This is a genomic window from Paenibacillus baimaensis (assembly GCF_025567575.1).
This window is the reverse complement of sequence record NZ_JAOQIO010000022.1, coordinates 1-57,671: the sequence shown is the minus strand read 5'-3', so window position 1 is coordinate 57,671 and position 57,671 is coordinate 1. Positions and strand designations below refer to the sequence as shown.

Genomic DNA, 57,671 nt, shown 5'->3' with positions numbered 1-57,671 from the left:
TCGATCTGCTGATCGTTAGCCTGTCTTCATTTTGCGTGTTAAGCAAATTTTTGTAATAGTCATTCATTTGAAAGACGATAACCAGATACTCTTTATCGACAAGATCGATCGTAAACTCCCGCGCTTTGCTAACAATTTCTTCTCTGGAGGAAACTTTCCCTGTTAAAATATGGGATATTAAGGTTTCCCGCAAATCATCCAGGTTATCCTTGAGATTTTGATTATAACGAACCAAAGGCTTTGAATATACGCGCTTAAAATAAGGATAGGTGACAATAGCGACAATAAGCAGCACTAACGTTGCAAGCGCTACATACAAAATTGTGTTCGTATCATATTGAATGTCGCTCAAAATCTCGCTGTAAGGTACGATATATACAATCTTGGCGCCTCGGTTGATTCCATTGGAGACAGCAAAGAAATATTTGTTATTGTCCCATTTGACATAGCCCATATTCAGAATCTCATTCTGGATCAATTCGTTTTTCAGAATCTCTTCCTTGCAATTCTCAAAAACATTCAAGGTCTCTTCATTTTTGTAAGTAAGCACCTCTTTTTTATCATTGAAAAGAACAATCCCACCCGAATTAAATTTGATTTCAGATAGCAGCTTTTTCTCATTGACGTTGACAACGAGCACACCGCCATCTGTACCGTTTGCGGGTATAGTAGTTATGTAAGGAACGATCGTATTGGCTCCCGATTCTGTCTGCCTTTCCACTCTTGATTTATAAAATGTCGTTTTTTCCTTATTTTGCATATATTCTTTCAAAATCATTTTTCCTGGAAATGCTTCCAGATCGGATATCATAAAATTGGATGAAAATATTTTGTTTGCTTTTCGATTATACAAGTACATGGAAGATATCTCTGGATCCGAATTGATAATACTGATAAACCGCCTTTGAATTTTATACAGGGTGTAATAATCGACGTTATTGTTGTCATCGTACTGAGCCCACTCATTCGTGTCATAATCCGTCGCAATCTGATAGCTGATCGATCCGATTTTTTGCACCAGCGTATCCACGATGCTGTTCATCGTTTTATAATCAGAAATATGATTGTCGATTTTCTTATCAACAGCCACATAATGATTTTTGACCATATACAGCAACGCGGCGCCATACAATAAAAGCGTAATACTCACATATAAGATACATAGCCGCTTGCCAACGGTGTCCCCATTCGGTTTAGAAGAGAAAATCACTTTTATTCCTCCCCATCGATTACGCTACAGTGGAGATAGCGCTTACACGATTTGATTATTACTTTGATTGGTATTGCTATTTTACTACAACTGCATTCGAATCCATAGCAATCATGGCGCATAAGGTCTCTACTAATTCCATCGTTTTGACCGCATCTGCTAAGTCCGGTGTAGGCGAATCCTCTTCCCAAATCCTGTGAATAAAATGATAAAATAAATTTTCAAAACCGATATAGGAGAAATTCGACATATGACCATTATTCAAGCTCCATTTCAACGTATCGTTCATCTCATACAAAGCATCCACTTTTCCCGCTTTTCTTACGCCCCCGGACCTTCTGTATTCCACGCTTCTGATGTTATCGATAGAGATTAATTGCCCTACCCCGGTTATTTCAACCTGTTCCATTGGATAAGTACCATCCTGCAAAGAACCGGATTGCAGCAATCCAATCGCACCCGATTCATTGACAAACGATACATTAAATCCGATCCTGGTAGGGTCAACCCGCTTGACATCGACATGGGTTAAGGTAAGCTCGCCCATCAAATACCGGGCCAAGTCCAGATGATGAATGATATGCTTATATATGAAAGCATGCTCGGATTCGTACGTGGAAGCTTGATATTTAGCCAGATACATCGTCAATTCCCCGAATTCTTCTTTTTGCATAATTTCTTTAGCCATTATATAAGCTGGGGTATAACGCTTGTTCAGACGCTGCATCACATGACAATTCGTTTTCTTTTGAAGCTCCAGAAGCTCTTTGGTTTCCTCCGCTGTGAGACAAACCGGCCTCTCCGTTAATACATGAACACCAGACTCCATACAGGCCTTGACAATCATGAAGTGCATATCGATCTCATCCGGAAAACTGATCACCGCGTCGAGACTCTCCTGATCGAGCATTTCTGTATAATCCGTGTAGATCCGGGGTACGTGATATCGCTGTGCAAACCTGATTCTATTCTGTTCGTCCGGGTCGCAAATCGCCGATAAGGTGATAGGTAAATGCTTCGTACAGTCATACACAAAGTTATATACCAAGCTGCTGCAGCCAATCAATCCGATTCTCAACGAATTCCTCAAGTTTCTCACCCATCCCTTTCTATAATCAGCCTTTAACGGCTCCTAACATAACGCCCTTCATAAAATGCTTTTGAATAAATGGATATACCATGATGATAGGTAAGCTTGATGCAAAAATGGCTGCAGATCTCAGTGTTAACGAAGAAACACCTTTGTTCATCGCAACGGCGTCCCCATTGGCCATAATATTTTGCAGCTGCACGACCATATTTCTCAGGAAGATCTGCAATACCTGGAGATTAGGCGAATTCGTATAAATCACGGCGTCGAGAAATGAGTTCCAGTGCCCAACTGCGGAAAATAAAGCAATCGTTGCAATTACTGGCATCGACAAGGGAAGAATGATGGTGATCAAAATGTAAATATCATTCGCTCCATCCATGCGCGCCGACTCCTCAAGGCTTTCCGGTACATTCTCAAAGAAGGATCTTAACAAAATAATATTCCATGTGCTTATGGCTCCAGGAATGATCAAAGCCCAGATCGTATCGATCAATCCCGTTGCTTTCACAATTAAATAAGTAGGAATGATCCCGCCGTTAAACATCATCGTCACGATTATAAACAGCATGAAAAATTTCCTGCCCGGCAAATACTTCTTGGATAGCGCATATGCAAATGAACATTGAAAAATTAAATTCACAAGCGTTCCAAGCGTTGTTCGAGCCACGGTCACATAGAAAGCACTTAAAAACTTATCATTTAATACCAGTGTCTTATACGCTTCCAGAGTAAAGCCTCTTGGCAGAAGCATCAGTTCACCGTCTGAAATTAAATCGGGGTTGCTGAGTGAGGCTACCAGTACATAGTAAAACGGGATAAACGTAATGAGACCAAACAAGATTAATACAGTATAGATGAGCACGTTGTATGCTCCGCCTGTTTTTGTTCCTGTCATTGTATTCACTCCTTTCATCACCACATGGATACATCGCTATATTTTTTGGCTATGGAGTTAACCCCATAGATGAGAATAAATCCGATAACAGCCTGGAATAAACCTAATGCTGTCGTTAAGCTGAACCTTAAATCCTGAATGCCCACTCGATAAATGTAAGTGCTCAGAACATCACTGACATCATAGACAGCCGGATTGTACATAATGAAAATTTGTTCAAATCCTACATCCAAGAGGTAGCCCACTTTCAAAATCAACATAATAATAATGACATTGGTAATTCCGGGAAGCGTGATATGAATCAATTTCTGCCAGCGATTGGCCCCATCGACCGTCGCCGCTTCATACTGCTCCTGTTCCACACCGGCTAAGGCAGCCAGGTAAATAATCGTCCCCCAGCCCGCTTCCTTCAAAATATTGGTTACTACCAGAATACTTCTGAAATATTGGGATTGCGTGAGAAAAAAAATCGGGTCACCTCCGAAGTATTTGATGATTTGATTAACAAAACCTTCATTTGGGCTGAGAAACTGAATGATGATTCCCCCAAAAACAACCCAGGATAAAAAATGCGGAAAATAGATGACGGTTTGAATCGTCCGTTTGAAAAACATATTTTTAAATTCATTCAAAAGCAAGGCCAATATAATCGGTGCCGGAAATCCGAAAATCAAGTTGTACATGTTGATAACCACTGTATTTTGCAGCACCGTATAAAATTCTGAAGAAGAAAACAAATAATTAAAATATTTCATCCCTACCCACGGGCTGTCCCAAATACCCAGCGCAAAGTTGTATTCCTTAAAGGCGATAATCAGTCCAAACATCGGCAAATACCGATACATGATATACCAAACTATTCCTGGCAGCATCAATGCGTATAAAAACTTGTACTTAAGGATTGCTTTAAAAAAACACGACATGATGTTGGTAACTGTTTTATTGTTGACCTTTTTTTCAACCTGAGCATATTGCAATTTCCATCTCTCCTCATCATTTTAATTTGAAGTGTACCTACGTATGCTTAGCTTATGGAATGGTTTGGTCTGCATTGCTTAATATGTTATAGGCGCATGTATTCAATGTAAATGAAGCTTTTTTTGTGAATGTCTATTTTTTCACATCTGCGTTATTTAATTTTAAAAAAATAATTAGACATGACCAGGCTGAACCCAAGAATGGTATAACAAACAGCCAAAACCATGTTTGCTGTGGTTTTGGCTGTTTGTTTGTTCAATATGCAGGACTCGTCCCGGTTAATTTAGCTGTTATCATTGGGTTCGATCAAACGATGTTTATACCATTTTTGCCCGCGAAACCGCCACAAAAAGGCTGCACCTCGCACTCCCCATTCACTATTCATAGCCAACCATACACCTATAATTCCAAATTGGAGGACAACTCCCAACACATACCCTAGGGTAACCCGGAACAACCACATGGATAGCATGGAAGTAATAGATGTAAATTTCGAGTCGCCAGCTGCTCTAAGCGCTGATGGAAGTAGAAAGCTGATCGGCCAAAGCGGTATTTGGACGATCGCCGTGATCAGGATGATGATGAAAATATCATTCACAATTTCATCAGGAGGATGAAACAAACTGACAATCGGCTGGAACAAGGGTATCACGATCAATCCCATCAGCAATAAGGAAAATGACGATAACCAGAGAAACGATCTCGCGAATTTTCTGGCATCCTTAACATTTTGCCGCCCCATACATTGACCAACCACTGTTACAATTGTCTGTGACAAGGCGATGGAAGGAACCAGAAACAGAGCAGCCAGTGATGCGCAGATCGCATTGGTCGCCATAGCGTAAGTGCCAAGACTGACAATGAACACCTGGGTTAACATTTTTCCTCCATTAAAAAAAACCTGCTCCACTGCAAATGGAATACCGATAAACAAAATCCTTTTGAGCATCGACAAATTCAACACAAACATATCCCTGATTCGTACATGAAGGGTCGCATCCATTTTGGCCAAATAGATCAGTGCGAAGATCGCCGCCGAATATCTGGCTACGTTCACGGCAATGGTCATGCCAAGCACACCCATGTCCAGAAAGTTGACAAATACAATGTTTAAAAGAACGTAAGAAAGGTTCATGATCAAGGAAAGCGTCAACGAAACCCGCGACTTCCCTATCCCTCTCATCGCGCCGCAAATCGACTCCACGATGGCAAAGCCCATATAGGATATGCTGCTTCCGATCAGATAAATTTGGGCATGGGCAAAAACCTCCGCTGAAGCTGTCCCAAACAAAAAATTTAAAGTAGGGCTATGGAACAAGACTATGAACAAACTGATACAGAATGCCAATAAGGAAACCAAGGATATGGAGCTGGCAGCAGCTTTGGAAACCATCAGATCGCTGCCGCTTCCTTTATATTGGGCTACCACAACCGTTCCCCCGGTCGACACGGCGACAAATACACTGATCAGAAATATATTCAGCGTATCAATCATACTAACCGCGCTGACTGCTGCTACACCTGATGAACTGATCATGGCTATGTTCAATAAATTAAGGCAGACTAAAAATGCCTGATCAATCAGCATCGGTATAAAAAGAGAAATAATTTGACGATAATCGATAGCATCTCCAGAAAAATGTTTTTCCAAAAAAACTTGCTTCCTGATCCTAAAATTAAGTTGGGACACATCGTCACATTCTTTTTTTTATATTTAAAAAACTCTTCAAGGAGAAGAGTTATTACTAATAATGTGAATATCAATTTGGAGGTGGATGCGCTTACTTCCTTTTGGCTAGATACTATCACCGAGGATGAAATCTGTCAATATGGTTGGGTTCACCGATTGTTCCGTTTCCGGGTCCAATTCCAAGAAGCTATTACGGTACAATAGCACTATGTTCGAGAAGCATAGCTTTTAATGCTGCCAAGGGCACCTCCCTTGGAGACACGTCCAATTTGGCAGCTATTGCTGCTGCGGCCCCGGCACATTGTCCGGTAGCCATGCAAGTAGCTTGAACCCTATAAGCCGAATTGGCCATCTGGTCCCCGGAAATACAACGTCCAGCCACTAGCAAATGGTTGCTGTTAACCGGTATCAACGCCCTATAGGGAATTGTTGCGACGACCCCCTTATCCAAATAATGCTTTATAACTGTATTATCACTTGGATGGTGCAGATCTATTGGATAAAAGCTATAGCAAATTGCATCCGGCCAATGAAACCCGGAGACGTAAGAAGCCTCGTCGATCCTGGCTTCTCCAAAGATTCTCCAAGTCTCCCTGATGCCGCACTCGTTCGCAGCATAACGAACTGACAAATGCTCACAGCCAGGTACTCGTCGCAGGAAACGGTAAATCCGCAAAAGTGTCTGTCTTGCCTTAACCTCTGCTTCCGTCTTGGATTGCGAGCTGGAACCATCAATCCCCGGAATATGCATACTGATTACCCCAGATCGCAGATCGTTATAAAAGGGAGGATTGCTTGGAGGGTGGTCGGTAACCCTGATGCTGCCTTCAGCTAATGCTTCATCGTATACACACTGCAGCTCGTCAGGGTTGATGCACGAAAACTCGTATCCATCGATTTCGTTGATCAACGTTCCTGGTTGAAGTTTCTCGCTTTTCTCTCGGGCATATCCCAGCATTCCGCACAAATCGGCATCGCCTGTGGCATCGATGACCTTGCGAGCTTGAAGTACTTGCATGCCCCCTTTACCTGCAACCGAAACAAGAAGCTTGTTGTCCTGCTCGGCAATAGAAACGGGTATTTCATGCAATCTTAGCTCAACACCGGCCCGCAAGCAGAACTCATCCAATACCGCAGCGTACACAAAACGGTTGACTCTAATTTGTTGATGCCAATGCTTCTCTGGTATGGTCGAGAAATCCGGCAATATGGCACCGCCCAAGCGAACAGTCTCCATAATTACCTCCCATCCAATTCCATCAATGATCTGTTGTCCCCATGCATGGAATAAGCCTGGGAAATTCACAGCTCCCACGGTTATCGTTCCTCCAAGAATACCGTTCTTCTCCACCAATGCAGTTTTTGCGCCTGCCCGTGCTGCTTGAATGGCAGCTATGCATCCTGCGGAACCACCGCCTACTACAATTACATCGTAAGCACCCATATATTACACCTCTTCCTACTCATTTTATGTTCGTGCTGAAGAAGGCAGAGCGTATAAGCGTCTCTGCCCCTTTTTTATTCTTTATTTTGCGCTTTTCCAACGATCATAAGCAGCCTGATTAATTTTGACAAGCTCATCAATGCCCATCTTATTCATTGTACTCACATATTCGTCCCATTTCTCTACTGGCTCCTGGCCGACGATAATTTTTGCCTCCATCTGTTCCACAAATGTGCGAATGTCTACACTGATTGCATTAACTCGCTGTGCCTCCTCACTCTTGAAATAAGTAAGTGGGAATGCTTTCTGGGCATAAGGAAGATAGGGCTTAACCTGGTCATTCAATACAAAACCTAACCAATCCGGCTTCAGAAATTTGCGTTCCAACGCTTCATTCGCATAACCATACCCCAGATTTGAAACCTTATTGTTCTTGAAATCGTTCTCCAGCATCCCTTGAGGCACTATATATTCGATATATTTGGGGTCGGTACTTGACCACTTGTAGCTCTGCCCCTCTATTCCATACTGTGCCAGCTTGTAACCGTCCTCGCTATACAAATAATCCAACCAGCGTATGGTAGCTTCAGGATGCTTGTTGACATTGGTAATTGCAAAGTTACCCCGGCGAATTACATCTTTTTCCGGAACGATCGGCTTTGACAGCCCTTCACTTATCAATGGCGGCATCTGCGGATTGTCCAGAATATTTGCCGGTGCGATCTGCTTGTCCTTCCCTCCGAAAATAGGCAGGCTGTTTCCCATCACTCCATACTTTCCGCTCTCACCTTTTGCTATCATTTGCGGATTACTTTGCGAGAAAATTTCATTATCGAGTAACTTCTCCCGATAAAGCTTCTGCATAAAGACCAGATAGTTTTTGTATCCCGGTTGTGTAGGTACGAATCGGGCTTTATCGCCGGATACCTCAACCATGTCAGATAAATGTCCGAAATAGGATAGCAGAATGGGACGCAAATAAGTAAGCTTATTGGTTCCTGTTAAAGGTATTTCATCAGCCTGGCCGTTTCCGTTAGGGTCCTTTTCTTTGAAGTCCTTCAGCAGTTGATACAATTCCGCTGTAGTGGTCGGAAGCTTTGTAGTATTGAGGTTTTTCAGCCATTCACCATTAATGAACAAGCGATAGAAACGATCTCGCGGATGATCTGCGACTTGCGGCAGTGCATAAATATGCCCGTCCGGTGTTGTAATTGACCTTTTGATTTCAGGATTGTTCTTTAATATCTCTCTAATAGTGGGCGCATATTTCTCGATTAATTCATCCAAAGGTATCAACAGGCCCTGAGTTCCATAATTCATTTCATCATTGGCATCCAATCCTCCCAAGAAAAATACATCAGGAAGCTCATTGCTGGCAAATGCCAGATTTTTACGTTCCTTATAAGAGGAGCTGGGAATCGTCGTAAATTCGAATTTCACATTCGTTTTTTCTTCCATACCTTTGAAAAAGTAAAGGTCCTTCCACGAACGCTGCATATCATCAGGCCCCATCATTTTGAGTGTAATAGGGGTAGGTACAACCGGAAGCCCTGTGGAATTAAAGTTAGCTGCGGCCCCCTTGTCAGATGGCTTGGGCTGCTTCTCCTCCGAGTTTGTACAACCTGCAAGGGACAAACCTGCAAGGATAACACTCATCGTACCAATTATGGTTTTATTGAACATTCTAAATACCTCCCATTTGTATGAACAAAATCTCCATCCGTCATTGCTTCAATGAGCCGATCATCACACCCTGCACGAAATGTTTTTGGACAAAAGGAAACACAATCAATAAAGGGAGTGCCGCAATAATCATGACTGCATATTTGATCAATTCGGATATTCGGGTCTGCTCCGACATATCCATTTCCAGATCGCTGCCAGTTGTCAGCATTTGAGCCGATATTTCCTGCTGAACCAATATTTCCCGCAGAAATAGCTGTAAGGGATACAGTTCCCGATTGGACAAATAAATAAGCGCATTAAAATATTGGTTCCAATGGCCGACTCCATAGAATAAAGCCATTACCGCGATTAGCGCCTTGGATAAGGGGAGAATGATTTGCATGAACAAGCGAAAATCAGAACAACCATCCATTGCGGCTGCTTCCTCCATTTCCTGGGGAACATTCCCCTGGAAAAAAGTTCGCGACACTATGATATTAATCGCACTTGCTGCACTTGGCAGTATAAGCGCCCCATATGTATTCACAAGCCCTAAGGACTTTACCAGCAAATAAGTCGGGATCAAACCTCCGCTAAAAAACATTGTGAATACAATAAACAATGTAAATGCCTGGCGTCCTGCCAGATTTCTTCGGGATAAAGCGTAGGCGCAAGGAAGTGTCACCGCTAAATTGAGTGCAACTCCGCCAACCGTATACACAATCGAATTCATATAGCCAGTCCAAATATCCGCATTACGGAACACGCGATTGTACCCCTCCAAGGTAAAGCCCTTTGGGAAAAGCCACATTTGTCCCGAGTTCACATAGGTAGGGTCACTTACCGAAGCGCTAACTATATACAGGAGTGGATACAGGATGAGAGCGACAAGTAGAAGGAGGAATGTGGTATTCGCTGCCTGAAATAACCGGTCGCCGCTTGATTGCCTTAACATAATTCCATGCCCTCCCTGTTCATTAATACAGACATCTTAATTTGAAAATGGTCCTTGTGGCTTCGTACTACCATAAGCTGTTTCCGCTCCTTCTAGCCAGTTGGTTGAATAGGAGCAAGACGCTAAAATTAATCACATTATTGAACAAACCGATCGCCGCAGTATAACTGTACTGGGCTTGCAGCAGGCCATTACGGTAGACATGGGTTTGAATAACATCTGAGGCATTCATATTTAGTGGATTTTGCAATAAATAAATTTTCTCAAAACCTACGTTCATAAAGCTGCCCAAATTTAAAATGAACAAGATAATAATCGTTGGCATAATTCCAGGTATATTGATGGCAAAAATGCGTTGAACCCGGGTAGCACCATCGATCTGGGCAGCTTCATGCAGTTCCGGGTTAATGCCTGAAAGTGCAGCTAAGTAAATAATGGCTCCCCAGCCGAGATTCTGCCATTCCCCCGAAAGCACAAAAACACTTTTGAACCAACCCGGATCCGTCAAAAATGCAATAGATTCACCACCAAAAGCACGAACAAACACATTGACGATTCCCGTTGTTGGACTTAAGAATGATAAAATCATACCAGATATCACAACAACCGAAATAAAATGCGGCGTATAGGTTACGAGCTGCACGAAGCGTTTAAATGCAGCATGCTTCAGCTCATGGATCGATAAAGCGACAATAATGGAAACAGGAAACAGCACTAACTGATATAAATTGATCAATACCGTATTGCCAACAAGCTGCCAAAAATAATAGGAGCGGAAAAAACGATCGAAATGGTCGAATCCAATCCACGGACTTCCCCATATCCCTTTGCTGGCTATATAGTTCTTGAAAGCAATTTGCACTCCATATATAGGAATGTAATGGAAAACCAAAAAATAAATAAAAGCAGGTAATAGAAAAAGATATAATTGCCAATTTTTACTTATTTTTCTTCGAATGAAATTTGGACTGATTACGTTTCCGTTCAATCCGGTAACGAATTTGTTGCTTGTCATTAAGACTTCTCCCTTTCCTATGGACTCTCGTTCTAAGCCCAACTATAGGAGGTTATCCGCTTCGGTGTAAATAAGCAGATTAAATCGGAATCGGCGAATTTCCAACAACAAAAATCGCCTACTCCGCAATTTTGGACTACGGGTTCCAATGCGAAGCAGGCGTTACAGCCTAATCATAAATAGAGGGTGTGTCCATCTTACTATAAGCTTTGCGATACTCGCCGGGGGTAATGCCCTCCATTTTTTTGAACTTCTTAATGAAGTTAGACATATCCTGGTAGCCGGTTTCCAGAATAATTTCTTTAATAGGCCTATCAGAGCTCACGATCGCCTGCTTGACTGCTTCCACACGAAGGCGCAAAACATATTCGGTAAAAGTGGTTCCGGTCTGCTCTCTCACAAATCGGCTTATATAGGAAGCAGAAAGCCCAAATTTCTGGGAAAGCATGTCCAGGCTTAACTGGCTGGATCTATAATTCAGAGTGATTTCTCCGACAATCCTCTCGCATAAATCGGCTTGCTTATGATCCTTCTGGACTTCTACATAGTCGCATATACGAATCACAACTGCCTTGATTCGCTTGCGCAAATCATCCAGCGTCTGAAACTCCATCATGAGTCGTGTTTCCGGCCAGTCAAAACCAATTTGCATCGTTCGCATCTGTTTAAGCACCGTATTAACCATGTCGAAGCAGACGCAGCGCAGCAGTAGAATGGATTGCTCCGTTGAAGCAATACTATCCAGCAGTCCTTCAAGGGTTTCCAGACAAACGGTGCGGTCCCCTAGCTTCAAACTCTGGTTAAATTTGACCTGCTCTCCCAGAGAGTAACTATTCGTCTGATCTTGAATCAGCGAAATATCTTCAAAAAACAAAATACGTCCATTGTGTGATTGCAAGCGATACTCCAGCATAGCCAAACCTTCGATCAATGAACGATTTAGCAGGGACAGTTCCCTGCAAGCCGTACCTACCCCGATGAGGGGGCTTAATTCAAATTGCTCTGAAAGCCATTGTTGTACAATTTCTGCGGTTTGTTCACGGAATGCCCTTGTTTGTTGGGAGACATCCTCTACCGATACAACCAGGGCGACAACCTGTTCCTCCATAAGCTCAAGACCGAACCCCCTGCCCCCATCAAAGTGGACTCGATGCAGCATTTGTAAGACAGCTTCGCGGCTTTTCATATCGTCAAGCACGGAGTCCGAAATACCTTCCTTCGAGGAAATGGCGATTATAAAGTAATATTCCCCTTGAAGCTCCCGAAGGTGCCTATCATATAACGGATCGCCATCAGCATTTAGCTCTAATCCACTACCTTTCAGCAACCTAAAAAGAGCTTGCTCCTGTACTAAGGGTCTTTGGTGCTCTAGGTCGAATTCCAATCTTTTGGCATAATCGAATATGTCATCGACTGTACTGCGAATCCAATCCAATTCATTTGGTTTGCGTTCTACAGCATATTGGCTCTCCTCGTTGTTCCGCCTAAGACTCAAATGCTCAGCTAATGAACGAATGGGACCAAATTGCTTGAAAGAGAGAAACACGGCTATAGCAAGGCCAACAAGAAGGACCGTTAGCAGCAGAATCCTGACTACCATCTTGTATTGAATGACACGCTGCCAGAACTGGTCCGTTGGCATCACGATCACATAGCTCCAGCCGGTAATTTCCGACTTTTCACTCATGATCGAATAACGGGAGGAACCGATCTCATTAATGGTCGAAACCTTGGAAGAAGCTAACAAATTCCGAATTTCTGTCATATCCAATGAATCCAGTGTTCGTTCAGCAGCCAATACATCGCCCTTTTCGTTTAAGAGATACACATCTCCCTGAAAGTTGCCCAGCATATCCTTCATCGTATTGGTCAGCACGGATTCGTCAATCAGGAATAATACGGTTGCATACGGGTTGCTGCTGTTGGGCAGGACCGGAAATAAGTAAGTTAATAACCGCTTCTCCCTATCTCCTTGCAATGCAACAGGAACCGCAGGCTTAAGCGTAATTTGCTTAACTGAGTTCAGTTCCTGCTGGAAGATGCGACTGTTCTGATCCGAAAAGCGATACGTCTTTTTGGTTAAGACATCCATGGAAACGACGCCTTCAGTCGAATAAATATGGTCATCTCCGCGAAAAAACAAAAAAAGCTCTTCGAGAATTGCGCTGTTAGCCTTATACTTGGCGATCTCCTTAACCGTTTCGGAGGCATAATAGTCATTGACCTTGGCCATATAAGGAGAGAGCCGGTAATCGTTAGCCATTCTAGCCGCTAACTGGTTCATGCCGAGGATTTGTTGATCCAATAAAGCACGGACTTGATTCAGCTTATAATGATTAGACATCTCAACTTCATTCTGGACAGTCTTGACCGCATTTGTATATATAAAAAAACCAAGTATCACAAAAGGTGTCGCAAAAACCAGTAGGTAGGATAGCAAATACTTATGCCAAAGCGTTATACGGATACGTGATAAACGTTTCAAATCTAACACCTCTCATTTATGCATGTAAGCATCCACAGTATAAACGAAACAACCTACTTTGCAAATAAGCCATATTTGCAAAGTAGGTTGTTTATGATATAAGGGTTTACTATAAAAGGAGAATAGGATACGGTTATAATCAACAATATACCTATAGAATGTATTGATACAAAACAATGAATTGGGTAATAATAGTATATTATTGTCTCTAAGGAGGATTCTTATGGAAAGACATCTAGATTTACTGCTTACTCAATATGGCTATATCGGTATATTTTTAGCGTTAGCGCTGGGTGTTGTCGGAATACCTATACCTGATGAATTATTGCTTACCTTCATTGGAAACAAAGTATCACAAGGAAAACTAATTTTGTTATTTGCATTAGGTAGTGCCTTTTTAGGATCCATAACAGGAATCACATTAAGCTATATAATTGGACAAAAATTAGGCCTTCCCTTGCTAATCAAGTATGGACGAAGAATACATATTACAGCTGATCGCATTGAAAGAACCCAACAGAAGATTAACAAGTACGGAAGTGTTTTGCTAATTTTCGGATATTTTATACCCGGCCTTCGTCATCTTATAGCTATTACAGCAGGCACTTCGAACATGAATTTTCGGAAATTCGCACTTTTCTCCTACTTAGGTGCAGTCATATGGTGTGCATTCTTTATTTTGATTGGACGAGGATTTAGTGATAAATGGCACACAGTGAGAAATTATATTATTGTATATCGCGCCTATCTTCCATCCGTCGTTTTCATTATTATCGTTGTTATTTTAATATATTTTCTTTATATTAGAAAGCCACGACAGAAATCCGATTAATGTTAACGTTTCATTCCAGACATATCGCCACCACCGATTGTGCCATCTTTAGAAAGTTCACTTTCAGTTACCCATTTATGGTTCTTTACCTTCTCTCCGCCAGTAGTCGGTGTGTAATCAACCATGTACACCGTTGTTTGTTCGGCTGAATCAATTGAAGCAGTAGCACTATTCATACCCTTCATATGATCTGCCTCCAAGTCAACTTTTGCTCCCGGTTCATATGGTTTCCCGCTGGCTTCTTTAATTTCTTCATGAATTACCCATTTATGATTGGTCACTTTTTCCCCACCTGTAACTGGGGTATACGATACGGCGTAGGCTGTCGTAGCATATGCACCCACGATCGTTGCTGCAGCCCCGTTCATCCCTTCCATGTGGCCTGCTTTGATGATAGCTTGACTACCAACTTTATAAGTTGGATTCTTTGCTTCTTTTAACCCTTTAGGAACTTGCCCTGTTGTGGAGTGGTTCATATCGGAGTTGTTCATTTCGGAATGGTTACCATTGGGACTGTTGTTTGCTAGATTATCGTTTGTTGTAATTTTTGCACATCCACTTAAAGCAATCATGGTGGCTACACTAAGTAAAGCCAATTGTTTTTTCATTGTTTGCTACACTCCTCATATTAACCCATATTTCCCCTGACCCCTATCAAATTGACCTGTCTCAAGCTACATCATTTTTTACAAGCATTCTGTTAGGTTCGGGTACGATAAGTGTAACCCACACTTTTGAAGATCTTGTGTAGAATGGGCTAATGTCCCTTTGGAAGACGAATATAAAATGTGGCACCTTGCTGACTTTCCACCCAAATGTAACCGTCATGAGCAGCTACCAGCTGTTTGACAATGGTTAGCCCGAGGCCGCTGCCACCGGTACTTCGATTACGTGATTTATCTGCCCTGTAAAAACGCTCAAACACATACGGCAAATCTGTCGGCGAGATCCCAATCCCGGTATCTTGTATCACAATAAGAACGTACTCGCTCTCTTCTCTTCCCTCAATCTGAACCACTCCCTGTTTGGGCGTGAATTTCAGCGCGTTGCTGAGCAGATTGACGAGGATTTGAATCATGCGATGGTGATCGACAAACACCCGGATGCGAGGGCTGACCGAAAACTCCAGTTGTACGTCTTTTTCCAGATATGCGGCACATACCAGTTCCACGCCTCGTTCGATGACCGTCGTTAACGACTCTTCCTTCCGCTCCAATTGAAAGCCGGGGGATTCCACTTGCGTAAGATCTTCGAGTTCGGCTACTAGCTGTGTCAATCGTTCAATTTCTTCATAACAGGAATGGATCCGTTCCGGCGTAGGATCCCAAACCCCGTCTTCCAGAGCACGCATGTGACTTTTAAGTGTAGCCAAAGGGGTCCGAAGCTCATGGGCAATGTCTTCTGTCATGGTAATGCGCAGCTGCTCGTGCTGCTGTAGCTGCTCCGCCAGTGTATTTAACGAATCACCTAAATCCGCGAGCTCGTCTTTTCCATGAATGGCCACTCTTGAGCTCCATTCCCCGTCTGTCATCCGTTCCGCCACCATTTTCATATGCACCAAAGGAGCCGAAATCCGTTTGGACACATAAAAGCCAACAACGACTGCAAGTACAATCGATGCCAGACACGTCCACATAATCGTTTGCAGCAGCGCTTGTTCCAAATGGTAATCCAGCTGTGGTAAATCATGATTCAGGCTGGATGCTTGCGCTTGATACATAGAAAAGTGGTAATGTGTGGTTATTATGACGCTGACCGTTGAAATCAAGACAATACCGGCCGCGACCCCAATAATGATGAGCGCCAAACGAGTATGCAAACGAAGATTCATATAGTGCCACCTGCAAACCGGTAGCCAGTCCCGTACACCGTCACAATATACGCAGGGGACTTGGCATCGCGTTCGATTTTATGCCGAATGTTTTTGACATGCTGGTCGATGGTGCGAGCATCCCCTTCAAAGTCATAGCCAAGCACGCGTTCAACCAGTTCTTCCCGTGTAAAATGTCGCTGCGGGTACTTAGCCAGAGCAAGCAGCAGCTTGTATTCATTTGGGGTTAAGCTCACCAGCAGACCATCGCAGTATACATGCTGCTTCAAGGAGTCGATAACCAAATGCCCTTCATTGAAGGACAAGCGATCGGCCAGTAAAAGTTGAGCGTCTGAACGACGCAGAATAGCCCGGACCCGAGCTACCACCTCTCTCGGATCAAAAGGTTTGGTAACATAATCATCTGCCCCGACAGATAAACCCTTAATCCGATTGTTTTCCGATACTTTGGCCGTGAGCATCAGAATCGGGACGGAATGGATTTGTCGAATCGATTGGCATACCTGCTCGCCCTCCATATCTGGAAGCATGAGATCGAGAATGACGAGATCAACGACGTGGTTTTGCACAATCCGGATTGCGTCGCTGCCCGTTTCCGCTTCTTTGGTTTGAAACCCCTCTTTGTTTAGGTAGGATACAACGACATCCCGAATCTTAGCTTCATCATCGACTACTAATATTGTTTTCATGACCAACCTCCAGGAAACCACTGTATTCTCATTTTACCCATAACTTATGTAGAAATCATGTAGAGCTCATCGATTGCACAATGAAAAAAGCCGCAATTTCAGCGACTTTAGAAGGTGAATATACTTTGCGGTCCCGCGCGAAGTATGAGACTTCAACGTATCATTTTGCAAATGACATTTATGAAAAATGGTTTGGATCCGATCCGGCAGCAATGTAAGAAAACCGCTGTCCAAGGATGTATCACCAGTGAAATAAAAATGCGGATCTGCTACAATTCCATGCGTAGACATTCCAGAAACAGGATACACTGTTATGGCCTTGCTTAAAGCTAAACATGTCTCCTGCTCCCAAAAACGTCAACATATCCATTAAGAGTTAACATTAGAGCTCAACGATCTTGGTAGCAATATTTTTGCAAAATTCACTGTCATGCTCCACAAAAAGAATCGTGGATGAGTAACTCAGAAGCAGCTCTTCAATTTGCATCCGAGATATAATATCAATAAAATTGAGCGGCTCATCCCAAATATGCAAATGAACTTTCTCGCAAAGACTTTTGGCGATCAACACTTTTTTCTTTTGGCCGCCACTAAAAGAAGCTATATCCTTTTCAAATTGAACTCTGGCAAAATCAAGCTTCCTTAAAATAGATTTAAAAAGACTTTCATCAATCCCGTTATCTCTGGCGTAGTCCGTTAAGTTGCCCTGTAAATGCGAGGTGTCCTGTGAAACATAGGAGATTTTCAGCTGACTTCCCTTTCTGAAAGTGCCCGTATAGTTCAAGTTCTCACCGCAAATTAGTTTGATAATACTGGATTTTCCAGAGCCGTTTTTCCCTGTAAGCGCAATTCGCTCACCTTGCCCAATAGTAAAGCTGATATCGCTGCAAACCATCTTCTCACCATAATAAATCGACACATTTTCAAGCTCAACAAGTTGGTTTTTATGATAAGCAAGCTGTGAGATCTTTAAGCTTTCCGCATTTTCAATATTTTTAAGGAGCTTAGATCTTTCATCAATAGCAGATTGCTGTCTTTGCTCAATCCCTTTCGAGCGTTTCATCATTTTGGCAGCCTTGTGCCCAACATACCCTTTATCCACCTTCGAACCGGAATTTCTTGTACCGTTTTTAGTTTTTTCCACTTCGTGGGACCAGTGACTCGTTCGGTCGGCAGCATCGGATAAGCGTTTAATGTCTTTTCTTAGCTTTTCGTTCTCTGCAAGCTCAAAGTTATCCTGTCTCTTTTTATTTTCCCACCATTCGGAGAAATTACCTTTTTGAATATCTACGTTAGTTTTATTAATTGAAAGGATGTGATCTACACAGTTATCCAGAAATGAGCGATCGTGAGACACCAGGATAAAACCGCTTTTGCTATTGAGATAATCACTGACGAGTTGTCTTGCGTTCATGTCAAGATGATTGGTCGGCTCATCAATTAATAGAAAACTGTTTTCCTTAAGAAATAACGCTGCCAACAGCACTTTCGTCTGCTCTCCATTGGATAAGGTATCAAAGGACCGATACAACACATCTTCATCAACCTTTAGCAATGAAAGCTCACGCAATAATTCCCAGTGAGGAAAGTCTGGAGCAATGTCGCCGATCACACCAATGGTATTTACTTCCTTATTTTCGACATGAAAAGGGAAGTATTCAAAGCTGACATGAGCAGAAATATTTCCGCTGTATTCATATTTACCAAGCAGCAAGTTGAGAAATGTGGTCTTACCTCTGCCGTTTCTTCCCGTGAATCCTAATTTCCAATCGGAATCTAGTTGAAAGCTTACATTTTCAAATATGTTATCGTAGCTGCCATCATAGGCAAACGTGAGGTTTGTAACATTGATTAATGACATAGAATGATCCTCCAATATGATATAAATCCAATCCACTATCTATTATTGGCAAGAAAAACCGCTCTAAACCACAACCCGTGCTTGACGAATACATTTATACATCATAAACATGGGCACATACTGTGTGTTTGTATGTCCAGCCCGGAAGCACAAAGGAAATAATAGATTCACAATTGGTGCATCTATTTTACCATAATACTTTTGGTGAAGTACTTGTATAACTAAACTATCCTGTTCATGAATTTCCCGAGCAGCCTGCCTCATCCAAACCATCTGGTCATCATAGCTCTAATCATATTTGGATATGATTTCCGCGAACAGCCGCTTCATATCACTTATTAGCTCTGAAGGATGCTTGACTGTGGCCTCATTGCCCAGCCCGATAAAAAATCTGGTATAAAAAGCGAGATCCTTCTGAGGAATTGGACCTTCCAGCCACCCTGTTCCATCCTCCCGGACATGCAAGTGTGAACCCAGCCATAACACAGCCTCGCACATTTGAACTCCCTTTGGGCTCAGTTCCGCATAAAGCTGCGTCGACTCCTTAACCGCATGGATATGCAACTCCTTGTTTGCAAGATCGATATGCCTGAGATCCATAGGTTCTATGCCGTCAGTATCGTACACCGCCGAACGAATTCGATCACAACGAAATATGCGAAAATCTTGACGCAGAAAGCAATAAGCTGGACAAAACCACAAGCCGTTATTGGCATAAATCCCTATTGGTTGTATGTGTCGGTCCGCCGCATCTCCCTGGGACTCATATTCGATGTGTAACACCTGTTGATGAACTGCTGCTTCGAGCAGTATCGATAAATAAGGGGATTCCTGCTGTCTGGTTGGCGTTACGAAGTCCATCCTATTTTTTATTTGATCAATGCGATCGCGAACGTCACCGGACATGTGTAAATAAAATTTGTCCAATGCGGAAGCAGATTCCGCTTCAAAGGGCAAAGAAGAATAATGACGAAGTGCATTCACCGCAAAAAACATCGCAACAGCCTCTTCTTCGGAAAAGGCGATGGGCGGCAAAATTCTTTCCTTCAACACCTGATAACCACCGTGAGGACCTACCTCCGAATAAAGTGGAACCCCTAGCTCGCTTAATTCCTGCAGGTCTCTTAACATCGTTCTCGTAGATACGCCAAATTCCATGGCAAGCTCTTTAACCGTAAATTTCCGTTTTCGGTTGACCGTCATCATCAGTTCCAACAAACGTTTCGATTTGGACATAACACGGCTCCATTTATTTCAAATTTTATGACAACTGTTGTCACTATTATCCTCTACAATAGGGTTAAGATCAAATTTAAAGGAAAATGGTGAAGCAAATGCGTAAAATTATCGTGTTATTTTTTCTTGTTATGTTCGTTATCGGAACAGATACATTCTTGATCTCTCCGCTAATTCCGACACTGCAAAGTATGTTCAGTATCCCTACGGAAAAGGCAGGATGGATGATAGGAGCCTACACCTTGGGTTCGGCGGTGTTTGCGCTAATCGCAGGACCTTTATCCGATGGATGGGATCGAAAAAAGGTGCTGCTGTCCGGCCTTACTTGCTTCGCAATTTCAACATGCTTATGCGGCTTCGCTGTTGATTTTTGGACGATGTGCTTGTTCCGCTTTTTGGCGGGAGTCAGCGCGGCATTCACAGCTCCGCAAGTATGGGCAGCTATTCCGACCCTGTTTCCTCCGGCCAAAATCAGCAAAGTGCTGGGTGTCGCCTACGCAGGGCTCGCAGTCTCTCAAGCGCTCGGTGTACCGATCGGAAGCCTGCTGGCAGTTGGCAATTGGTCTCTTCCATTTTGGTCCATAGGCATATTTTCATTAATACTGGTGGTTGCTGCCTATTTCGTTGTGCCCAGCATGAAGCCTCACCAACAGCAAGGAGCTAAGATGTCTATGTTCACGAGATACGTTCCCCTGCTGACAAGCGGCAAAGCGAGAGGCACCTTCCTCGCCTACTTTTGTGTCCATCTTGGGAGCAGCGCCGCTTTTGCTTTTCTCGGGAAATGGATGACGGACCGCTTTGACCTTTCGATTAAAGAAGTAGGCTATGTCATTATCTTTTTAGGGCTTGGCAATTTAATCGGCAGCTTATGCAGTCCTTATATCATAAAAGCGTTAAATCAGTTTCAAACTATGGCGGCGGGTATGCTGATTGTTATTGCGGCTTATCTTGTGCTGCCCCACGTGTCGTCGGTTTATATCGTAAAAGGGGTTTACTTTTTCATTTTCGCTATCCTCGGCATCTTGTTCCCGCTTATGGTAGGACTGCTGAACAGTTTAAATCCGACTATCCGCGGTACCATTTCTAGTCTGGCTACATCAACGATGAATGCGGCGACAACGCTCGGAGCTTGGATGGCCGGAATGCTTTATGTGGTGTTTAATGGTTATACGGCTGTAGGTATTTTTACGGGGATCTGCCTGGCGTGCTCACTATTCGTATTTATCGCAAGTGGGGTTTTATCGACTGCAGCGGCAAAAAGCGAACCAAAAAATGAGCCTGCTGCTTAAAGCCAATTTTATTGGTGCACTTCCTTCAATAAGTCTTAGCCGCCTTAAACTCGTGTTTCACCCTCTGTACAGCCCAGAACTCAACCTTGCTGCAGGTTTTTGAAATGACGGAAAACGTCTTTTATCATATAACAGCAATGTTGAGCATTCATGGGCGTGAGTAATATTGCTTTTTCGTTTAGTGACGACTGCTTCCTTGAACCCTTTTATTTTTCTCCGAGCTGGAATGTGTAATATTGAGGTCAATATGTATATCATGAATGGCATCGTCGGTTAGTAATCTATCTTCCGCCGGGGACATAGCCTTCCATTTGCCATAATGATACCGGAACAAGTCATACTCAAGATTCAAGACATCCGTCTTTTTATCGATCCCTGTTCGGAACAAACTTCGGATTTCAGCTTCGATCGCTTTCTCCGTCTCGCTGGTTAATTGTCCGAAATTCAATAGGTCATCTTTGGTCCGGCTGACTACGTATCCTGTCGCTTTCATATTGACGTCATATTGCGGCCGATCTCCGCGATTCATATATTTCAGGCTCGCTTTCGGATTGTCGACGACGACTTGAACCGATGGATCTTTATGATCCGGTACGGGGATGCCTACGCGTATTATACCTGGCTGAACCCAACGAAGTCCGGATAATTCTTTCAAGGGGATATAGCTTCTATACGCATCGCTTTTGAGAAATATCGCCCCGTCAATCGTCAGTTTGGGATCAGGCTTATTTTTTACGGACCACTGAATTTTGTTAACGGCCAACGTCGGGATGCACGAAGTAAATCCCGGCTCATTGATCTGTCTGATCAATTGTTGAAGCCTTATCGAAGTCACCTTGGACGTCTGGGAGTGTATCCCTTTCGGCTCGTGAAGAATGGTGCTGAGCGGAGACCGTTCGAAAAATCCGGGCACTGAAAAAATATCTTTTACCGATTCTCTCGTGGCATACACCCATGGAGTCAGACGATATTCATGATACCGGCTAAAACTGTCATAAATTCCTTTAATTCCTTCTTTTAATGCGCTTTCGCTAAACAAAAGAACTGTCACGTGCCCCCAAATAATTCTTTCCTGAGCCGTTTCATAAGGTTGAAACAGCGCCTCTTCGAAGGTATCTCCGACCCCTTCGCCTATCCATATTTTCGCTGGCCCTCTACTACTGTCTGAAGTTTTCGCAACATTCTGGAAATCGATGAATTGGATATAGGCGTAATACTTTCCATCCTTGTAATCGACGCCTATGGCGTTCGCGTAATTCAATTTCTCAATATTTTCCATATCGTTTGCGCACCCCGAACCGATTAACAATTCAACGATCAAAACAAGTGTACATATCGATTTGCGCATCAGTCTTCTCACTTTTTTTGTTTTTTTAACATTGGAGCCGAGAAACGGGATCTTTTGAACGGATCGACCAAAAAAGCAGCCAACCACTCTTTAAAACGCAAGGAGGCTATTGGCTCAAGAAACGCCAATCCGAAGCTTTCGAGCCTGCACAGGTAAATCAGGATGACAAACATAGCCATCATGAATCCGTATACGCCGAGGAAAGCGGATGACAAAGTGATGAATATCCTGAGAATGCTCACAGTGCCAGACAAGGATTGATTGACCAATGAAAATGTAGCCACTGCCGAAATGGCGATAACGACGAGTAGCGTTGGAGAAGCAAGGCCTGCCCGGATGAGAGATTCTCCGATGATCAGGCCGCCGACAATGCCGACCGTCTGTCCGACTGCCTTAGGCAGCCTGACGCCGGCTTCCCGAAGCAATTCGAACAAAAACAGCAGCAACAGCGCTTCAAGGATCATAGGAAACGGCACTCCCTCGCGGGAAAGGACAACCGTCGATAATAGCGCCAATGGAATCTGATCCAGATTCACAGTCGCAATCGCCATCCAGAATCCCGGCAAATAAATGCTCAGCATCAAGCCGATGAGTCGAAGAGCCCGCTGGAACATAACGTAATAATAAGGAAAATGAACGTCTTCAGGCGTTTTCAGCAGCTCCAGAAAATTGCTCGGTCCGATGAGCACCATAGGAGATCCGTCTACAAGAATGGCGAATCTTCCACGCAACAAAGTTTCAATAACAAAATCGGGCCGACCGATATAATCAATCAAAGGAAACAGCGAGTAAGTCCGATTCGACAGCCACTGTTCGAGCTGCCCGCTGCTCAGCACGCTTTCCGTTTGAATAGTTTCCAATCGTTGGCGCGCCTCGGCAATCATATCCGGATTTGCTTTGTGGCTCAGATAGATCAGCGATACGCGAGTTTTGCTCAAGCTCCCGATGACGAACATTTCGCTAAATAACATTCCCGTTTGCAGACGCTTCCGAATCAGAGCCATATTCGTAAACAATTCTTCCGTGAAAGCATCCTTCGGCCCTTTAATCGAAATTTCCGTACTGGATTCTTGCAATGCACGTTTGGGAACATCGGAAATATCGACCACCCAAAAGTCGGTATTTCCAACGTAATAAAGGATAAGTTGGCCGCTGAACAGCCCTGCAACCATTTCTTCGATCGTCTTTTTTATAACGAACAGAGGTAATGTTTCCGTTTGGTCCGCAGCTGTGTCCAGATGTAAAGCTGCATGGCTAGCATATAGGCACACGCTGGCGAAATACTCGTTTAGCTGATTTTTATCAATCATACCTTCGCAGTAGAGAACCGTCAGTTTATCCGACAACTCCTGTTGCGGCACCGGAGGGAAATAGATGTCGGAATATTGAGAGAAGACTTGTATCATTGCATCCTTCTGCAAGGTTCCATTGCGCAGATTATCGTCCAACTCCGCAAAGAGCGTAACTTCCTCGGGTGTTTGATTCATTCAATATCCTCCTTTCCTTTTCGGTATAAAGGAAAATACATATAGAGCCGCCAACATCGTGATTCCGAAAATGAACGATAACGTATAGAAGTAGCGGTGGACCACTTCCTGCATCGTGATGTCGCTGATTTGCATTAGAGAAGGTATAGAAACAAGAGCCGTAAAAAAACCGAGTACGGTTTGGCGAAACTTCGGGAATCGATTTATAACCAGTTCGGACAGCAAATGCAAAAGAAGGGCTGATCTTGTAACACTGCCGGCCATCAATTGAAATACAGCCAAAAAATCGACGTGGGAGATGTAGTCGCCAATCATGACCAACCTCCATTGTTCGAAGGCGGGAAACCGCATATTGCCAGCTTCTGTAGGACCGAAAGCGGACAAGGACCCTAAGGTAGGCCCGGCAATAAGACCTATCAGCAAGGTTAGCAGCACAAACATCGCTCCGTAACTTATAGGTTTGCTTATTTTATGCTGCAGCAGCAGCAGTACCAGCAGCTCTACACTTCCTCCGAACACAATCACTCCTCCGTGCAGATTCGGCCCTATTCCTTCCACAAAGAAGGGATGAATGATGCCATAGTCTTTGCTTTTCATGGTAAGCATGGAAATGCTGATTCCCAGCAACCACACGATCGGCAATAACACGGTCGACATATAGACAATCGTTTTGAGTCCAGATCTTGCCGCGCTGTAAGAAACAAGCACAAAACTGAGAACGACTACAGCGTTCGGCGTTCTGGGAAGCAAGTAAATGTTTATGTTTCTTGTCGTATCGAAAATGATCAACATCCCTAAGATCAGGAGGTATAAGACCAATACGCCGCAAACGAGCGAGCATCCGAATTTTCCGATCCTCTCCTTAAGCCAATCGTTAAATGTTGTAGCATGCATGGACTTTAATACCAGGTACAAAATCAAACTCCAACCTAACAAAACCACATACCCAAGCAGGATGCTGAACCAGGAGTCACGTCCTGCCGCTTGGATAAGATGAGGAATAATAAACACATGATTCGAGATACCAAGCGACAACAGCAGCATGAATAGGATCTGCCGTCTTGAAAAGGTTGCCTCCATCGCTTACCCCCGGAAACTGGATCACTGTACGCATTGGTATAATATCCAAAAATGGAATTCATATACATGAAATGCTCGTACGATAATTCGACACGTGTGAATGGCACGATGCCCGCTAGTTATCACTGTTTGCCACAAACAAAGTTCCTGGCAGCTTTCCATCAACCAAAGAAAGAATTGCAGGCTATGAAAGACGCGCCATAATCGGAAACGCCATGCTTTATTTTATATTGTCGACCTCAGCCTGAAGAAATAAAAAAAAGTCAGGATACGTGAGAAAACACGTTCATCTTGACTTTTTTTGTGAATGAATGGATGAATCTCGCTACAGAGGTTTTAATAGGCACCATATGTGTTTTCCATAAAATACCTGATATTCCCTTATCATTGTTAGCCACCGCATCGATCACACCCGCAACTATATTCGGATTTTTTAATTATATATAATGTCTGCGACGATTTCCTCATTCAATTGCAGATGAATTTGGTCGGGGAATACTTCAACGTTGTGCTGTGTTAGCATATAACGTTCAATGGCCTCCTTGATAGTGGCCGAAATGATAATATAGCTGCGACCTTCGGAATGAACTTCTGCCGAAAAGCCATAGTCCTCATCCCACATCATCTCAACCTCAATCTGTGTCGGCTGAAGCTGTTTCCGTTCGGCCAAATGCATGCAAATGGCATTGATGATTTCTTGCTCAGATAGTCTCATGTTTAAAGGGCCTCGTCCATCCATAAGGATTAATTTTAAATATTTTATAACTTATTTTTATAGTACGACAATACGGCTTCATGGTTTCATTTTATTACTTCTTTTCATACCACGGATTTAAATGCACTAATACTTCCCCAACAGCTTGAACTTCATTTTTGATTGCATTCTTGATCAGAAGGCTGACATCATGACCCTCTTGAATCGTTAATTCATTGGGTACACTAACCCTAATATCCACAATCATGTAGTGACCGTGATCTCTTGCTCGAATGCGATCCACCCTCTTGACCTGAGGAATCGATCGAACAATGTTTTCCAATTGGCCCAATTGCTCCGCGGTTACGTTGGCTTCCATTAAAATGCCAATGGATTCCTTTCCCATTTTAAAAGCTAATCTCATAACAAAATAGGATACAAGGATTCCCGCAACCGGATCTCCATAATGGCCAAATGACATGTTATAATAGCCACCAATCAAAGCTACGCCAATACCTGCCACAGCGGCAAGAGAAGCATACACATCCGCAAGGTGGTCGTTTGCCGTGGCAATCAAACTTTTGCTATTCATCTCTCTTCCAAGCCGAATGCAGTAGGTATAGAGTCCTTGTTTCCATAGTAATGAAATGAACGCTGCAATTAATGTAATAATACTTGCTTCTGCTATAGGCATGAGTATCGCTTCGATTGATTTATAGACCATAAAAATAGCAGCAAAAGCCAGAATAATGGCAACAAACGCAGAAGAAATGACCTCCGCTTTACCGTGACCATAGGGATGATCATCATCAGCTGGTTTCTTCGAAACCATCGACGACGTAAGGGCCGCAATGGTTGCTACAACGTCACCCGCATTGTGGATTCCGTCTGCTATGAGCACCTGACTGTTGAATACATATCCGACAACAATCTTTAATGCAGTTAGTATCAAATTACTAATGAGACTGATCCATAAGGCTAGTATTGCAGATGACTTAAGCGTTGACATTTCTTCGTAACCCCTTCCCATCTATTTTAGCATAGTGGACAATCCCCAATATCCATAAGACACCTGGACGCCACAAACCAGTGCATTGAAATGTTGGTATGACCTGCCAAGTGTTCCAACGGTTATCGTTCCCCTCTTTGACATATTCTGATACATCAAGAAGTGCTGCCGACAAACGATAATGAAGGGAATATAAGGAGCGTGTGCAAGGTGAAAAAATAGTGTAAACGATTAGGGAAGTTGGTTATTGAGGCCTTGGCCAAGCGGTAGAAAAAAGTCCACAGCAACCCTGTTGTTAGTGGACTTTTTGCGTTATGAGGATGTTAAGCGTTTGTTATTGAGTTGTTAATACAAACGTGATAGAATAATTTAAACAATGTTTAAAACGTTGTTTAAAACTAATTTTATTCATTTAATATCACCACCTACAATAAAGTTGGGAGGTCAAAAATGACAGCATCTGAAAAACAAAATATGACAAGAGAGAAAATTTTAAATACGACCCTGGAGCTCATAAAAAAGGAAGGGTTTGAGGCCATTACGATTCGAAAAATCGCCAACCATTCTGAAACCAATATCGCTTTGGTCAACTACTATTTCGGGTCCAAAGACAAGCTGATTAGCGAAGCCATTCACTCCTTATTAAGTGGTTTTCAAGTAAGTTTCGCAATATTAGACAACACAACCATGTCTCACAAAGCACGGCTCAAACAGTTTTTAACCGATTACGTCGGAGTAATTAGCCAAAATCGGGAGCTGGTATGCAAAATTATTACCCTGGGAAGCACCCCTTTCGCGTCTCAGAATGAATACGGTCAGTTTCTCCGCTTGACGGGTTTTGAGAAGATCTCCAGCACGTTATCGGAAATAACACTGGAAACAAATCCCGACATACTGAAGATGATGATGATGCAAATATTCGGGGCGATTTTTCTTCCGGAGCTAATGAAACCCTTGATCTTGTCGGGGACTGGGATGCACATCTCCACCATAGATCAGCAAATTGATCTGCTGTTCGAACGCTATTTTGTCCAAGAATAGTAATAATAAGGAGCGATTACTATGAATATGGTGAGAAAACATTGGCAGGACTTCGGTCTTCTCTTAGGTGTGGGCGTATCTTTATATGTACTGTTGAATTGGGGAATGATATGGGAATTGCGTGGTATTGCAGGGTTCAGCTTTGTTTCCATTTTGATCCATCAATTCGAGGAATACCGTTGGCCCGGGACCTTCGGCGGCTTATTTAATATCGCTATATTTAAGAGTACCCGCCCGGATCATTATCCGCTCAATCCGCATTCAGCTATGATTATTAATCTGCTCATTGCTTACATTTTCTATTTACTGCCTGTCCTTTTTCCCACTGTTATTTGGCTTGGTCTTGCTCCGGTCTTCATGGGCTTCTTTCAAATTGTATGGCATGGCGTATTTGCTAACCTGAAAATCAGATCCTTCTACAATCCGGGATTATTCACAGCGATTTTTCTCCATTTACCGGTCGGGATTTGGTATATCACATATATCACTACTCACCATCTTGTATCCTTGTCGGACTGGATCACGGGAACTGTATATTTCGTCATCGCAGTCTATTTATTTATTATTCAAGGGAATATCTGGTTGAAAAACGTACAATCACCCTACAGTTTTACCAAGAAGCAGCTTGGAAATTACAAAGATTTACACTGAAAAAAAGGTATTTAGATAAATAAAAACCCGTAAGAAGGTCAATCCATTAAGATGCCTCTTACGGGTTATACAATTTGTGGAAATAATAAATAATGCTCTAATCATTATTTATAATCTGCAGCCTCCTCCATCAACCATTAGAGTTTGACCCGTTATATAATCGGAATCCTGGCTTGCAAAAAATACAACCGCCCGACCGATATCTTCTTCAACATCCCCTACTCTACGAAGTGGGATTTTCGATAAGGTTTCTGCAAATGCATCGGGCATATGTTCAGCCCACTGCTTAACGCCCGGTGAATTAGCAAATGGACAAATAACGTTTACTTTGACTCCATATGGACCAAATTCATTGGCCACAACGCGTGATAGACCTCGGACCGCCTCTTTGGCAGCTGCATAGGCAGCCTGATTCGCTTCTCCAGTAATTCCCGCCCCGGATGCAAAGTTAATGATATGCCCCTTTGCTTCTTTTAAATAAGGTAACGCATATTGCATAAGATAAAACGTTGGAAAAAAACCTGTTTTGAAAGGCAATTCCAAGTCCTCCTGAGTCGTTTCCTGAAAAGGTTTAACTCTTGAGCTCTGAGCATTGTTTACGAGTATATCAATCTGTCCAAAAGTATCTACGGTTTTACTAATAATGTGGGGATGCGTACTGAAATCTGCTAAATCGGCATGGATAAAAATGGAATCAGGTTGTATCAATTGCAGTTCTTCAATTGCTTGTTTGCCGGCCTCATCATTATAATCAACGATTACCACTCTTGCACCTTCTTTTACAAAGGCCTTTGCAATTCCATTTCCGACACCTGACGCTCCTCCCGTAATGATGGCTACCTTATTTTCTAATTTTGTCATGATACTAATCACCTCAGACCAAGTATAACGGATGATGATTTACTGAATAAAGCACCAATAAATTGTTAATTAACAATTCAAATAGTATAATACGTGTGCGAAAGAAGAATTTAATTATAGAAGGAGATCCCATTATGGAGCTTCAGCAGCTTAAATACTTTGCGGAAGTAGCCAATCAGCTGCATTTTGGTCGCGCTGCCGAGCACATGCATGCTTCACAGCAAACGGTCAGCCATCAGATCGGGCTGCTGGAGGGCGAGCTTGGTGTTCAATTATTCAAACGAACGACACGCAAGGTTGAATTGACTTTGGCAGGTGAAGCGCTGCTGGTGGAGGTTCTGCTTGTATTCAAGCATTTGCAGCGAGGCGTAGACGAAGCGATACGGGCTGAGAACGGCAAGAGAGGCAAGCTTACCATCGGTTATTTCGGAATTATGCTGTACAGTGTTCTTCCAAGCGCCGTACGTCTGTATCGGGAGCGTTATCCTGAAGTTGAGATCGTGATGCTCGAGTTAGCCGCTCATCAATTGGAGCAAAAGCTGCTGCAGGGCGAAATCGATATCGGCTTTTCCGTCTATTTAGACGATAAGCATAGTGAGTTAAGCATGAAATGGCTTACTTACTCTACAGAATCTATCGTCGTAGCGCTGCCCAAAGAGCATCATTTGTCCGGAAATAAGGAAATCTGCTTGTCTGATTTGGCAAACGAGTCTTTTGTCGTTCTGAACCGAAACTATTCGCCAATTTTGTTCGATTACTTTGTGCTCTCTTGCCGTCAAGCAGGCTTTAGTCCAAATATCGTACAGGAGGCAGCCAGTGACCAGGCAGTAATCGGTCTTGTAGCCGCTGGCGTTGGCACCGCCCTCGTGCTTGGCTGCATGAGCAAGCTGTTCGATAATGACATCACTTATCTTCCACTGGTGAAACCATTGTTTGAAATCAAACTCGCTATTTGCTGGCTTCGCGGCAACGAGACTGCTCAGGTGGAGAAGTTTGCTGAAATCGTGAAAAGCTTTGCCGTACAGCCCGACTTAAAAAACTAATAAGTATCTAAAAAATACCCCATGAAATTTTCTTCATGGGGTATAACTGTGACCATTAGCCATGGTTTTTTGATAAAAGTGTTTCTGAAGGTCATCAAATCACTTTTCACTCCAACACAATTACTTTTTCCATGATATTATCGTCCATTACAAAACCATTTCCTATATCCACTACCTGAGTACGTACAGTTTTAAACCCTTTTTTCTCATAAATAGCAATTGTGGCATCATTATAGCGATTTACCGTAAGCCATATTGTACCTAACTTCCGATTTTTGCATAGATTCACCAATAGCTCCATAGCCTGACTTGCATAACCTTTGCCGCGATGGTCTTTATGTATGTAAAACTTGCTCAGAAATAGCTTGCCTTCTTCTTGCTTTATACACAGATACCCGATGCTGCTGCCATTCACATTCATAAAATAGTATTCATATCCCTGTTTTGTAATTTGCTCAGTGATTGCTTGAACGGATTGAAATTTGTCTAGCATATAGTCGATTTGTTCATTGGTAATGACGAGTACAAAATAATCTTTCCAAATTTCAGATGCCAATCGAGCTAAAACCACGATTTCTTCTTCAGTCTCTACTCTTGTAAAAACGATTTCCATGAAATTTACCACCTTTCTTACAACAGTCCAATTGAAAAGATTAAACCATTTCTGTTTATTTTACTCTTTCCAAGACCAAAGTCTAGTACAAAACTAAACCTTAGCCAGTTATGGGTATTGTATATTTAAGTTAAGCTAGGTAATGTAATTAAAGTCGCTTGGTGGCCAGTGAGGAGCATAAGAAATGGAATGGTTGGGCAATCTTTTTGGACAATACGGGTATTTTGTATTATTTTTTGGATTATTTGCTGAATCCTTGGCCTTACCTTTTCCTGGAGAACTAGCAATGGCTATTTCTGGTCACATGAATAATCTCGGGAGTTTTAGTATCCCGTTAATCATCCTCTGCTCTTATTTGGGGGCCATAGTCGGTACGACTTTTACATATTATTTAGGTTATAAGCTGGGTACACCCTTCTTTGAAAAGTACGGAAAGTATTTCTTTCTGAATCAGGAGCGGTTAACCAAGGTAACCAAATGGTTCGACAAATATGGTGACAAGATCATACTTGTTAGCTACTTTATTCCCGGATTGCGACACTTCACAGGCTATGTATCTGGAATTCTTAGGGTTCGGTTGCGAACTTTTTTCCTCTATAACTACATGGGTGGATTCGCCTGGGTGTTGATGTATGTCATGATCGGGAAAATTTTTGGTCAACAAATAGAACAATGGCTTCACATCATTTCTCAATATTCCGTAATAGCCATTAGTGTAGTGGCAATTGGATTGGTGACAGTCTTTCTCATCAAACATAATAAAATGGCCATTATGAATTGGATACGAACCAAATCTGTTAAATAAGCTTGGGTTGGAGCTCGAAGCAAGGATCATAGGAAGGAGCTTGAGATAATGGCTAGAAGAGAGAGAATACTCATTCTTACAGGCTCACTGGGGGATGGTCATAATAAAGCGGCACAGGCGATACTTGAAGCAGCGAGGTTTTATAATCCTGAGGCCGAGGTGAAGGTAGTTGATTTTTTGGAGTGGACCCATCCATATCTGCATTCGGTTGGCAAGTATTGCTACATCCAGTGGATGAAAAATCTGCCATCGGTATACGGCTATCTATACAGCAAAACTCGTGATGTGAATACATTTTCAAATTGGTTCAAACGGATGAAATCGTTCAGTACGGACAGAATGGTAGAGCTTCTTGACGAGATAAAACCAACAAAGGTCGTCAGCACATTCCCTGGAGCGGCAGCGGCCATGTCTTACCTGAAATCGAACGGTTTGACAGCAGTCCCAACAGTTACAGTCTTAACGGATTATACCGACCACAGCTACTGGATTCATCCAGGTACGGACCTATATTTGGTTGGTGCCGAGCATGTGAAGCAAAAGCTGCTGCGGCACCGCATTCCCGAGCATCGGATTGTGGTGACCGGCATTCCGATCGGGCTGCCGTTTACGCTAACGTATGACCGCCTCATGCTTCGCGATAAACACCATCTGGATCGTATGATGCCAACCATACTAGTGATGGGAGGCGGGCATGGTCTGATCGGTAAACAGCTGATGTCCGTTCTGCAAGATAATGAGCTTACTGCTCCAGTGCAATTTATTTTTGTATGCGGACGCAATGAGAAACTAAAGCAGTGGCTTGAAGACGAACTAAAAGGAGCTCTAATTCCACACAGCGTAATCATCACTGGTTTTGTGGATCATGTGCATGAGCTTATGGCCTTGTCTGATTTGATCGTAACTAAGCCGGGGGGCCTTACCGTATCAGAGGCGTTAGCGCTAGAACTGCCAATGATGTTATATAAACCGATTCGCGGTCAAGAGCAGGATAATGCGGCATACCTTGTCGGTCTTGGAGCTGCAATGGAAGCCAAGAACGCTGCAGAGTTGAAAAGGCAGCTGCTTCAAGTCATTCATGATCAGTCTCTCCTGTTGAATTTGAAAAGAAATGCACGCCTAAGCCATTTGAAAGAAGGCGCTCTTCATACGCTCACTGCGATACTGGAGACGAAGAGTCCTTACAAGATAGCAAGAGAAAAGGTTCAGCGAACGTATGCCATTAATATTTGATAAGTATAAAAGAGAATACCATCGAAACTGGCATCGCACGCTGAATGGATGTAATGGAATAGCAAGTTTATCTGTACCCATTTATATTGCGGGATATGCGAGAGCGTCCGTCATGTAACCGTGCAAGTTTGGAGGTTCTGAGGCCGCAGCGTAAGCTGCAAATGAAGCTTCCAAGAAGGTTGGCTAACAGCTATATGGACCCTTACTCGAAAAATTGGTACATAGACATATCCTTTTCCATAGATTGAGTCAGATGGAAAGCTTCTTACATGTTCTTTTTATTTTTTGAATTATCTCATAAAATAGTCGAATGGCAAACATCAGCGCAACACTTCCATCTGGATAATCGTTTGGTCCAATATATGATCCAAAAATGCTCTAGCTGTCTCCAGCTCTCCTAGCGTACATCCGTTTGCAATAACTACTTTTTCTTTTAGCGTAGCAAAACGTTTAATTTCATTCGGCCCAAAGTCCCCGCTGGGTTCCCCGGCTTCATTAACCTCTTCAGCTAATTCAGGCATGATAAATTTCCCTTCTTCCCCATGAAATACCCTTGCGAGGCATGCCGACCATTACTCAATCATACCCAAGTCCTAGTGGAGCAGAACCGTACTGTTCGGCATACTTGCATTCCAACATATAGGCATAATCTGCTACTCTTACATAGGTTTTCAACCCCTTAATGATTAGCGCCTACTGAAGTATATAGAGAGGTACCCAACTAGTCATTGAAAGAAGCTAACGCATAATTCAATTCCACGTCCTGCCCCTCGATAACTTTCATCTTAAACGTTTGCTCGTTCATGGGAACCGTAATGTCAGGAGTCACTCCTCCTTGTCCGCGTTCATCGCTATCGCCTTGAATCTTTTTGTCTTTATTAAGTGACCTGCCATCTGGGAACCGCACGCCATATCCTCCCGGCATTTTAATTTCTATAGGAGCGGACACGACGCCGAACGAACCATTCGTAGACATAAAGCCGATAATCTTAACATTGGGCATTCCTTTTAATAATAAAGGTAAGCCTTCCCCCGAGCTCGCGGTGTTATGATTGATAAGGACGGCTATTTCCCCTGGAAAGTAAATCTGCGAAGGTTGAACGGTTCTGGTTTCGGAACGGTTGATTTCGAATCGACCCGTATTCCGATTGTAGTAACTGACGTATTCAAAGATCTTTTTCTCGTTCACGAAATGTCCTGCCATTTGGGCAACAAGGTCATCATCTCCGCCCGGATTATCCCGTAGATCGATGATTATTCCCTTTACGCGTTTCTCCTGAAACTCTTTTAATTTATCTTCCAGCGCTTTCGCGGGATCGGATTGTGTTGTTCCAGGAAGGAAATATTTGAATTTCACGTACCCATATTCATTCCTAAGAATCTCCCCTTCCACTGGAGGATCTTCTTTCTTCAGTTTTAACTTCGTTTTCTTCAAGGTCTCGTACTGATCGTCATAGGCTGTAAGCGTCTCAGTCATGATCGCTTGATCGTCTCGATTCCGAAATTTGACTTGGATTTCTTTGCCGATCGGAGCTCTTGCCAAGAACCGTCCTTGATTTTGAATCCGATCTCCTTCGGTTGCCGACGGGTTCTCGCTCCAGGACGTTTGGTCCAAGGCTTTCTGAACGTCTTTCCCATCCCACGAAATGATTTCGGCTCCAAGCTTGATTCCGCATTTATCGGCCGGGCTGCCCGCTAACAGCAAGCTAACCAACACCTTGCCATTATCCAATCGAATCGCACTAATTCCGACTCCGCCGCCGACTTCATTCTTAAATGCGTTATTATCGTCGTACAGATGTTCGTTCACGATTTTGATATGACCGTCACGGAAAGAAAAGAGGTAATCCCTTAAAGTTTTATAGTAGAGGTTCGGATCTTGGTTGATTTCCGCTTGGAGGAATAAAGGCTCGAATTTATTCCTCTTTGCCTCCCAATCGATTTTTTTCCAGTCTCCGAAAGGATATTCGGCGGACAACCTTTCGTTCATCGCGATGAAAGCTTTGGAATAGCTCTTATGGCTTAAATCGCTCACTGGATTGTATCGAACTTCACCCGCAATGGTTAATGCCAGTAACGTAGGCAGGGAGCCTAGGACGCAAACGAAAACCATAACGATCCGAAATTTCGGGGACATCGGCTTAATGGCCGGTTTAAAGATTCCTCTAACGGTGCATAAGAAAAGTATGGCCGTTGAGGAGTAAATCAGCAGAGCAAGCATTGAGGCATCGCCATTGATAAGGCTTATACTCGCAATGATTACACCCAAGCTCGGAATAAAATAAAACCACCGGTTATTTTTGAGAATAGGCATAGCATACCGCAGCAAGACGAACAAGTATAGCGCGCATAAAATCATTTCCCAGGCAGTCAACCATTTCAATGAATCGATAATATCTTGAATAAGGCTCATCGTTCATATTCCTCCAATCGGTTCAATGTGTTTCGTAATGAGCTTATTGGAGTAATATGAACGGAGCGTGAACTCACTTTTTAAAGGACAGAAACGGAAGGAGAGACAGCGGGGAGCGTCACTGTGAACGTTGTGCCCAGACCGACCGTACTCTTCACCTCTATGCTTCCAAGATGGAGAGCAACGATTTTTTGGGAGATGGCAAGACCAAGACCATTACCGCTCTGGTCTTCAGCCCGCGACTTGTCCGCTTTGTAAAAGCGCTCGAAAATACGGCTTAAGTCCTTCTGCGCAATACCGATCCCAGAATCGCTTATCGCAACGGCAATCTCATGAGGATGGGGTCGGCTGATCGCGATGAAGACTTGTCCGGCGCAAGGCGTGAACTTTATGGCATTCCCGAGCAAATTCATCCAAACTTGATTGAGTTGATCCTGGTCGGCCGTTATTCTGACGCCAGCACTTGAAGGGGATTCTATATCGACGCGAATGCTTTTTGCCGACCACTGGGGCTCGCACGCGACGATAACTCGCCGAATTTGCTCATCTAAGTTAAATGACTCCGTCTCGAACGGATGATGATCCGATTCGAGGGAAGCGAGCTTCAGCAGATTATTGCTGAGTCTGGACAACCTGTCGCTCTCGATAACAATAATATCCAAGCATTGGACGCGATCATCCTCTGCAATAACAAGATTGTCGTCCTTCAACGCCTTCGCGAATCCGGAGATGGAAGTTAACGGCGATTGGATTTCATGAGACACGTTCGATACGAAATCCTGTCGCATCCGCTCCATTTGCTTGATTTCCCGAGCCATGTCGTTAATGCTCCGCGAGAGAGTTCCCAGTTCGTCTCCCCGATTGATTTTCAACTCAACCTCGAAGTCGCCTTTGGCCAGCCGCTTAGTCGCATGCGTCATCGCTTGAAGGGGTTTCACCAGGTATCTGCCAGCAACGAGAATACACAAGCTTCCGATCGCGAGCATGAGGAACAGAATGGTGAACAATAAACGGATGATCGTGATTTCGTTCTTGGAAGAGCTCTGCAAAAATAAGGCATAACGTTTTCCTTCGGATGAAAACGGAAGGCCGATGAACGTTCCGTTATCTTTCCCTTGCGAACGGTACAACTCTCCGCGCAGCACCTTGTGAACGGATTCCGGGTTAATCCTTTCGGCCTTCTTGCCATTGGTCGGTACATAGGAGTTCATCCCGCCATTGCCGTCGTAAAGCTGCAAGGTATAGGAAACCAATTCGGCCATATTATCCATGAAAGCATCCAAATCCGGAGAATTCGTTTGTTCGTACACACGTATGATACGATCGCCGGCCGCGATCATATCGTTTTTCCCCGTAGCGTTTAGATCATTCTGGAATAGAGCAAGGGCGAGGAGAAGGGATGAGATCAAGCTGATGACGATGACGGCTAGAAAAGTCAGCACGACGCGAACGTATAACGTTCTCATTCCGGATTAACCGCCAGACGATAGCCGACGCTTCGTGCCGTTTCAATGCGAAAATTGCGGACGTCCCCAGCAAAGCGTTCCCGTAGTCGCTTGATATGAACGTCGACGGTCCGGTCGTCTCCTTCGTAATCCATGCCCCAAATCTGGGTGATCAGCTGCTCTCTCGTAAAAATCTGCCCCGGGTGGCCGGCAAGCACGAACAACAGTTCAAATTCTTTCAGAGGCAAAGCCAATTCCTCGTCTCCTCGCATGACCTTATACGTTTTCCGGTTCAGTACGATTTCACCCAACGGGATGACCTGGGACGAGGCAATACGGTATCGCTTCAGTAACGCTTTAACCCTCATCACAAGCTCAACCGGATCGAACGGCTTCGTCATATAATCATCGGTCCCGAGTTGGAAGCCTTTTATCTTTTGACCCGATTCGCCCTTGGCCGTTACCATCAGGAGCGGAATGTCGGGATCGCTTTTCCGAATCTCTTTACACAAATCCCATCCGTCCATATGCGGCATCATAATGTCGAGGATAACCAGACTGATTCCCGAACCTTTGACAATGGCATGCGCATCGATCCCGTTGTCCGCCTCGGTCAGATCGAACCCTTCATTCTTCAAGTACAGGCGCATCAGGGCGCGGATGTGCGGATCGTCGTCCACGATAAGAATTTTGACCATATAAACAATCCTCCAATGAGAACTTATAGCATAACTTATCATAAAAAAACGAAATTTTATTAGCGTATCTCGGCGTGCGTGGAATGGATTCTAAAGTATTTCAGAAGTCTCCTGATCTACGGATCATCCATATCCCAGGCGCTGCCCCTTTTTAAATAATAAATGAGCCGCGTCTTCTTTAGTATTGTCTTATTGCCGAGTTACCGAAGTTAATTTTCATGGTAGCGTAATTTCTTCCTTCTCAATATCCGCCCTGCATAATATACAACTATTCCAAGTAGCATTATTGCGAGGATTTCTATCATTCTCCATAGTAGGTTTGATTTATATCCAAATGTAACTTTATTTTGTAGATGATCAACTGACTCGTATGCCTCGACAATATTTGGAACATATTACATTGTGAGATACATCCATTGATTAATCTGAAAAGCATAATATACAAATACAAATAGTATTCCTACTATGAGAGCTCGAAAAAATGATTTTTTCATCGATACCTCCCCATTTTACAAAGCCTCAATTTACCATATTATAACATAGTATAAGCATAACTACCCGTCCCTCAAAGAGCTGGATTGGGCCCATCGCGGTGCTTTTCGATGAACGCCTGAAGTGCCTGGTGGTATTCCGAAATGAATTTCGGATTGGTAGGGCTTGTTGCAAGCTGGGCTTCGGTTTTATTAACCGGTTTTAGGTCCTTGTTGAATAGCCATTTTTGCCCAAACACCGATGTGTCGCTCATGATTAGGATATTACGTTCGAAACCTGGAACATATTTGGCGACGAAAACTTCACCCTTGGGAGGAATAAGAATGGTAATACGCAGCGGATAGATGCTCAGTGTACAGGCTGTGCAAGCAAGTAGCGAAATAGTATCCTCATATTGCAAAGCTTTCATAAATGACCCGCCCCAATAAGATAGCATCAGCTTTTTGGAATATACTCAAATTATCGTTCGAGGAGTCCATGATACTTGGCGGCGCCCAACTAACCATGTGTTATTCTCATCATTTTTATTGGTTTTTTTCGCAGCATCCCAACGACTTGTGGCAGGATACTCCGAAGTTTTTTATTTGAAATCATCGATATGGGCTGCGAGTTTATCTAAAGACTCGTTCATACCCATGATTGCGTATTTCAGCATCTCTCCTGCTGTCCATCCGTACTCCGTAATCTTAAGCTCCGTTTGTTCGCCTTTGGCGATGAATTCGATAATGAACTCAATGTTTTTAGGAAAATCTGCCGGGACACCCACTTGAACCGGATCGATGGCGTTTCCATCTCGGTCCGATAAGTATTGGTTGAATTCAAGCCGCTGCATCGGCACAATTTTCTTATACACACCGGCCGAGTATGACTCCGTGCCGCCATGTGTTTCGGGAGCACGCATGGCAAATACATATTTGCCGCCTTCGCGAAAATCAATTACACATCGAGGTGAGGTATAGTGTGCAGGCCCCCACCATTTCATGACCAGCGTCGGGTCTGTCCACGCCTTCCAAACTAACTCCACCGGATAGTCATACTCCCGCGTTATGACAATGTCTTGCATGTTGGGACTTTTACTCATTTTACATTCTCCTATTCGGTTTGGTTTTTTTCCATTTTTTCCATTTCTGCTTTTAAAACAACATCCAGCGTATCTAGACGACTGCTCCAGCGCAGCCTCATTTGATAAGCCCACTCTTCAAATTCAACCATAGCTTCAGTGTTTATGCGATATATGCGTTGCTGCGCTTTCTTCTCCATGTGAACCAGATTGGCTTCACGAAGAATTTTTAGATGCTGGGAAATTGCCTGAGGGCTGACTTGGAATTGATTGTGAATATCCGATGCCGGGAACCCATCATGGTCTGCCAACATCTCCAAGATCCTTCGCCGCGTTGGATCAGCCAGTGCTGAGAATATATCTATCGCCATATATCAGTCCGCCCCTCCTTTCCCTACAAGATTTGTACGGTAATGGTCTACCTTGGTGTCTATATTTGATTGTAAATTAATAATACATGATATTATTTATAAAGTAAATACTTAATTAATTATTTGATTGATAAAGCGAAAGATGAACAAAAAACCGGAACCATCGCTCGCGCCAGGTCCGGTTTCAATATGAACTATTTCAATAGTGTATCAAAACCTATTTCGTTACACCCTTGTTACACAAAGCTGCTAAAAGGTGGTTGACAATCATGATGGGGCCCCTGCCCTACAAGCTTTTTACCAAACCGCCATCGATCAGCAGGGTACTGCCGGTCATATAGGATGCCGCCTCTGATGCAAGAAAAGCAACCACTTTACCGAATTCCTCCGGGTCGCCATAACGTCCAAGGGGTATCGCTTTGCGGGATTCCAGCTCTACCCGCTCTACCGAAATGCCTGCCTGCTTCGCCTTGATTTCATCTAAGGCTCTTACCCGTTCAGTCGCAATTCGTCCAGGAGCCACGGTATGCACCAATATGTTATAAGCCGCCAGTTCCATAGCTAACGTCTTGGACAGCCCGACGACACCGAGACGGAACGTATTGGACATTAACAGCCCCGGAATCGGTTGCTTGATCGAGGAGGAGGTCAAATTAATAATTTTACCGCTGGTTTGCTTCTTCATATACGGCAATACCTCACGAATCAGACGAACATAGCTCAGCAGACTGAGTTCAAATGCGCGCACCCAATCTTCATCCGTAAATTGCTCAAACTTGCCTACAGGCGGGCCTCCCGCATTATTGATTAAAATATCGATCGTTCCGAATACGTCCACCGTTTGCTTCACGGCCATAGACAGCAGCTGTGGGTTCGTCACATCACATACCACATACTCTACCTTCCCCGTCGAGTGTAAAAGCAATTCAGCCCGGGTACGCTGCAAATCCTCCTCGTTACGCCCGGTGAGCATCACATGAGCACCTTCTTTCGCCAGCTCTAGAGCACATGCTTTACCCAGTCCTTTACTCGAGGCAGCTACCAATGCTGTTTTTCCAGATAACCCCAAATCCATGCTAATCCTCCACTTCCAGTCATGTTTCACCTTACTGTTTGGTTGACCCTATCGATATGGCATTTATGTAGATTATGACAGCCCCAGAAAGGCAATCATATCCTGCAGCTCCTGCATCGTTCGCTTGTCTACGGGTGTCCCGGGAAAACGAACATGTGAAGATGCTATGGTATGGCGCAATTTGAACGTTTCTTTACGGATCGTCACCCCGCCAATACCGAGCTGTGCTTCAAAACGGATCAATGGCAGGAATCGGTAGAAATACGCACGCGCCTCATCTTGGTTACCGGCTGTAAACAGATCGTACGTTTTCACCAAAATTTCCGGGTATGCGAAACCGGTCATGATGCCCACAGCGCCACGATCCAGCTCTTCATACAGATACATCCCGCCAAGTCCGCCGAAAATACGCAAATCGGTAAGCTCAAGAATACTGGAAATTTTGATTGTGGTTGGTGCTTCTTCAAGCTTTACATACTGAATCAGAGGTACCTTCTCCACAAGCCTGGCTATAAAGGCGGGGCTTAGCCGTACCCCGGTGGTCACCGGCTCATCCTGTAATACGATCGGAATCGAGATATGGTCAGCAATCATTGCAAAATACCTGATCAGCATATCTTCGTTTCGAAGGTTAACGGGAGGCGCAATCATCACAGCTGCCGCTCCGGCATGCTCCGCCTTTAGGGCCCATTCAGCAGCCAAATTGCTGCCAGGAGCCGAACAACCGACAACGACAGGTACTCTCGCTTTAGTCTGGTGAAGAACAATGTCTATCACCTGCATTCTTTCAACTTCAGACAGCTTATGCGCTTCTCCCATGATCCCGAGTATGGTCATGCCGTGAACACCACAGTCGATATAAAAATCTGTCAGTTTCCGCAGGCTTTCTTCATCCAGACTCCCGTCTTCATGAAAAGGAGTTACTGTAATGACACAAAGTCCTTTTAATTCACTCATCTGTAGACCTCCCAATGCTGATGTTTACATAAAACCATTTATCTGGAAACAAAATCAGAGCGTGTCTTTCCCTTCACAGCTGAGCCTGCTACAAATTTTCCAAAACCCGGCTGCTGGACGATCTGCTTACCGTCATACACGGTACATCCGCGAATTATCGTATGAATGACCTTCCCTTGCACTTTTTGCCCATGGAAGGGGGTGATCCTGGCTTTGGTTTGAAATTGCCGTTCATCAATTTCCCATTCAGCATAAGGATCAATAACGGTAAGATCCGCATCATAACCAGGGGCAATCTTTCCTTTAGCGGCTATCTGGAATAATTGTGCCGGATGATGTGAGAACAGATTCGCGAATTGAACCGGGGTTAGATGTCCTCTCGCCACGCCATAATCAAAAATCAGCGAAGCCATAATTTCCAAACCTGGCAGTCCCGGAGCGGCGCTAAATATATTGTCCTTGCCCGCTTCCTTCCTGCTTAGATCCCAAGGAACATGATCGGAAGAAATCAGGTTGAATGCGCCTGCTTTGACATAATTCCACATACGATCAACGTCACTTCGCTCACGAAGAGGAGGATTCATCTTGGCTTTGGGACCCAATCGCTCCAAGTCATTCACATCCATCAACACGTAAGGGTAGCAGGTTTCCGCCGTTACCTGTACGCCCTGCTGTTGAAACCATTGAATAAGCTCCAGGGTACGGGGATGGCTAACATGGACAATATGCAGCTTGGCGCCTGTCCAATACGCAAATTCCATCAATTTCAGCACCTCCACCGATTCGCTGACTGGAGGCCGTGTTTCCATGTGGGCCCGAGGTGCAACAAGCCCCTGGTTTATATACTCCGCAATGAGGCTTTCGATCAATTCCCCATTCTCGGCATGAAAAGCAATCACCATTCCCACTTCACGCGTGAAGATCATGGCCTTGATCACTTCGTCATCGGGGATACGTGGGAACCGGTAAGGGTCCGCCTCAAAGGTCGATAATTTAAATGCTATGGCCCCAGCTTCAGCCAACGGCTTGATCTGCTCAGCACCGCCTTTGGCAATGCTTGCCCATAATGCGACATCGACAAGCGATTCCTTTTCCAGCAATTGAACTTTTGCTTCGAACCGTTCGACATTGGTAATGGGATCAGGCGAATCGTATGGCATGTCCAGAATGGTCGTAATCCCCCCGACGGCGGCAGCAGCCGTGTTGCTGCGAAACCCTTCCTCCGGGTTCGTATAACAATGCACGTGGGCATCAATCAATCCTGGGAAAACATAAGACCTGCCAAAATCAAGCACCTGCACTCCCTTTAATAAGTGTTGAGTTGGACTGATCGTTTGAATCACTCCGTCATTAATGCCAAGCTCGCCTTCCATCACTCCGGTTTCGAGCACAATTCTCCCTCTCACGACAAGATGATAAGCGTTCATCCTCTTCTTCTCCCTCAATTCGATCTTGGTTTAATATAATAGACAAGCGACGCTCCGGCCTGGAGAAACCTCTTTCCACTGCGGGGTTACAGTTCGGCACTCCGCTTTGGCTGCGGGGCAGCGTGTATGAAAGGCACAGCCGTCAGGCGGATGCTGTGGGTTCGGTACATCGCCGCTCAGGATGATCCGCTCCCTTTTGGCATCCGGGTCTGGGACCGGCAGCGCCGAGATCAATGACTGCGTGTAGGGGTGAAGCGGCTGGTCGTACAATTCCTTTGTAGGCGCCAGCTCTACCAGTTTGCCCAAGTACATCACGCCGACCCGATCACTAATAAACCGGACCACAGACAGATCATGGGAAATAAACAGGTATGTTAACGAATACTGATCCTGCAGGTCCTCCATCAGATTCAACACCTGAGCTCGTATGGACACGTCGAGCGCAGATACGGGCTCATCGCAAACGATGAATTTGGGTTTAAGCGCCAAGGCGCGTGCAATCCCGATCCGTTGGCGCTGACCTCCTGAAAATTCATGAGGAAACCGATCCGCATGATAGGGAGACAGGCCCACCACTTCCATCAACTCCGCCACCTGCTGGCGAAGCTCCGTATCAGACAACCTTTCATAAGTGCGGAAAGGCTCCTCCAGCGTCCTTTGAACGGTCCACCTCGGATCAAGAGAAGCATAGGGGTCCTGAAAGACGATTTGCATTTTCGTCCGAAAATTGCGCATCTGCTCCGGAGATAGCTTGCGAATGTCCACACCCTCAAATACAATCTCTCCATCGGTCGGCTCGATAAGCCGCAGGATGGAGCGGCCAGTTGTTGATTTACCACAACCGGACTCCCCAACAATCGCCAGTGTCTCTCCGGTCTGTATACTCAAAGATATACCGTCAACCGCTTTAACTACGCCTGCCTGTTTACCGAAGAACCCCTTGCGAACCGGATAATGTTTTTTTAGATTGCGTATTTCGAGTAAGGTGCTCATGGTTTTCCCCCCTGATACAGAATGCAGCGGCATTTATGACCTTGTTCAAGCTGAATCAAGTCGGGCTCTATTTGAACACACGCTTCCGTTCGGTAGCTGCAGCGCGGAGCAAAGCGGCAGCCTTCGGGCATTTCCCCCAGGTTGGGCACACTGCCCACTATAGGGTCCAGCCTTTTTCGCTCACCAGCGAGCTGCGGCAGGGAAGCCAGCAGCCCTTTCGTATAAGGGTGGCGTGGATGCTTGAACAGCGTTCGCACCTCCGCTTCCTCCACCACTTGTCCGGCATACATGACGACAACACGCTGACAGGATTCGGCCACCACACCCAAGTCATGGGTAATCAGCATAATCGCCGTCCCCTGCTCCTTCTGAAGATCACGCATCAAATCCAAAATTTGCGCCTGGATGGTCACGTCAAGCGCTGTTGTTGGCTCATCGGCAATGAGTACCTCGGGATTACAGGCCATTGCTATCGCAATCATCACCCGCTGGCGCATCCCTCCCGACAACTGATGGGGATATTCCTGCGCAATACGCTCAGGACGGGGGATACCCACCTTGGTCAGCATGTCAACGGCTTGGCTCCACGCTTCTTTCCTGCTGATGCTCAGATGAAAGCGGAGAGCCTCCGCAATTTGCGAGCCGATTTTAAATACGGGATTTAACGACGTCATGGGATCCTGAAAAATCATCGCAATTCGATTACCACGGACCTGCCGCATCTCTCGGGATGACAGTGTGAGCAGGCTTTTTCCATGAAAGCGGACGTCCCCTCCCGCTATGCGGCCTTGTCCTTTGGGAAGCAGGCCCATAATCGACATGGAAGTGACGCTTTTGCCGCAGCCTGATTCGCCAACCACACCCAGGGTTTCACCCTTGCGCAAAACGAAATCCACTCCGTCAACCACCCGTACCGAACCGCTACGGGTTAGAAATTCCGTCTTAAGACCCTCTACTTCAAGCAGGACGCTCATTTCATTACCTCCTCATACCCTCTTCTCAGTTGAAATGAACAAACAGCTACTGGGCTTTGCTCAGGTCGAAAAAGCGGATGAATTCATCAGGATAGAACATGTAGCCTTGTACTTTATTGCTGACGCCTACGATACGGTTGTATTGATACATGTACAGCCATGGCGCATCGGTCGTAATGATTTTTTGCGCCTCTTGGTACAACGCCGTGCGTTTGGCTTGATCCCTTTCGTCATTTGCCTGACCCAGCAGCGCATCGACCTTCGGATTATTGTAATTGTTAAAGTTCCCGGTACCCTTGCTGCCCATAAGCAATCCCAAGTGCCAGCTTGGATCGTAGACCATGGATGTCCATTTGGACAGGTATGCTGACATACTGCGTTCTTTTTGCATTTCCAGAAACTGTGGACGAGCCACATTTTGAATGTTCATTTTCACGCCTATTTTGGCATATTCCGCCTGCAAGATAACCGCGTCATCATTCCAATCGGGATACCCGGAGCCCACAGTGAGATCAAAGCTGAATCCATCAGGGTAACCCGCCTCGGTTAATAGCTGCTTGGCTTTTCCCAAATCATAATCATAGATATAACCCGCTTCCGTATGTCCAGGGGTGTTGCTCGGCAAAGCACTCTTCATAGGACGCGCCTCATCGTACATCACATCGTGAATCAATTGGCTGCTGGGAACCGCATAGGAGAGCGCCTGCCGAACCTTGAGGTTATCAAACGGTTTTTTGTTGACATTGAGAGCAAGGAACAATATCCGGTTGCTGCTGTTCGAATGAACGCTCAGACCTTGCTCCTTTTTCAAATTCGGCATATCCTTCGGTGGAAGCTCTACAGACACATCCACATCGCCTTTTTGCAACAGCATGACGCGATTGGAAGCTTCCTGCACATATTTAAGCGTTACTTTATCGACCTTCGGTGCTCCCTGCCAGTAGTCCTTGTTGGCTGTAAAAATAACTTCATTCGAAGGGTCCCACTTTTCGATCCGGTAAGGTCCGGAACCGACGGCATGGTCGTTGACATACTTGTCGCCCTTTTCTTTGACCAGTTTGTCATCAAGAATGGAGAACCAGTACATAGCGAGCATTTGCAAAAACATCGGATTCGGTTTTTTCAGCTGGACTACAACCGTTTTTTCATTTTTGGCTGCGAGCTCTTTGATTTGTGCCAAGCTGTAAGTAAATCCACCCGTTGCCGAATCCCTCATCCGCTCCAGTGAAAATATGACCGATTCAGCCGTGACCGGATTTCCGCTTTGAAATTTGGCATTGTCCTGCAGTTCGAACGTATACGTCAAACCATCGTCGGATATGGACCATTTTTTGGCGAGCATGGGTTTAAGATCAAAAGTCTTTGCAGCATCTCCATCCCCGGGCTTGACGGCGTAAGTAAGCAGCCGATCATAAGCATTGACCGCGAGCACGTCGGAAGTAGCATTGACCGGGTCCAGCGTGCTGGCTACGGCTTGCCAGGCTACCGTAAGGGACTGTTCCTTGGCAGCTGCGCCTGACGCTGAAGCATTGTTTTGATTTGCATTTGTGGAACAGCCAACATTCGCCACTAACAGTAAACCTGCCAATCCAACCAACCATTTTTTCATGTGTGTTCCCTCCACCTTTTATTGTTTATGTGATAAAGCCTGTACTACCTTCTTGTTCGAAGACGCGGATCAAGCACATCCCGCAAGCCGTCTCCAAGCAGATTAAACCCCATGATCGATGTAGCAATGGCGAGCCCTGGAAAAGATACGATCCACCACTCTCCAGAAGTGATGTAACGCCGCCCTTCCGCGATCATTGCGCCCCATTCTGCTGTTGGGGCCTTGACACCAAGCCCGAGAAAGTTGAGGCTCGACGATATAAGAATGGCAAAACCTATTCCGAGCGTAGCCCGCACGATCAAGGGTGCCAACGCATTGGGAAGGATATGACGGTACAATATAATCGAGTCTTTCAGGCCAATGGCCCGGCCCGCCTCCACAAATTCTTTTTCTCGCAGCAGCATGGTCTGACCGTACATCAAACGCACATACTCGGGAATACCAACGACGCTTACCGCGATCATCGCACTGAGCAGTCCCGGCCCTATAGAAGCGGCTATCGCCATCGCCAGCACCAGAGCGGGAAAAGCGAGGAACATGTCCATAACTCTCATAATCACATTGCCAATCCATCCACCGTAATAGGCCGCTATACCTCCGAGGGGTACGCCTATGCAAAATGAAATGCCTACTGCCACCATTCCCGACCAGATCGTGTACTGAGCCCCGTATAAAATGCGGCTAAAAATATCCCTTCCAAAATTATCCGTACCGAACCAGTGTTCCGCACTCGGTGGTTTCAGCTTGGACAGCAGATTCGGCTCGTTCGGAGCATAAGGAGCAATGAACGGCGCCAGCAAAGCCAGAACAATCCAGCCTGCAATAAATAGAAGTCCAACCATGGCGAGCCGGTTGTGCATCATCAGACTTAGCGATACAGCTGCCTTTCGTTGAGAGGCTGTCGGCGATTGTGTTATGAAAACGGAAGATATCGTTTTACTCATGGGTGTCCCCTCCTTATCTGAGCCCATTTATTCATAACGGATTCTGGGATCGAGCAATCCGTAAAGCACATCGACCGTCAAATTAGTCAGGCTGATTAATACGGCGCTCATGAGAGTAAACGCCTGGATCGGAGCATAATCGGTCGCCAATATCGATTCCGTAATATAACCTCCGACACCCGGCCAGGAAAAGATCGTTTCGGTGACAACAGCGCCTCCCAATAACAGGCCGAATTGCACTCCGATAACCGTCAGTGTCGGTAGCAAAGCGTTGACGAACGCATGTTTCAGGATAACGGTACGTTCATAAATCCCCTTGGCTCTTGCAGTTCGTATGAATTCCTGGCTAATGACCTCCAGCATGCTCGACCGTATCATTCTGGAGATGATTGCCATGGTACCCGTACTGAGACAGAAAGCGGGAAGAAGCAGATGCGTTAACGTTTGAGTTAATGCAATAAAGTCTCCTGACAGCAAGCTGTCTATCACATACAATCCAGTTACATGGCTAGGCGGATTGATATCTCTGCCGATTCTCCCGAGCGGTGCAGGCACCCAATTCAGTTTGGAATAAAATACATATATCAGAATAAGACCCAGCCAGAATGATGGTACACAGGAGCCAATCAGCGAAAAGACACGGGAAATGTGGTCTATGATCGATTCCTTTTTTGTAGCGGCTATGATGCCAACGGGCAGTGCAATAAGCAGCGCAATTATAAAGCTGGCAATAGTCAGTTCCAAGGTAGCTGGAAACTTGCTGCTAAAATCATCCCATACCGTGTGACCCGTATGCCAGGCAAAACCAAAATCTCCATGCAGCAATTGCATAACGTAATGAATAAACTGTTTGTACAGTGGATCGTTCAGCCCCATATCCTGGCGAATTTTTTCAATAACGCTGATCGGGGCTTCCATTCCCGCCATCATCATTGCAGGATCACCCGGCAATATTCTGGTGAGAAAGAACGTGATGAACACAATCCCGATTAATCCTGGAATCATCAACAATAATCTACGCAGAATATAGTGAACCATCTATTCACCCCCTCTTATATACATGGTTTCAAGCCCAGCGAGACCGTCAGTATCGTCTATTGATCGAAACGTTCCACCAGCTTGTTCAGGTAAGGCAGCCATGGATGAGCCTCTTCGAAAGCATTGGAAGCTCGCAATACGACATCATCTGCCAAATGCCCGCCGATCAGTTGCACACCTACAGGCAGTCCATCAGTTGTCCAGCCTGCTGGCATGGAGGCTGCCGGGAATCCAGTCATATTGGCCAAACAGTTGAACGAAGACCAATGGTTGTCAGGTACTTGTTGACCGTTGATTTCATCAGGTCCGTAAATGCCGACTTTGAACGCTGGCGCGAATAATGTCGGAACAATAAGCAGATCATAATTTTCCATAAACCTTCTCATTGTAATGTTGATCGCCTGTCTGTGCATCGCAGCATCGGTTAATTGCTCATCGGTCCATACCTTATTCACTACATTCAAGAAATTAGGATCCATATACGCACCGAATTCCTTTGCCAGCTGCCGCAGCCCTTTAAAATCAGTATCTCGGGCAATCATGCCTGCAAAGAACTGGCTCGGATTGGATATTCCCGGGTGAACCTCTTCCACATGACAACCAAGCTGTTCAAATACCTTTACGGCTTCTATCGTAATACGTCTTACTTCGGGATCGACAACCCCATAGCCCATATCCACACTCCAGGCGATTCTCAAACCTTTGATATTTTTGTTTTGTATAGCGGCTGAATAATCGACTGTGCCGGGAAGGCTGTGTCGGTCCATATGACTCGGGCCACTCATGACCGAAAGCATCAAAGCACTGTCTTCGACGGTACGCGTCAGTGGACCGATACTTTCCAGCGTTTCCCAGCTGCTTCCCCCCGGAAATTTGGGATCGCGGCAGCCCGGGTAGAGCGGCACTCTTCCGAAGGAAGGCTTGAAGCCGTAGACCCCCGTCAAGCTTGCCGGATTGCGAATGGATCCACCGCCATCGCTGCCCACAGTCAACGATCCCATACCGGTAACCACAGCAACAGCTGAACCGCCACTTGAGCCTCCTGGCGTCAAATCCGTATTCCATGGATTACGGATAATACCAAACACTTTATTGATACCGCGATAACCGAATTCGGGCACGTTCGTTTTACCGATAATGATCGCCCCGGCTTGCCGTAAACGTTCTACGCTAATGTCATCCTCGTCGGGAATGTAGTTTTCAAACGCTTTGGAACCAAACGCGGTACGAATTCCTTTGGTTAACACCAGATCCTTGACGGAAACGGGAACTCCGTGCAGTGGACCTACTTCTTCTCCATTCATGATCTGCTGCTCGGCAAGAGCTGCTGTCTTTTTGGCGTTATCCTCATCCAATAAACAAAAAGCGTTAAATACGGGATTTAACTTATGAATGCGTTCAAATACCTGATTGACCAGCTCAACCGGTGAAACCTCGCGACTACGGATAAGACGAGCTTGTTCGGAACCTGTTAGTGCATATAATTTTTCCATATACGTGTGCATCTCCTCTTCTCCAACCAGACTATCTCTTTAGAAGTACGTTCCCAGGATGCTAACGGTACAATTTAAAGCATTGTTTGGGGAGATATTTGTTATGTTTTCTAACACAATGTATCACAATTATTTGTGAGGCAGGTAATAGAAAAATTAAATATAACATTAGAAATTTAAACCATTCTACCCGCAGCCCTATGTGAAACTGTCTATTTTAGCTTCCGTAAACGACTTATAAAACAAAAAAATACCCCTGATCATTGATTTATCCAAGATAAACCATGTAAATTAGGGATAATTTTTCGTAACCGTCATTTTGAATGTTGGTGTCGCTATTCGATCAGATCAGCCGCATGGGATCACTATGCTTCCTGCTTCTGTTTTATTGCAGAACAGATACATGTGATGTATAATGACATGACAAACCCTTTATCGATACATCGACAAAGTAACTTTTGGAAAAGAGGATGATCCCTATGGATTTAATGGATTTGCATTCTTTGGTTACTGTTGTCAGAGAAAAAAGTATCTCCAAAGCCTCTCGGGTTCTGCACCTTTCACAGCCCGCATTAACGATACGGCTTCAAAAATTGGAGCAGGAGCTTGGTTTTGTTATATTGGAAAGGACGCGCAGCGGGGTGTATCTTACCAAAAATGGCGCATCGATTATGCACCATGCCGCGAAAGCCATCCAGCAAATGAACGCTATGCGGGATTTCGAAGATAACTCAACACTGATCAATCGAATCAAGCTGCTCCATCCTGAACAAAACGATACCGAGGGATTGTCAAGCAATGATGATAATTTAAAAATAGGTATTGCCAACCCACTTGGTTCGACGATGTTCAAGCCGATTTTTCATAAACTATACAGCTTTGATCCGGAGCTGAGGTACCACATGCTGTCGGATTCCAACGAAGTGATATTGGATCTGCTTTCATTGGGTGATATTGACTTGGGGATTGTGCCGTATTTCGAAAAAAGAGAGGGTTTGGAATCCATTCCGATCCTATGTGATGAGATGCTGCTGCTGGGGCCCAAGGACGATAACGTTCCGGATAGTGGACAGCTGGATTACATGAACACTTTGTTGCAAAAAACATTTTTTGCTTTTTATTCCAATCAACCGCTGCGCACTATTATTAATGAAGTGATGCTGAAGCTGTTGGGTAACATTCCGAAGGATCTGCGTAAAATCAATGATACCGGCATTATTCTACAAATGATATCCAATGGACTTGGCTACACTATCTTTCCCAGCTCCTTCATCTATGATACGATGGATTTTTTTAAATCGCTTTACCCATCGGGAGTGCTGCCAAGCATATTACGACATGAATCGGTTCCCTTTCAAATTCAACGTCTGGGCAAAGAGTTTCCATCCAGAACCATTCAGCTGATTTATCCTGCTTCCTCTCCTTACCGCAAGACCATCCAATTCGCTATAGAAGCATTGTAATCCACGCTCTTCACAAATGCTTTATCACGTTCACTCATCATTCATATTTGACAAGTACACTTCACACGGTAAAAGGGCAGTAAGGCCCTTTTATCGTGTTGTCTTATCTACTTGCCTGACAGCAATCGCCCCCAACCCTCCAATTGAATCGGAGGCGATCCAGCCAGACGCAAGGACTGCCATAAGGTTGCTGCCGCCGTATCCAATACAGGAACGCCATATTGCGCCTCCAGCGATTCTACCAGCTGTGCGGCACGCATGTTGGTCCCCGATAATACGATTGCCCCCGTTCCAGGAACAAACGTATCCTGAACGGCGGAGATGATCTGCTCCTCCGAAATAGAACTGCTCAGCTTGTTCAGTCTCACATTGAAATTGCGATATCCTGTACATTCCAAACCGTGCCTGGCATATTGGCCAATTACTTTCTCCGTAACCTCATTCATTAATGGGGTCACCAAACAAAACGTGCGGATGCCATATAAACGCAAAGCTTCATGAAGAGCAAGGATCGATGTCGTAGCGGGTATGGTAGTCAAATTAGTTATTTGTTCACATAATTCCTGATCAGATTCAACACCCAGCCATCCTCCCGACGTAGCATTATAAGCAATGACATCGACACTTGCATCCGCCAACAGAGAGGCCGCATTCAGCAATGATTCCGTATCGGATTCCCCGCGCAGCTCCTGATCCAACAAAATTTGTGTTAATTTGAAACGGGTAAAATGCACCGAAACCTCTTTTAATGCAGCAGCCATCGACACAGTTAATGGTTCAACGACTGTGTTCGAGGATGGTGTCAGCATGCCTAGTTTTTTCATAGTATTCCTCCCTTTCGACGACACTAATATAGCACATTGAAAGAGATATACGGTCATAGAAAATATAAATACATCCACTAAAATCGGTGTAAGATAGAATCGTGTTCATGCTCCGATACGACTGCGCTGCCTGTAACGGCAACGAAAAGACTGCTTGACAAAAAGGACCAGTCCTTCGAGACTGGTCCTTTTTGCTTGTATCTATGAAACAAGGTAACTACGACATTTGGGCAAATGCCCATTTGCAAGCTTTTGAACCAAGGTACTTCCTTCGTTCTTCCTGCCCACGGGGTTAATTTCTATACCCCCATACAAGGGATGATGCTAGAATGTTCAAGAGCAATCCTGAACAGCTTCATCCGCCAGTTAACCAGTAGGAGTTTCTCTCACAAGTTGTTAGGCAATACCATTCCAGAACGTTACATCTTCAATCGGCAAACGTACGGTAGGATGACCTGCCTGCGCTGCCTTTCCGATGGCAATCAGCATGACCGGAACATAACGATCGGAAATGTTAAAAGCTTCTATAAATTTACCTGCATCAAATCCTGCCATCGGAACGGTATCATAGCCGCGTGCTTTGGCAACCAGCATAATCTGCATCGAGACCAATCCGCAGTCAATGAGAACACTGTTTTTGAGACGATCCGGGGCCATTTTTGATAAGAAACCCGTAATATTGTTTACCAGATTTTCTTTAATTTCATTACTCATGTAACCTGCTTCAACCGCAGAAGCATAGATTTTCTCCGCCTGCTTATAGCCTTCCAAATCGCCCAAAACCGCAATTACAGCCGAGGACTCCACCACCTGGATCTGATTGTTTGCAATCGGAAGCAGTTTTTCTTTTACAGCCTGATCATTGAATACAATAAACTTCCAAGGCTGAAGATTAGCGCCCGACGGTGCAAGGGTCGCTTCCGTTAAGATATCTGTCAGTTCCTGCTCTGAAATCTTAAATGTGGAGTCATAATGACGCACAGAACGCCTTTCTTTGAGGACTTGATAAAAATCCTGCACTTGCTGAACATTGGTTTCCATTCCACTCTGCCTCCGATTCTCTTTATACATAATTCATGCAATCTATTCTGAGCTAAAATATGCACAGTTTCAGTCAAAAAAATAGGCAAGCAATTTAACTGTGTGATATTAAACACAGTATAGGTTACATTATCATTCGTGTCAATCCCTTTTAATAAGTCCGTTGGCCAATTCGGCAATCGTGTACTGTTTCATTACATCCAGCATACTCTGTTTCATTTCTGTAACCATATCGGAAAAAACATCATTCATTTGTAGTCCCCACGGATGGTCTCCTGTAGAATCCAGCATCCCCTCACCTAAAGAATCTTCTACCTGAAGTGCTAAATAAATATCGGCAAAGGTAATGGATTCGGGCGGCAGCTTGAGTCGGTACCCTCCATCACGTCCTTCTCGGACCTCCAATATATTTTCTTGCGCCAGCTTAGCCATAATACGACGAATTAGCGTTGCCTCAGAGCACAAGTAATCGGCGATATCACTGCTAGGACAACGACTCGTATTCTTGGATAATACAACCAAAGCCTGCAATGCCAATCCGAACGCTTTGTTATTAGAAGAGCAGGTATGCTTTATCTTTTTCAATGGTATGCTGCTCCTTTCATAAAGCGATTGTGAGTGCATTATAGCAAACCCCCTCGTCTCATTCAAGGTAAACTGTTCAAACGGGCTCTGCAGAAAATATTTATTATATAAAAACTCACATGCGACCGACTGCTACAAATACAGTTAATGCTAAGAAAACGATATTCACGCCAATTTCTTGATATTCTTTACGCTTAACATGAAATACGGCTCCGAAAAGAACAATTGCGGCAAGCCCGATTGCGGCAAGCGGCGTCAAAGCAGGTGCGATATTCGTCGCTTGAGGCAAAATTAACCCAAGTACCCCCAGCAATTCTGCTATCCCAATAAAGGAAACCAACCCTCTCGAAACCTCTTTCACCCAAGGCCAGGACGCTTTTGCTTTTTCATACTGAAACGCCTTCATCCAACCGGAAAAAATAAATCCTAATGCTAAAATCCCTTGCACAATCCATAATGCGATATTCATGATTCGTTAGCTCCCCTGTTTGTACATCTTCAACGCCTAGGTATATAATATTTTGTAGGATAACTATTTGGAAGTAGGCACTTGAAATAAACATAGTATATAAAAATAAACCTTAGGAAGATAAAGGATCGGAGGAATTTCAATGACTACTTATTGTAAATTTGAAACGGCGTTAGATATCCTTATTGGGAAGTGGAAGCCTGTTATCCTACTTCGCCTTTTTTCAAATGGCACAATGAGATTTAGCGAACTTCACAAATCGATCCCGGACATCACAAAAAAAATGCTCACACAACAATTAAGGGAATTAGAGTATAACGACATCATCCATCGCGAGGTTTATCACCAAATCCCTCCCAAGGTTGAATATTCCATTACGGCATACGGTCAACGAATGACCCCTTTATTGCAGGCCATGAATGACTGGGGAATGGCTCATATCGCTCATTTGGACGAGTTATATGGTGAAGACCAGTCAGCGGAACCATTAGAAAGTAAATGAAGAAAATCGAGGTGAGCGGCTGCCACGTACATAAAGACCCCTTTTGGGGTCTTTAACGTAAATAATTCTAAAATTTTATCTGTCTCCGCGTATCATTGCTGTCGTACCCGTTCGAGATAACTCCAGGATACCGTATGGTTGTAAAAGCTCGACCATAGCATCGATTTTACTAAGTTCCCCAACCACCTGAATGATCAGATTATTCGGTCCAATATCAATCACAGAAGCACGAAAGGTGTCGACAACGCCAAGGATTTCTGGACGTATGGATGGCTCCGTCTTCACTTTGATAAAGGCGAGTTCCCTCGCCACCATCGGATTGGAACTTAAATGGAACACCTGAATAACATCGATCAATTTGCAAAGCTGGTTTTCAACCTGAACAATTGTTCGTTCATCACCCGAAGTAACAATAATCATCCGTGATATTCCAGCTTCTTCGCTGCCCCCAACCGTGATACTATCGATATTAAAACCGCGGCGACTGAACAAACTGGATACTCTTTGCAGGACCCCGGGTTGATCGTTAACCTGAACAGAAATGGTATGTTGATTAATCATTCGAATTCCCCCATTATCATTTGATCTAAGGTCGTTCCAGGGAGTACCATGGGATACACATTCTCTTCCTTTGGTACCACAAACTCAACAAGTACAGGTCCAGGCGTCTCCAGAGCCTCCTGCCAAATACGTAAAGCATCTTCTTTATTGCTCGCGCTCAACCCCTTAATTCCATAAGCTTCAGCCAGCTTTACAAAATTGGGACTACCTGCAAGATCAATATGACTAAAGCGCTCATCGTACATGATTTGCTGCTGCTGTTTGACCATACCTAACACTTGATTGTTAATCACGACGATTTTGACAGGAATATGTTGAATGGCGCAGATAGCCATCTCTTGTGCACACATCTGCATGCCACCGTCACCGTTTATAGAAACCACAAGCCGGTCTGGATTTCCGATCTGAGCACCTATAGCAGACGGGAACCCGAATCCCATAGTTCCAAGCCCCCCAGAAGTAATAAGCGAGCGGGGATGTTGAAATTTATAAAATTGGGCGACCCACATTTGGTGCTGACCTACATCCGTCGTAATAATCGCATTCCCTTGCGTTGTCTCATTGATCATTTCAAGAACAAATTGCGGTTTAAGCTCCGTATCGGAATCTTTGTATCGCAATGGATACATAATTTTGTTTTGCTGGACTTTCTTGATCCAACTACTGGACTCAGCTGGCATTGCTTTCGTATTTGCATATTCCAGTACAGCTTTTATATCGCCGACACAGGCAAGATGTGTATGGATGTTCTTACCAATCTCCGCCGGATCGATATCGATGTGGGCAATCCGTTGGGCAAGTGGTGCAAAACCATCCAGCTTCATCGTAACCCGGTCATCAAATCGCGAGCCAATGGAAATGATCAAATCGGCGTTCTGGATAGCTGTGTTCGCCGCATACGTACCATGATGGCCAGGCATGCCCAGACACAATTCATGAGCACTTGGGAAACCGCCCAACCCAAGCAATGTGGTTGTCACAGGAATTTTCGTTATATTCACGAACTCCAGCAGTTCTTGGGAAGCATTGGAATAAACGACCCCACCGCCAGCTATAATGATCGGTCTTTGGGATTCTGCAATAGCCTGAATGAATTGATCTATTTCGTTGTGATCAGGACTCGGAACCTCACTGTAGCCACGTATATTAATGTTATTAGATGGATCAAAAATCATTTTTTGATTGGATACATCTTTGGGTATGTCGATCAATACCGGACCTTTCCTTCCCGTGTTTGCAATATGAAAGGCTTCATGGATGATGCGGGGTAGGTCATGTACATCGCGAACCAAATAGCTGTGTTTGGTTATGGACATCGTAATACTCATGATATCCGCTTCCTGAAAGGCATCCGTCCCCATGACTGCGGTTGGGACATTGCCCGTAATGATCACGAGAGGTACAGAATCAAAATAGGCAGTCGCAATTCCAGTTACCAGGTTCGTTGCTCCTGGACCCGAGGTGGCGATGCACACTCCTACTTTCCCTGTCGACCGGGCATAACCGTCCGCCGCGTGGATAGCTCCTTGCTCATGTCGAGTCAAAATGTGTTTAAAGTCTGGGTTACCGACCATCGCATCATAGATGTAAAGCACATTCCCACCTGGGTAGCCAAATACACATTCAACCTCTTCCAATAGCAAGCTGCGTAAAAGAACCTCCGATCCCGTTATCAAATCCTGTGCTTGTTGATGCGAGTGGTACGTAGACTTGGATACTTTTTCCATTCGACAGCCTCCTTAAATATAAATAACCCCTCTCATCCTAAGACGACAGATTACAACTGCCAATCCTATAGGGACGAAAGGGGAACTTTTCGTGGTACCACCCTGATTTGCCAAGAATCTTGCGATTCCAGGCCTCATGAGGTAAGGTTTCCCTTACCTGCTGCACGATAACGTGTGCCATTCCGTTTGAGACTACTCATTGAACCCAAGCTGGGTTCAACTTTCGAGCAAAAGCTCCGAGACGACATCATACAAGGATTATGGCAAAGGTTTCAGCGTTCCCTCTGCTCTCTGGACATAAGAGCCTTCGTATTTTTTTCTCTTCTTCGCTTTGATATGGTGTACATACAAATAACCCCTTTCATCCTAAGGCGACAGATTACATCTGCCGATCCTATAGGGACGAAAGGGGACCTTTTCGTGGTACCACCCTGATTTGCCAAGAATCTTGCGATTCCAGCCTCATGAGGTAAGGTT

The 57,671-nt window shown here is 44.5% G+C and carries 53 protein-coding genes (1 of these 53 running past the window's edge); 9 read left to right on the top strand and 44 right to left on the bottom strand.

Features of this window, described 5'->3' with window-relative positions; all coding sequences use genetic code 11:
- From OB236_RS08795 to OB236_RS08750, 10 genes are all read right to left on the bottom strand, one after another.
- Positions 1-1,210 carry the 5' portion of a helix-turn-helix transcriptional regulator gene (locus OB236_RS08795; RefSeq protein ID WP_262683626.1) on the bottom strand. The gene continues 1,052 nt to the left of window position 1, outside the view, so the window shows 1,210 of its 2,262 coding nt (coding positions 1-1,210); its start codon is at positions 1,208-1,210; the stop codon falls past the left edge of the window.
- A 76-nt stretch (positions 1,211-1,286) separates the two neighbouring features.
- Positions 1,287-2,300 carry a Gfo/Idh/MocA family protein gene (locus OB236_RS08790; protein WP_262683625.1) on the bottom strand — a complete coding sequence of 338 codons (1,014 nt, stop codon included), beginning with the start codon at positions 2,298-2,300 and terminating at the stop codon, positions 1,287-1,289.
- Positions 2,301-2,325: 25 nt separating this feature from the next.
- Positions 2,326-3,198 (bottom strand): carbohydrate ABC transporter permease, encoded by an 873-nt coding sequence (locus OB236_RS08785; protein ID WP_262683624.1) that lies wholly within the window; start codon positions 3,196-3,198, stop codon positions 2,326-2,328.
- Between the two features lie 17 nt (positions 3,199-3,215).
- A complete protein-coding gene (locus OB236_RS08780) occupies positions 3,216-4,175 on the bottom strand; it encodes an ABC transporter permease (protein WP_262683623.1) in 960 nt (319 codons plus the stop codon).
- Between the two features lie 284 nt (positions 4,176-4,459).
- A complete protein-coding gene (locus OB236_RS08775; RefSeq protein WP_262683622.1) occupies positions 4,460-5,866 on the bottom strand; it encodes an MATE family efflux transporter in 1,407 nt (468 codons plus the stop codon).
- A 190-nt stretch (positions 5,867-6,056) separates the two neighbouring features.
- Entirely contained in the window at positions 6,057-7,310 is a 1,254-nt protein-coding gene (locus tag OB236_RS08770) for an FAD-dependent oxidoreductase (protein WP_262683621.1), read from the bottom strand.
- Between the two features lie 81 nt (positions 7,311-7,391).
- Entirely contained in the window at positions 7,392-8,993 is a 1,602-nt protein-coding gene (locus tag OB236_RS08765; protein ID WP_262683620.1) for an extracellular solute-binding protein, read from the bottom strand.
- 40 nt (positions 8,994-9,033) lie between these two features.
- Positions 9,034-9,930, bottom strand: a complete 897-nt coding sequence (locus OB236_RS08760) for a carbohydrate ABC transporter permease (RefSeq protein ID WP_262683619.1) — start codon at positions 9,928-9,930, stop codon at positions 9,034-9,036.
- Positions 9,931-9,997: 67 nt separating this feature from the next.
- On the bottom strand, positions 9,998-10,945 hold the full coding sequence (locus tag OB236_RS08755; RefSeq protein ID WP_262683618.1) for an ABC transporter permease: 948 nt from the start codon (positions 10,943-10,945) through the stop codon (positions 9,998-10,000).
- A gap of 169 nt (positions 10,946-11,114) precedes the next feature.
- Positions 11,115-13,430, bottom strand: coding sequence for an AraC family transcriptional regulator (locus tag OB236_RS08750; protein WP_262683617.1), 2,316 nt, complete (start codon positions 13,428-13,430; stop codon positions 11,115-11,117).
- A 223-nt stretch (positions 13,431-13,653) separates the two neighbouring features.
- Between OB236_RS08750 and OB236_RS08745 the strand changes: the two genes are divergently transcribed.
- Positions 13,654-14,262 (top strand): DedA family protein, encoded by a 609-nt coding sequence (locus OB236_RS08745; RefSeq protein ID WP_262683616.1) that lies wholly within the window; start codon positions 13,654-13,656, stop codon positions 14,260-14,262.
- A gap of 2 nt (positions 14,263-14,264) precedes the next feature.
- Here the strand turns inward: OB236_RS08745 and OB236_RS08740 are convergent, their stop codons facing one another.
- From OB236_RS08740 to OB236_RS08720, 5 genes are all read right to left on the bottom strand, one after another.
- Positions 14,265-14,870 carry a YdhK family protein gene (locus OB236_RS08740; protein WP_262683615.1) on the bottom strand — a complete coding sequence of 202 codons (606 nt, stop codon included), beginning with the start codon at positions 14,868-14,870 and terminating at the stop codon, positions 14,265-14,267.
- 149 nt (positions 14,871-15,019) lie between these two features.
- Complete coding sequence (locus OB236_RS08735) at positions 15,020-16,093, bottom strand: sensor histidine kinase (protein WP_262683614.1); 1,074 nt, start codon at positions 16,091-16,093, stop codon at positions 15,020-15,022.
- The gene (locus OB236_RS08730; protein ID WP_262683613.1) at positions 16,090-16,782 is read right to left on the bottom strand and encodes a response regulator transcription factor; all 693 of its coding nucleotides are present in this window, start codon (positions 16,780-16,782) and stop codon (positions 16,090-16,092) included. Before OB236_RS08730 ends, OB236_RS08735 begins: the two co-directional genes overlap by 4 nt.
- Before the next feature lie 382 nt (positions 16,783-17,164).
- Entirely contained in the window at positions 17,165-18,643 is a 1,479-nt protein-coding gene (locus OB236_RS08725; protein ID WP_262683612.1) for an Lsa family ABC-F type ribosomal protection protein, read from the bottom strand.
- Between the two features lie 288 nt (positions 18,644-18,931).
- The gene (locus tag OB236_RS08720) at positions 18,932-19,879 is read right to left on the bottom strand and encodes a helix-turn-helix transcriptional regulator (protein ID WP_262683611.1); all 948 of its coding nucleotides are present in this window, start codon (positions 19,877-19,879) and stop codon (positions 18,932-18,934) included.
- A 98-nt stretch (positions 19,880-19,977) separates the two neighbouring features.
- Between OB236_RS08720 and OB236_RS08715 the strand changes: the two genes are divergently transcribed.
- Complete coding sequence (locus OB236_RS08715; protein ID WP_262683610.1) at positions 19,978-21,168, top strand: MFS transporter; 1,191 nt, start codon at positions 19,978-19,980, stop codon at positions 21,166-21,168.
- 178 nt (positions 21,169-21,346) lie between these two features.
- Here OB236_RS08715 and OB236_RS08710 read toward each other — a convergent pair whose 3' ends face one another.
- The 5 genes from OB236_RS08710 to OB236_RS08690 form a co-directional block, all read right to left on the bottom strand.
- Positions 21,347-22,516 (bottom strand): Ger(x)C family spore germination protein, encoded by a 1,170-nt coding sequence (locus OB236_RS08710; protein WP_262683609.1) that lies wholly within the window; start codon positions 22,514-22,516, stop codon positions 21,347-21,349.
- 8 nt (positions 22,517-22,524) lie between these two features.
- Complete coding sequence (locus OB236_RS08705; RefSeq protein WP_262683608.1) at positions 22,525-24,003, bottom strand: spore germination protein; 1,479 nt, start codon at positions 24,001-24,003, stop codon at positions 22,525-22,527.
- Entirely contained in the window at positions 24,004-25,083 is a 1,080-nt protein-coding gene (locus OB236_RS08700; protein WP_262683606.1) for an endospore germination permease, read from the bottom strand.
- 433 nt (positions 25,084-25,516) lie between these two features.
- Positions 25,517-25,798, bottom strand: a complete 282-nt coding sequence (locus tag OB236_RS08695) for a YxcD family protein (RefSeq protein ID WP_262683605.1) — start codon at positions 25,796-25,798, stop codon at positions 25,517-25,519.
- Between the two features lie 94 nt (positions 25,799-25,892).
- Positions 25,893-26,786 carry a cation diffusion facilitator family transporter gene (locus OB236_RS08690; RefSeq protein WP_262683604.1) on the bottom strand — a complete coding sequence of 298 codons (894 nt, stop codon included), beginning with the start codon at positions 26,784-26,786 and terminating at the stop codon, positions 25,893-25,895.
- 450 nt (positions 26,787-27,236) lie between these two features.
- Between OB236_RS08690 and OB236_RS08685 the strand changes: the two genes are divergently transcribed.
- Positions 27,237-27,827, top strand: a complete 591-nt coding sequence (locus tag OB236_RS08685) for a TetR/AcrR family transcriptional regulator (protein ID WP_076236683.1) — start codon at positions 27,237-27,239, stop codon at positions 27,825-27,827.
- A 21-nt stretch (positions 27,828-27,848) separates the two neighbouring features.
- The gene (locus OB236_RS08680; protein WP_262683603.1) at positions 27,849-28,478 is read left to right on the top strand and encodes an HXXEE domain-containing protein; all 630 of its coding nucleotides are present in this window, start codon (positions 27,849-27,851) and stop codon (positions 28,476-28,478) included.
- A gap of 108 nt (positions 28,479-28,586) precedes the next feature.
- On the opposite strand, the gene OB236_RS08675 is transcribed toward OB236_RS08680, so the two are convergent.
- Positions 28,587-29,339, bottom strand: coding sequence for an SDR family NAD(P)-dependent oxidoreductase (locus OB236_RS08675; protein WP_262683602.1), 753 nt, complete (start codon positions 29,337-29,339; stop codon positions 28,587-28,589).
- Positions 29,340-29,473: 134 nt separating this feature from the next.
- Here OB236_RS08675 and OB236_RS08670 point away from each other — a divergent pair, with 134 nt between their 5' ends.
- Positions 29,474-30,382, top strand: a complete 909-nt coding sequence (locus tag OB236_RS08670; RefSeq protein WP_262683601.1) for a LysR family transcriptional regulator — start codon at positions 29,474-29,476, stop codon at positions 30,380-30,382.
- A gap of 106 nt (positions 30,383-30,488) precedes the next feature.
- On the opposite strand, the gene OB236_RS08665 is transcribed toward OB236_RS08670, so the two are convergent.
- Entirely contained in the window at positions 30,489-30,995 is a 507-nt protein-coding gene (locus OB236_RS08665; protein ID WP_262683600.1) for a GNAT family N-acetyltransferase, read from the bottom strand.
- A gap of 184 nt (positions 30,996-31,179) precedes the next feature.
- Here OB236_RS08665 and OB236_RS08660 point away from each other — a divergent pair, with 184 nt between their 5' ends.
- Positions 31,180-31,800: a DedA family protein gene (locus OB236_RS08660; RefSeq protein WP_262683599.1), complete on the top strand. Its 621-nt coding sequence runs from the start codon at positions 31,180-31,182 to the stop codon at positions 31,798-31,800.
- A 48-nt stretch (positions 31,801-31,848) separates the two neighbouring features.
- A complete protein-coding gene (locus OB236_RS08655) occupies positions 31,849-33,033 on the top strand; it encodes an MGDG synthase family glycosyltransferase (RefSeq protein ID WP_262683598.1) in 1,185 nt (394 codons plus the stop codon).
- A 320-nt stretch (positions 33,034-33,353) separates the two neighbouring features.
- On the opposite strand, the gene OB236_RS08650 is transcribed toward OB236_RS08655, so the two are convergent.
- From OB236_RS08650 to OB236_RS08575, 16 genes are all read right to left on the bottom strand, one after another.
- Complete coding sequence (locus tag OB236_RS08650) at positions 33,354-33,554, bottom strand: hypothetical protein (protein WP_262683597.1); 201 nt, start codon at positions 33,552-33,554, stop codon at positions 33,354-33,356.
- A gap of 200 nt (positions 33,555-33,754) precedes the next feature.
- Positions 33,755-35,446, bottom strand: a complete 1,692-nt coding sequence (locus tag OB236_RS08645) for a S41 family peptidase (protein WP_262683596.1) — start codon at positions 35,444-35,446, stop codon at positions 33,755-33,757.
- Positions 35,447-35,526: 80 nt separating this feature from the next.
- Entirely contained in the window at positions 35,527-36,912 is a 1,386-nt protein-coding gene (locus OB236_RS08640; protein ID WP_262683595.1) for a sensor histidine kinase, read from the bottom strand.
- Positions 36,909-37,589: a response regulator transcription factor gene (locus OB236_RS08635; RefSeq protein ID WP_262683594.1), complete on the bottom strand. Its 681-nt coding sequence runs from the start codon at positions 37,587-37,589 to the stop codon at positions 36,909-36,911. Before OB236_RS08635 ends, OB236_RS08640 begins: the two co-directional genes overlap by 4 nt.
- A gap of 565 nt (positions 37,590-38,154) precedes the next feature.
- Complete coding sequence (locus tag OB236_RS08630) at positions 38,155-38,490, bottom strand: hypothetical protein (protein ID WP_262683593.1); 336 nt, start codon at positions 38,488-38,490, stop codon at positions 38,155-38,157.
- A 171-nt stretch (positions 38,491-38,661) separates the two neighbouring features.
- Complete coding sequence (locus tag OB236_RS08625; protein ID WP_262683592.1) at positions 38,662-39,162, bottom strand: SRPBCC family protein; 501 nt, start codon at positions 39,160-39,162, stop codon at positions 38,662-38,664.
- An 11-nt stretch (positions 39,163-39,173) separates the two neighbouring features.
- On the bottom strand, positions 39,174-39,512 hold the full coding sequence (locus tag OB236_RS08620) for an ArsR/SmtB family transcription factor (RefSeq protein WP_262683591.1): 339 nt from the start codon (positions 39,510-39,512) through the stop codon (positions 39,174-39,176).
- Between the two features lie 286 nt (positions 39,513-39,798).
- Positions 39,799-40,587: an SDR family oxidoreductase gene (locus OB236_RS08615; protein WP_262683590.1), complete on the bottom strand. Its 789-nt coding sequence runs from the start codon at positions 40,585-40,587 to the stop codon at positions 39,799-39,801.
- Positions 40,588-40,659: 72 nt separating this feature from the next.
- The gene (locus OB236_RS08610) at positions 40,660-41,544 is read right to left on the bottom strand and encodes a dihydrodipicolinate synthase family protein (protein ID WP_262683589.1); all 885 of its coding nucleotides are present in this window, start codon (positions 41,542-41,544) and stop codon (positions 40,660-40,662) included.
- A gap of 38 nt (positions 41,545-41,582) precedes the next feature.
- On the bottom strand, positions 41,583-42,971 hold the full coding sequence (locus OB236_RS08605) for a dihydroorotase (protein ID WP_262683588.1): 1,389 nt from the start codon (positions 42,969-42,971) through the stop codon (positions 41,583-41,585).
- 30 nt (positions 42,972-43,001) lie between these two features.
- Entirely contained in the window at positions 43,002-43,964 is a 963-nt protein-coding gene (locus OB236_RS08600) for an ABC transporter ATP-binding protein (protein ID WP_262683587.1), read from the bottom strand.
- Complete coding sequence (locus OB236_RS08595; RefSeq protein ID WP_262683585.1) at positions 43,961-44,938, bottom strand: ABC transporter ATP-binding protein; 978 nt, start codon at positions 44,936-44,938, stop codon at positions 43,961-43,963. Before OB236_RS08595 ends, OB236_RS08600 begins: the two co-directional genes overlap by 4 nt.
- Positions 44,939-44,984: 46 nt before the next feature.
- Complete coding sequence (locus OB236_RS08590) at positions 44,985-46,547, bottom strand: ABC transporter substrate-binding protein (protein WP_262683584.1); 1,563 nt, start codon at positions 46,545-46,547, stop codon at positions 44,985-44,987.
- A gap of 44 nt (positions 46,548-46,591) precedes the next feature.
- Positions 46,592-47,410: an ABC transporter permease gene (locus tag OB236_RS08585; RefSeq protein ID WP_262683770.1), complete on the bottom strand. Its 819-nt coding sequence runs from the start codon at positions 47,408-47,410 to the stop codon at positions 46,592-46,594.
- Between the two features lie 108 nt (positions 47,411-47,518).
- Positions 47,519-48,529, bottom strand: coding sequence for an ABC transporter permease (locus OB236_RS08580; protein ID WP_262683582.1), 1,011 nt, complete (start codon positions 48,527-48,529; stop codon positions 47,519-47,521).
- 56 nt (positions 48,530-48,585) lie between these two features.
- A complete protein-coding gene (locus OB236_RS08575) occupies positions 48,586-50,022 on the bottom strand; it encodes an amidase (RefSeq protein ID WP_262683581.1) in 1,437 nt (478 codons plus the stop codon).
- A 479-nt stretch (positions 50,023-50,501) separates the two neighbouring features.
- On the opposite strand from OB236_RS08575, the gene OB236_RS08570 reads away from it, so the two are divergent.
- A complete protein-coding gene (locus OB236_RS08570) occupies positions 50,502-51,485 on the top strand; it encodes a LysR family transcriptional regulator (RefSeq protein WP_262683580.1) in 984 nt (327 codons plus the stop codon).
- Between the two features lie 107 nt (positions 51,486-51,592).
- Here OB236_RS08570 and OB236_RS08565 read toward each other — a convergent pair whose 3' ends face one another.
- From OB236_RS08565 to OB236_RS08550, 4 genes are all read right to left on the bottom strand, one after another.
- On the bottom strand, positions 51,593-52,309 hold the full coding sequence (locus tag OB236_RS08565; protein WP_262683579.1) for a maleate cis-trans isomerase family protein: 717 nt from the start codon (positions 52,307-52,309) through the stop codon (positions 51,593-51,595).
- Between the two features lie 396 nt (positions 52,310-52,705).
- Positions 52,706-53,350, bottom strand: coding sequence for a nitroreductase family protein (locus OB236_RS08560; RefSeq protein ID WP_262683578.1), 645 nt, complete (start codon positions 53,348-53,350; stop codon positions 52,706-52,708).
- Positions 53,351-53,491: 141 nt separating this feature from the next.
- Positions 53,492-53,935, bottom strand: coding sequence for an RrF2 family transcriptional regulator (locus OB236_RS08555; protein WP_076236755.1), 444 nt, complete (start codon positions 53,933-53,935; stop codon positions 53,492-53,494).
- Positions 53,936-54,050: 115 nt separating this feature from the next.
- Positions 54,051-54,404 (bottom strand): DoxX family protein, encoded by a 354-nt coding sequence (locus OB236_RS08550; RefSeq protein ID WP_262683577.1) that lies wholly within the window; start codon positions 54,402-54,404, stop codon positions 54,051-54,053.
- Between the two features lie 142 nt (positions 54,405-54,546).
- Here OB236_RS08550 and OB236_RS08545 point away from each other — a divergent pair, with 142 nt between their 5' ends.
- On the top strand, positions 54,547-54,906 hold the full coding sequence (locus tag OB236_RS08545; RefSeq protein WP_262683576.1) for a winged helix-turn-helix transcriptional regulator: 360 nt from the start codon (positions 54,547-54,549) through the stop codon (positions 54,904-54,906).
- Between the two features lie 75 nt (positions 54,907-54,981).
- On the opposite strand, the gene ilvN is transcribed toward OB236_RS08545, so the two are convergent.
- Both ilvN and ilvB read right to left on the bottom strand, forming a co-directional pair.
- The gene (gene ilvN, locus OB236_RS08540; RefSeq protein ID WP_262683575.1) at positions 54,982-55,467 is read right to left on the bottom strand and encodes an acetolactate synthase small subunit; all 486 of its coding nucleotides are present in this window, start codon (positions 55,465-55,467) and stop codon (positions 54,982-54,984) included.
- Positions 55,464-57,194, bottom strand: a complete 1,731-nt coding sequence (gene ilvB / locus OB236_RS08535; RefSeq protein WP_262683574.1) for a biosynthetic-type acetolactate synthase large subunit — start codon at positions 57,192-57,194, stop codon at positions 55,464-55,466. Before ilvB ends, ilvN begins: the two co-directional genes overlap by 4 nt.
- Between the last annotated feature and the right edge of the window lie 477 nt (positions 57,195-57,671).

Coding starts and splice junctions, on each gene's coding strand:
- OB236_RS08785 (WP_262683624.1), bottom strand. CDS start 3,198: ATGACAGGAACAAAAACAGGCGGAGCATACAACGTGCTCATCTATACT.
- OB236_RS08770 (WP_262683621.1), bottom strand. CDS start 7,310: ATGGGTGCTTACGATGTAATTGTAGTAGGCGGTGGTTCCGCAGGATGC.
- OB236_RS08765 (WP_262683620.1), bottom strand. CDS start 8,993: ATGTTCAATAAAACCATAATTGGTACGATGAGTGTTATCCTTGCAGGT.
- OB236_RS08760 (WP_262683619.1), bottom strand. CDS start 9,930: ATGTTAAGGCAATCAAGCGGCGACCGGTTATTTCAGGCAGCGAATACC.
- OB236_RS08755 (WP_262683618.1), bottom strand. CDS start 10,945: ATGACAAGCAACAAATTCGTTACCGGATTGAACGGAAACGTAATCAGT.
- OB236_RS08745 (WP_262683616.1), top strand. CDS start 13,654: ATGGAAAGACATCTAGATTTACTGCTTACTCAATATGGCTATATCGGT.
- OB236_RS08740 (WP_262683615.1), bottom strand. CDS start 14,870: ATGAAAAAACAATTGGCTTTACTTAGTGTAGCCACCATGATTGCTTTA.
- OB236_RS08735 (WP_262683614.1), bottom strand. CDS start 16,093: ATGAATCTTCGTTTGCATACTCGTTTGGCGCTCATCATTATTGGGGTC.
- OB236_RS08730 (WP_262683613.1), bottom strand. CDS start 16,782: ATGAAAACAATATTAGTAGTCGATGATGAAGCTAAGATTCGGGATGTC.
- OB236_RS08725 (WP_262683612.1), bottom strand. CDS start 18,643: ATGTCATTAATCAATGTTACAAACCTCACGTTTGCCTATGATGGCAGC.
- OB236_RS08720 (WP_262683611.1), bottom strand. CDS start 19,879: ATGTCCAAATCGAAACGTTTGTTGGAACTGATGATGACGGTCAACCGA.
- OB236_RS08715 (WP_262683610.1), top strand. CDS start 19,978: ATGCGTAAAATTATCGTGTTATTTTTTCTTGTTATGTTCGTTATCGGA.
- OB236_RS08710 (WP_262683609.1), bottom strand. CDS start 22,516: ATGCGCAAATCGATATGTACACTTGTTTTGATCGTTGAATTGTTAATC.
- OB236_RS08705 (WP_262683608.1), bottom strand. CDS start 24,003: ATGAATCAAACACCCGAGGAAGTTACGCTCTTTGCGGAGTTGGACGAT.
- OB236_RS08700 (WP_262683606.1), bottom strand. CDS start 25,083: ATGGAGGCAACCTTTTCAAGACGGCAGATCCTATTCATGCTGCTGTTG.
- OB236_RS08695 (WP_262683605.1), bottom strand. CDS start 25,798: ATGAGACTATCTGAGCAAGAAATCATCAATGCCATTTGCATGCATTTG.
- OB236_RS08690 (WP_262683604.1), bottom strand. CDS start 26,786: ATGTCAACGCTTAAGTCATCTGCAATACTAGCCTTATGGATCAGTCTC.
- OB236_RS08685 (WP_076236683.1), top strand. CDS start 27,237: ATGACAGCATCTGAAAAACAAAATATGACAAGAGAGAAAATTTTAAAT.
- OB236_RS08680 (WP_262683603.1), top strand. CDS start 27,849: ATGAATATGGTGAGAAAACATTGGCAGGACTTCGGTCTTCTCTTAGGT.
- OB236_RS08675 (WP_262683602.1), bottom strand. CDS start 29,339: ATGACAAAATTAGAAAATAAGGTAGCCATCATTACGGGAGGAGCGTCA.
- OB236_RS08670 (WP_262683601.1), top strand. CDS start 29,474: ATGGAGCTTCAGCAGCTTAAATACTTTGCGGAAGTAGCCAATCAGCTG.
- OB236_RS08665 (WP_262683600.1), bottom strand. CDS start 30,995: ATGGAAATCGTTTTTACAAGAGTAGAGACTGAAGAAGAAATCGTGGTT.
- OB236_RS08660 (WP_262683599.1), top strand. CDS start 31,180: ATGGAATGGTTGGGCAATCTTTTTGGACAATACGGGTATTTTGTATTA.
- OB236_RS08655 (WP_262683598.1), top strand. CDS start 31,849: ATGGCTAGAAGAGAGAGAATACTCATTCTTACAGGCTCACTGGGGGAT.
- OB236_RS08650 (WP_262683597.1), bottom strand. CDS start 33,554: ATGCCTGAATTAGCTGAAGAGGTTAATGAAGCCGGGGAACCCAGCGGG.
- OB236_RS08645 (WP_262683596.1), bottom strand. CDS start 35,446: ATGAGCCTTATTCAAGATATTATCGATTCATTGAAATGGTTGACTGCC.
- OB236_RS08640 (WP_262683595.1), bottom strand. CDS start 36,912: ATGAGAACGTTATACGTTCGCGTCGTGCTGACTTTTCTAGCCGTCATC.
- OB236_RS08635 (WP_262683594.1), bottom strand. CDS start 37,589: ATGGTCAAAATTCTTATCGTGGACGACGATCCGCACATCCGCGCCCTG.
- OB236_RS08630 (WP_262683593.1), bottom strand. CDS start 38,490: ATGAAAGCTTTGCAATATGAGGATACTATTTCGCTACTTGCTTGCACA.
- OB236_RS08625 (WP_262683592.1), bottom strand. CDS start 39,162: ATGAGTAAAAGTCCCAACATGCAAGACATTGTCATAACGCGGGAGTAT.
- OB236_RS08620 (WP_262683591.1), bottom strand. CDS start 39,512: ATGGCGATAGATATATTCTCAGCACTGGCTGATCCAACGCGGCGAAGG.
- OB236_RS08615 (WP_262683590.1), bottom strand. CDS start 40,587: ATGGATTTGGGGTTATCTGGAAAAACAGCATTGGTAGCTGCCTCGAGT.
- OB236_RS08610 (WP_262683589.1), bottom strand. CDS start 41,544: ATGAGTGAATTAAAAGGACTTTGTGTCATTACAGTAACTCCTTTTCAT.
- OB236_RS08605 (WP_262683588.1), bottom strand. CDS start 42,971: ATGAACGCTTATCATCTTGTCGTGAGAGGGAGAATTGTGCTCGAAACC.
- OB236_RS08600 (WP_262683587.1), bottom strand. CDS start 43,964: ATGAGCACCTTACTCGAAATACGCAATCTAAAAAAACATTATCCGGTT.
- OB236_RS08595 (WP_262683585.1), bottom strand. CDS start 44,938: ATGAGCGTCCTGCTTGAAGTAGAGGGTCTTAAGACGGAATTTCTAACC.
- OB236_RS08590 (WP_262683584.1), bottom strand. CDS start 46,547: ATGAAAAAATGGTTGGTTGGATTGGCAGGTTTACTGTTAGTGGCGAAT.
- OB236_RS08585 (WP_262683770.1), bottom strand. CDS start 47,410: ATGATGCACAACCGGCTCGCCATGGTTGGACTTCTATTTATTGCAGGC.
- OB236_RS08580 (WP_262683582.1), bottom strand. CDS start 48,529: ATGGTTCACTATATTCTGCGTAGATTATTGTTGATGATTCCAGGATTA.
- OB236_RS08575 (WP_262683581.1), bottom strand. CDS start 50,022: ATGGAAAAATTATATGCACTAACAGGTTCCGAACAAGCTCGTCTTATC.
- OB236_RS08570 (WP_262683580.1), top strand. CDS start 50,502: ATGGATTTAATGGATTTGCATTCTTTGGTTACTGTTGTCAGAGAAAAA.
- OB236_RS08565 (WP_262683579.1), bottom strand. CDS start 52,309: ATGAAAAAACTAGGCATGCTGACACCATCCTCGAACACAGTCGTTGAA.
- OB236_RS08560 (WP_262683578.1), bottom strand. CDS start 53,350: ATGGAAACCAATGTTCAGCAAGTGCAGGATTTTTATCAAGTCCTCAAA.
- OB236_RS08550 (WP_262683577.1), bottom strand. CDS start 54,404: ATGAATATCGCATTATGGATTGTGCAAGGGATTTTAGCATTAGGATTT.
- OB236_RS08545 (WP_262683576.1), top strand. CDS start 54,547: ATGACTACTTATTGTAAATTTGAAACGGCGTTAGATATCCTTATTGGG.
- ilvN (WP_262683575.1), bottom strand. CDS start 55,467: ATGATTAATCAACATACCATTTCTGTTCAGGTTAACGATCAACCCGGG.
- ilvB (WP_262683574.1), bottom strand. CDS start 57,194: ATGGAAAAAGTATCCAAGTCTACGTACCACTCGCATCAACAAGCACAG.